Here is a 56,379-nt window from a genome sequence, read left to right on the forward strand (position 1 = left end):
CCAGCGCGATGATATTTTCCCGCCGCAGGATGTATTCGCAGCGTGCCAGCTCCAGCACGAGCATTTTGTTGAGGCCTGGAATGGCCGTGAAGTCGAACGTGTCGAAGCTTTTCACCGCCGGGAGCGAATGGCACGCAGCACATCAAGCGTGTCGCAGCCGGCAAAACATTTGAAGAGCAGGCACTTGTCACCGACCCTGATGGACAGGCTGGGTCTGCGGTCATCATGCGCCGGACATAGGCACATGGCGCTCACGCCGTCAGATTTCCCGCCTAGACGCTTCGCGAGCCTGGCAAGCTGCAGTTCTGCTTCAGGGTGATGTTGGGCTAGGGCGTAGGGCATGGAGAATTCCCGAAAAAGTGGCCGAACCACCTTCTCCACCCTTCCCTCTCTCCTTACGGGCCGGCTCGCGCTGCCATCCCGCTTCGTCCGGTCGAAAGGACTTGCGATTAGTCTTCGATCAAGCGTCAGCTTGCATTTGATAAATTGCCTGAAAAAGCGGCGTAAACATTGAACAAATGCCAGCAACCCTGAAGTCGTATGTCGAACGCAGGGATGCACAAAAGCTGGGTCTACGAGCAAGAAAATGAGGGGTACGATATGGCGTCTTTGTTCGAAGAAGTCGGAGAGGTGAGGGGGCAGGGGGACGGATCGGCTTTCGCCTTGTCGATGCGAATGTTTTTCAAACATCCAGCTATGGTGGGCTCGGGCTTTCCGGCCAGCCGCTGGATGGTCCGCACCATGCTTGCTCCACTCGACTGGAGGGCTATCCGTACCTTCGTAGAATATGGACCGGGTGCCGGCGCGTTCACGCGTGCTATTCTCGACCGTCTTGCGCCGGATGCCAAGTTGGTCGCGATCGACACAAGCCCAGACTTTGTCGCCCATCTCAAGGCCTCGATCACGGATCGGCGCCTATATGCAGTCACCGGTTCGGCTTCCAGCGTCGAGGCGATCTTATCGAAACTAGGACTGCAGCAAGCAGACTGCATTCTTTCCGGGTTATCGTCGAACATGAAGCGCGCTCAAAGCTGCTGGTAACGCGAGAGCAGACGGGCGACGGGCTTCTCGCGAGGGGCAGGACCAGTCGCAAGACGGCGCGGCTGGAGCTTGCCCTAGCCCGGCATCTGGCGCTTGCCATGGATGATGCCCCGCGCCTCGCGTCAAGCGACCGACTACTGGCGGCACTCGAAACCTCGGGGCTAACCCCCGCTCAGGAGCAGGCCTTGGCTCAACTTGCGGGCTCGCGCGATCGGCTAATCGGCGTTCACGGCGTTGCCGGAGCTGGCAAATCGACCCTCGTTCGAGCGATGGCCGAAGCCGTTGATCCTGACATTCGGATGCTTGCCCTAGCGCCCACATCCTCCGCTGCGGCAAATCTGGGAGACATGGCGGGAATAGAGTCGCGCACCGTAGCGAGCCTCATCGCCGGCGGTGGACACGGTATCGATAGTCGCGATGTGCTCGTCATAGATGAAGCCGGCCAACTTGGGAATCGGCAAGCGCTTCGCCTTCTAGAAATCAGCCGCGACACCGGCGTAAGGCTCCTTCTGCTTGGTGACAATCGTCAGACCGGCGCGATCGAACAGGGCAAGGCGTTCTGGTTATTGCAGCGGCTAGGACTTCCGAAAGCAGAACTCACCGAGTCGATGCGGCAGCAAACGCGTCTCATGCGGCATGCGGTCGCGCTGGCCCGAGAGGGAGACTATGCCGGGTCAATCGACAGCCTCGACAAGGTCGTGAGCGGCAGCGGTCCAGATGGCTTGGCGCGCGATCTCGTATCTGAATGGACGCGGCTCAAACGTGAAAACCGGGATAATACGAACATTCTGGTTCTCGACAATGCCAGCAGGATCATCGTGAACGATCAGATCCGTTCTACCCTTCGGAGGGAGGGCGTGATCGCCGCTCAGGATATGACGCTGCAGGTTCTAACGCCTTCGCCTTTGTCTTCTGAGGAACGACGCATGGCTCGCTTCTATTCCAGAGGCCAGGTCGTCATGTTTAGCCGCGATGAAGCGCGCCAGGGTATCGCACGGAAGGCCGAGTATCGCGTCGCTGGGCTCGGCCGGGAAGAGAATGGCAGACAGGTCGTTCGTCTTGTGGACGAGCTTGGCCACACGATACGATGGGATCCGCGACTGACGCGTGCCGCTCAGATCAACGTCTTTAACGCCGAGGAGCGAGGCGTCGCGGTCGGCGATCGAATTCAGTGGCGCCTGGCGACCAAGGACCTTGGGCGTAAGAATGCGGAGCGCGGGACAGTCATTCAGCTCGATGGTCCGATCGCGAGCATCAGGTGGGATCGGGCCAAGGACGTCCAATCCGTCGATTTGACCCGCTTCAAGACTTGGGATCATGGCTATGCCGAGACCGTATATTCTTCGCAATCCAAAACCTACGCCCGCGCCTATATACTGGCCCCAGTAAACTCGCCGCTCGTCAACGGCCAGAATTATTACACCGCCATCACCCGCGCGCGGTTCGGCGTGAAACTTTGGACGGAGGACCCGGAGAGGCTCGCCGACAGGCTCGTCCGCCGAACGGGCGAAAAAAGATCGGCGCTCGAAGGGCTGGGTCGGCTTGACCTTAGCCATGCAGAGGCGATTCGCACCCGTCATGGCGATCGCCTCCGGGTCGCCCGGGCCAAGACTGACGCGGAACGCCGGGACGCGACATTAGAACCGCAGATGCCTATTCGTCGCGGCAGTATCGCTGACGTGGCCCGTTCGGCAACTGATGCGCTGACAGCACTTGTGCAGCGGGTGCTGGCCAAGGAGCGGTCTGGTGAAAAGGACCAACCCACGCAGCAGCCCGATCGCGCCAGAGACGACAAGCCTTATCGCGGACACTCGCGTTGAGTGCGAAACGTTCTGGTCTTGCCTCTTTGGTGGCGCTGGGCGTTATTAGCGCCCTGAGTAGAAGGTCGTTCGTCGTCCGTCGGATCGTCATGCCAGTGGTCCTGATCGTTGCCGTGACGAACCCGGCGTGGTCGAAGAGCCACGATGTTGTGCCGAAGTCGAATAATCATGACGCCATAATCGCAGCGTGTGTTGAGAAAGCATCATCCGGACGGATCTGGCTGCAGCAGACGCTTATGGCCTTGCGAAGGCAGGAAGGTGGTTGGATCGGCGCGGAAGTACGCAATGAGAACGGCACGCATGATCTTGGACCGATGCAGGTAAACAGTTGGTGGGTGCCTCGGATTGCTCGTTTGATCGCGCGCAACGAGAGCGAAGTGAGGACATGGTTGCGGGATGATGCATGCTTCAATGTGAATGTAGCTCGCTGGATATTTCTCTCAGCGCTTCGTGATACCGGTGATTTCTGGAAAGCAGTTGGCATCTATCACAGCCCGACGCGCTGGCGGCAAATTCGATACGCACGAAGCATCTCGGCGCTAATGGGTAATCGCTAGGTGGTTAGTCCCGGCATTGATCGTTCAATTAAGAGGAATTTGTAAATTCATTAAATTACCTGGCATTTACAGGTATATTATACACGCGGAGCATTCCAAATGACGATTTTAGGACGACTGCTTGAAAGGGGCATAGCGGAGTTCGACTTTCATTGTTCCGGTAATGTGCGATTTCCAACTATATTTATTAACGTCCAGAAAGAGCATTGATAGAAGACGTGATAATTACAGTTATCACAGGTCCATATTTGACGGCTCTTTATACGGTGCGCTACACATCGCTCCGATGGATCAGCCCTCACACCTCGACGACAACGCCCTATTGACGGGGGAAGCCGTGCCAGCGCCGACGGCGTCGGCCGACGATCTTTCCTGGGCAATCGTGAAGATGCGCGCCGGCGAGCCCATCGTCGTTAACGAAGCGCTGATCGCCGCATATCAGGCAGCGTCTTCGCCCCACAGCATCCGCGCGCTCAAGTCCGACCTTGAGGCGTTCGATCTCTGGTGCCGGCGTCACAACCGCATATCGCTCCCAGCAACTCCGGAGACCGTGGCGGACTATCTTGACGCCCGCGCGGAGAAGGGCAGCAAGCCGGCCTCGCTTGGCCGCTACAAGGCGTCGATCGCCAGGATCCACCTGCTGCTCGATCTCAAGGATCCGACGCCGGCGTCGCTGGTGAAGCTCCGACTGCAGGCGATCCGTCGCCGGCTTGGAACGGCACAGAAGCAGGCCCGGCCGCTGCGGTTCAAGGGGCCGGTGCGCAATGTCGAGCGCGATGAGCCCCGCGGCCTGAATGTGCGGGCGCTGCTCGAAAGCTGCGCGGACGATCTTCCGGGCCTGCGCGATCGCGCGCTGCTGTCGGCCGGTTACGATACCGGGCTTCGCGCCTCGGAACTCGTGGCGATTCAGGTCGAGCATGTCATTGAGGCGATCGATGCCGAGGCGCGGCTGTTGAGCATCCCGCGCAGCAAAGGCGATCAGGACGGGGAGGGGGCAACCGCCTACCTCAGCCCCCGAACGGTGCGGGCGATCGCAGCCTGGCTGGAGGCGGCCGGGATCGAGAAGGGGGCGGTGTTTCGGCGCGTGAACGTGCGGCGCTACAAAGCCAAGGCGGCAGTGCGGGGCCGGTCGATTGACAGCATCTCCGGGCGTGAGACCTGGGATCTGCGCAAGGCTCTGTCAAAGCGGGCGGTGCCAGCGCGGGTCGAGTACGATGTCGGGGAGGGGGCGCTTCACCCTGCGTCGGTCGGACAGGTCTATCGAGCGATGATCCAGCGGGCCTTCGATGCCGGTGCGCTCGCGGATCTGACGGCGGACGATCTTGCTCGGCTGCTCAAGGGGATCAGCGCGCATTCGACGCGGGTCGGGCTCAATCAGGATCTGTTTACGAGCGGCGAGGATCTTGCCGGCATCATGGACGCACTGCGGTGGAAATCTCCTCGTATGCCGCTTTCCTATAACCGGAATTTGGCTGCGGAGCACGGCGCCGCCGGGCGGCTAATGGCGAAGATCGGGTGACCATCGTTAAGACGACAAGTAGTTCAACCCGCGCATCTCAGTGCTTTGCGCCCATCAGGGTGGCGCGTGGCGTAGCGCCTAGGCCACGGTGAACAAGGAATCAGCGCCGGGAACAAGTTCGGATTGGGTCGCTGCACGCCCGAGATCCCGAATCGTCCCAGAAGGGTGAAAGAAGGCAGCGCGGCATGCGCAACTCGCTCCACTGCCGACCGTTCCGCTTCGGCGAGAAGGCACCGGGGGCGAGAAAACGAAACGCGGGTAAAGGCGTTGGCAACGGCTCCTTACGCATCGCGGTTAAGCCCCCTGCAGCAGCGGTGTCGCTGCCGCTGCGCGTGCGACAGTAACGCTGAATCCTGCCGGGCTGGTCGTCATCGTGACTTTGGCATCCAACTGCTTAGCGAGCGCCGCCACGATCGTGGTGCCGAGGCCACCATCGGCCTTCGGCGGCTTGTCGGCATCTTTGCCGACACCATTGTCCGAAACGATCATCGTCCAATCGTCCTGATCGATCGCATAGCGCACATCGATCGTTGCTTCGGGGTGATGAATGGGAAAGGCATATTTGAGCGCATTGATCACGAGCTCGGTGACGATCAACCCTAGGCTCACTGCCTTCGCTGACGGGATCATGCCGGTGTCGGAGCTCACGGTTATCGTTACGGGCTGGCTGTCGCCGATCATCGACGTGCCAAGACCGGTACATAGCTTTTGGAGATAGTTGCCGACCTCGATCTGGTCGATGCCATCGGACATGTCGAGATGCTGCTGCACAGCCGCGACCGACATTACCCGTTGGTGCGCATCCTGGAGATGGAAACGCGTCTCGTCGGAGGAAACCGCCCGCGCCTTCAGCATCAAAATGCTGGCGATGATCTGAAGGCTGTTGGCGACGCGGTGCTTCATCTCCTGCAGCAAAACCTCGTTCTGCCGCCGCAATTCTTCCGAGCGTTTAAGCAGGGCTTCCTTCTCCTGTTCGATCGCGCGCCGTTCGGTCACGTCGCGAAAAGCGAGAAGAATCGCCATGGTATCGCTCTCGTCGTACAGGACTTTGCGGGCGTTAAGCAGCATGATGCGGTGGCCAATCACCGGAAAATCGTGATCGACCTCAAACCCGTCCATTGCTACTCGTTCAGGCAATATCGTCTCGAGCAGCAACCGCAGCGCGGGAATGTCCCATTGCCCATGGCCAAGAGCATAGAGCAGGCAGCCCTGCGTCTGCCCAGGCGCAACCTTGAAAATCTCGTAGAAGGAGCGGCTTGCCTCAAGCACCCGTAGATCGGCGTCGAGGACGAGAAAGGGCTCGGGGATCGTGTTCACAATCGCATGAGCGAGCAGATTCGCCTCTTCGAGGTTCCGCACAGGAAGTGTTGTCGGCACTCCGGTCAGCCCGTTGCGATGTTGAGGGAATCGGCAAACGTCATTGTCCGGCCTTGCACTTGCAGGCGAAGGCACGATGATCCCTCTGTCACAGGACGCCTGCAGAGGAGGTCGGGTGATAAATCAACCTACCACGCTGCCGACGCCTTGCCTATGCTTACCCTATTTTAGGCGACGACATTGGATCTTCGAGCTTGCTATCGGTGGTCCCGCATGCGCGCTCGGTCATCCGATCGGAGCGACTGGCCCCATGCTGATTGGCACGCTTCTCGACGAGCTGGAGCGTCAGGAAGCCAAACGCGTGAGTATCGGACATTCTGGTCGATCATTGCCGTGGCAGTCTTTCGCCAAGTCTAGCAATGCTCCGCGCATGGCGTTGAGCGCATCGGCCTTCCGACCGAGGTCTGCGGCGCGCGATTCCGCCAGCGCCTTGACCTCGGCGCTGGCGCGATCGCGATCGGACCAGAGATCGAGCAACACGCGGATTTCCTCGATCGGAAATCCCAGATCCCGGGCATTCGCGATAAACTGCAGGCGATGTATGTCCGCTTCCGAATAGTCACGATATCCGCTGTCACGTCGCGGTGGCGACGGGATAAGCCCGATCTTCTCGTAGTGGCGGATCATCCGCTGCGAGACCCCGCTCGCCGCCGCCGCGCCGCCGATGTTCACAGCTTTACCCGATTGAGACGCAGCGCGTTGGTGACGACGCTGACCGATGACAGGGCCATCGCGGCAGCGGCGATCACTGGCGACAGAACGATGCCGAAGACTGGGTATAGAAGCCCGGCGGCAATGGGGACGCCAGCCGCATTGTAGATGAAGGCGAAGAACAGGTTCTGGCGGATGTTGGCCATCGTCGCCTCGCTCAGCCGTCGCGCCCGCACGATGCCATTGAGATCGCCCTTGAGTAGCGTTATTCCGGCGCTTTCAATGGCAACATCGGTGCCCGAGCCCATGGCAATGCCGACGTCCGCTGCCGCCAGCGCCGGCGCGTCGTTCACCCCATCGCCGGCCATGGCGACGACATGGCCTTCACGTTGCAGGCGCAGGACGACGGCGCTCTTTTGTTCGGGCAGCACCTCTGCTTCAACCGCGTCGATGCCGAGTTTCCGGGCCACCGCCTCGGCGGTCGTCCGGTTGTCGCCCGTCAGCATGACCACGCGCACGCCCTCCTTCCGCAAGGCGACCAGCGCCTTCGCCGTAGTCGTCTTGATCGGATCGGCAATGGCCAGGATCCCGGCGACCCGGCCGTCAATGGCGGCAAAAATCGCCGTCGCCCCGTCCGCCCGCAACTCATCGGCCCTTGCTGCCGCTGGCGACACGTCGATGCCACTCTCTTGGAGATAGGCCGCGCCGCCCAGAAAGATGCGCTTGCCGTCCACGGTGCCGACCGCGCCCTTGCCCGTGGGCGAGTCGAAGTCGGAGACCTCGGGAACTGGGATGCCACGATCCTTCGCGGCCGCAACGATCGCGAGCGCCAGGGGATGCTCCGACGCCCGCTCGACGCTCGCCGCAAGACGAAGAAGATCGTGCTCCGAAAAGCCATCCATCGCCACGATGCTTGTCACCGAAGGTCGCCCTTCGGTCAGCGTGCCGGTCTTGTCGACGACGATCGTATCGACCTTCTCCATACGCTCCAGCGCCTCGGCATTCTTGATCAGGACGCCAAGGCCCGCACCCCGGCCGATACCGACCATGATCGACATCGGCGTCGCGAGGCCCAGGGCGCAGGGGCAGGCGATGATCAGCACCGCGACAGCGGCTACAAGGCCATGCGCCAGTCGCGGCTCCGGACCCCATATCGCCCATATTGCGAACGAGAGCAGCGCGACGCCGAGCACCGCCGGGACAAACCAGCCCGCGACCTTGTCGGCCATGCGCTGGATCGGCGCGCGCGAACGCTGCGCGTCCGCCACCATCTGGACGATCCGCGCCAGCATAGTATCGCGGCCAACCTTGTCGGCCCGCACGATGAGCGATCCGGTCTGGTTCATCGTTCCCGCGACCACATGAGCATCGACAGTTTTCGTCACCGGCATGGATTCGCCTGTGACCATCGACTCGTCGATCGAAGAGCGGCCATCCTCAACCACGGCATCCACGGGCACCTTTTCGCCGGGGCGAATGCGCAGTCTGTCGCCCACGGCGATCAGGTCGACCGCGACTTCCTCGTCGCCACCGTCTGCCATGATCCGGCGGGCGGTCTTCGGCGCGAGATTGAGGAGCGCCTTGATCGCACCCGAGGTGCGCTCGCGGGCGCGCAATTCCAAAACCTGTCCGAGAAGCACAAGGACGGTGATGACCGCAGCGGCCTCGAAATAGATCGCGACCGTACCGTCCATCATGCGGAACGCCGCAGGGAATATGCCGGGTGCGAGCGTTGCCACCACGCTATAAGCCCAGGCGACCCCTGTTCCCATCGCGATCAGCGCAAACATGTTGAGGTTTCGCGTCTGGAGCGATGCCCAGCCGCGCTCAAAAAACGGCCAGCCCGCCCAGATCACAACGGGGGTCGCCAGCGCGAACTGGATCCAGCCCGATATCCGCTCGGAGACGAGGTGGTGCAGTGCCGGGAACAGATGCCCGCCCATCTCGAGCAGGAACACGGGCACAGTGAGCGCCAGAGCGATCCAGAAGCGCCGCGTCATATCGACGAGTTCGGGACTGAGTCCGGCCTCGGCCGTCGCGACCTCGGGTTCGAGCGCCATGCCGCAGATCGGACAGGCTCCTGGTCCCGGCCGACGGATTTCGGGATGCATCGGACAGGTCCAGATCGCGGTCGTAGACACTTCCGGCTGCGATTGCCCGCCCTTCGAAAGATAGCGTGCCGGGTCGGTAACGAACTTGGCGCGGCAGCCGGCACTGCAGAAATGATAGGCCGTGCTGTCATGTTCGGCGTGATGCTGAGTCGTCGCCGGATCGACGGTCATCCCGCAAACAGGATCGACGGCTTGCTGAGAACCCGCGGGATCGACCGCATTCTTCGCGTGACCCGCGCAGCAGACATGATTTTGGCTGTCATGTGCCGTGGATTTTGGCTCGGACATTCCCGTTCTCCTTATCGACGCCCCCTATCTAGGGTTTGACATCGTGTCAGGGTCAAGGGCCGCGAGTAATTATCTATTTGGCGGCGAGGGGCTTCATCGCGGCGAACTGGCCGAATACACGTACCGCTCATCTACGCCCCTGTCGCGATCAGCGCATCGCGCTGCAGATCAACGGACTGGCGATCGACCTCGCGGCGTTTGGCCGACTGGGCAAGCCGGAGGAGATCGCCGACGCCGTGCTCTGGATGAGCACCGACCTTGGTGCGTTCGTCACTGGTGCATCTATCTCGGTCGATGGCGGACGGTCGCTCTGACCGCGACAAGGCGACTCTGATAGCGTTCTCGAGAGCACATAGGCCATTCTCAAGGTCCTGGGCGGGCTTCCCCACAGAGCGGTCCGCATTATTTGCTCCGTAAGGTCTGATTGATGCCTGCGCGCTCAGCAGCTGGCTGGATAGCAGAATTGGCTGCTCCACGAGAACCAATCCGACACTCGGCAAATGGAGTGACTGTCAGTGTGGAGGGGGCAGCTTAATCTGAAGAGAATCGAGCGGCCTGATGTAGAGCCCCCAATAGGCCTTCAGCGCAGCGATCATCAGTGGAATGGCGCCAAAAATGATGAATATCAGATCGGCGGGTAAGCGCATCCATTCGAGCTGCCGCGCGATATTGCTGCCAGTGTAAGCGATGCTTCGTGCGTGCCAATAGCCATGTTGCAGCACATCCCATACCTGCAAAACTCCGGCAGGGAACAAGCTCAGGATTACCATCAAGGCGAGCCCGATGTTGCTCCCCCAGAACCCGATGCGGACGTATCTCTCGATGCTCGGCCAGCGCGCGACGTCAGTCGTCTGGCGTAGCACAAACACCATCAGGGCAAGGGCGAGCATGCCGAAGACGCCCATCATAGCGGCATGGCCATGATTGGGCGTCAGGATGGTTCCAACCTCATAATAGCTCACGATCGGCAGATTAATCATGAATCCGAAGACTCCGGCGCCGAGGAAATTCCAGAATCCCACGGCCATGAGGAAATAAAACGTCCATTTGTGGGGTAGCGCCGAGGCGACGCCACTTTTGTCGGTTTCGCTGCGCGTCGTGCGGACAAAATCCCATGCGTCGAGCGTCAGCAATGTCAGAGGCACGACCTCCAGCGCGGAGAAAAGCGCTGATGCCGCCATGTTGATCTGGGTCTGTCCTGAAAAATACCAGTGATGCCCCGTCCCCATCAGCCCGCCGAGGAAATAGAGGATCGCGTCGAGATAAATTACCCGCAGCGCTGTGTTCCGGCCCGTGAGGCCCAATTGGAACAACATCAGCGCGACTACGGTGGTTGCGAAGAATTCGAAGAATCCTTCAACCCACAGATGGATGATCCAGAAGCGCCAGGTATCGACCACGGTAAAGTTGGTCTTGGCGCCAAAAAAGAGGGCGGGAACGTAGAAGACGGGGATGGCCAGCGCGCCGAACAGAAACATCCGGGCGATCGGCCGTGCATGGACGTTGGAGACCTGGCTGGGCCGCGCAATCCACCAGAGCAGCGCGAACCACGCCAATAGTCCCACAACGAGCAGATACTGCCAGAAGCGGCCGATCTCGAGATATTCCCAGCCCTGGTTTCCGAACAGGAACCACCAGTCGCCAAGCCACCCGGAGATGCCCGCCCATTCGCCAAGGAGACTGGCGCCGATGACGATGGCGAAAGCCGCGAACAGAAGATGGATGGCTGCGGGCAGCCAGCGGGGTTCGTCGGCGCGCAGCGAGCGGCCCAAAAACAGCGCGGCGGCTACATAGGCCGTTGCGATCCAGAAGATTGCGGTCTGCAAGTGCCAGATGCGCATCAGGTTGCTCGGAAAGATAGTCTCAAGCTGGAAGCCGTAGAAACTTCCTGGATCGGCGCGATAATGCGCAACCGCAGCACCTACGAGCGTCTGCATCAGAAACAGCAAGGAAACGACAACGAAGAATTTGACGAGGGCGCGCTGGCCGGGGCTTGCCTGTCCCGGGATCACCTGCGGCGTGGCGCTATGGCCCCGCGTAATCCAGCCCAGATAATCGAATTTGCCGAATGCAAGCAGTACTGCCGCGATGCCGCCGAGCAGGGCGATCAGACTAAGCGTGCTCCAGAGGAGCGCCCCGGCCGGAGCGACATTGCCAACGCCGGGATCATAGGGAAAATTGTTGGTATAGGAATAATCCGCCCCAGGCCGATCGGTGACCGACGCCCAGGCCGTCCAGCAGAAAAACGCAGTCAAGTCGCGCAATTCTGCCGGATCGGTGATGAGCTTGGGCGCGAGACCGCCGTTGCGCGCTGGGTTGATGAAATAGGATGTCCAGCGGGCTGTCTGCGCGCGGTAGGCAATAGCCTCCGGCGCAGTCAGGCGAAGAGTGTTGCTGGCAGGATCGAAACGATTGGTTTTCAGCGTGACGACGACCTGACCGCGGATCGACCCTGTCTCGATAGGGGTAAGTGCGTTCAAAGCCTTGGCGAATTGTTGTTGTGCCAGGGAGGTGGCTAGGCTCTCACCAATCTGATGCAGCGTTTCGGCTGAAAAATCAGGGCCAAGATAGGCCCCATGTCCCCAGATCGTGCCATTGTCCATCAAGCCATAGCGCAGAAATATGGCCTGTCCCGAGCGGATCTGATCACCTGTGAACAGGGTCTCTCCGTGAGCATCAATCACGGTATCGGGGATGGGTGGCGCGTTCCGGTAGGAGAGCATGGTGATCGCCAGAAGCCCCACAAAGCCAAGGATCATCACCATCAGGACCGATCGCAGCCACCATTTCGACAAGGGGCTGACTTCAGGATCAAATTTGGGTTGGGCGGCTTCGTCCATTGCGCGTCTCCTGGCGAAACCGAAGGGTTAGAAAGAGTTGAACGGTCCGGCACACGTTCAACATCCGAAATGGGCCCAGCTGACCGTAGACTGATAGACGCCCCGCCATTGGCGGTTGAAGGCAGGGCAGCGCGGAGAGTGGAAGGTGCCTCTCATAAAGAACAGCCGAAAACGGCTGATGATGATCGCAGTTCGCATGCGCTCAGCTTACGGTTGAGACAGTTGGGTGCTCGAACAATATCGTGAGCAGCAAGGCTCCATCTTCAATGCCTTCGATGCCATGCTCCTCGCCGCGATCGAGATACATCCAGTCGCCGATCTCCAGGATGGCCTTCGCGTCTCCGAGCAATACATGCACTCTGCCACGCAGGCAGTGGAGCGTCGCTTGCCCGGCAACGTGGTGCGGCGGGATTACGGCGCCAGCGTGCACGAGGAGGTGGATCGCCTCGAAGGCCTCGGTTTTGACGAGGGCGGTCGTGTGGGCATCATCTCCGCCCACACCCAAGCCTGAGAGATGTACGATCTCGCCGTGCTGCGCGTGATGAAGTGCCATGATCAATTATCTTTCTACCGTTGTCTGAAGCGGTCAATGTCGGCCTGAAATCCATGCGGGCGGGTCGCTGGCAGGAAAGGATTCCCGCGATGCCTCGTCGATTGCGTCGGACTCGGCTTGGCTCTCTTGTAGCTGCTCCACCCTCTTTGTTACGGCCGTTTCCAGCGCAGCGCGTTGCGCGAGAATAGAATCCGTCATCGGTGCGGTGCCTGCAAAATGCTGGGCGACCGCCGCCGCCACATGCGCCGCTAGCGATACATCGGATCGTCCGTGGCAAAGCGCATGGACGGCGTGCGCGACCGCCTCGATGCGTTCAGGATCTATCGATCTGTTTTCGGTATCAGGCACAACGGTCGGACTCCTTCATCGGCTATCTAAAGTGGCGAAAACCCGCGGCTTCCGGCAACCGCACCGATTACGGTAACCAGGCTGAGACCAAGTAGAAGGACATGCGCGCGGTGGAGCAGCCTGAACGCTCCATCCGGAGATCTTGCCGCCCAAACCTCGAACCGGCGACGCAAGATCAGCGGTTCAACGATAAACAGCACCACAAAGAAGATCGACCACACGCATAGCATGGCGTGCATCCACCAGAAATGGAGATCACCGAAGCGATCCCACATTCCTCCGCGCTGGATCATCCACAGGCCGCTTGCGCCCGCGAAGAGAAGCCAGATGCGCGCTTGCGGCGCGAACCGGCTTTCAATGCGGTGAAAGGCAGTCAGCCGCTCCGATGACGGCAGGGCTTTGACCGACGGGATGACCACGGTGGTTGCAAACGCAACCCCGCCGATCCAGCAAATGACGGCCAGGATATGGATCATGCGCGCGATGGTGAGGTCATCCATGTCGGTCGGTCCCTTCAGGCGGCGAGTAGTTCGTCGGCGGGGCCGAAGAACTCATAATGAATTCTGTCCGATGCGACGCCAGCGAGCGACAAGGTGGCGACGAACGCGCGCAGGAACGGTCGCGGGCCGCATAGGTAATAGTCTGCTTCTTCGATCGGCGTATGGGCCGTGAGCCACGGCTCGTCGATCAAGCCATCATGGTCATAGTCCCGGCCCGCAACGTCTTCTGCCCGTGGTGTCTGGTAGAAATTCGTGACGCGGATGTTCGGGTGACCGGTTGCGAGCGCGTGGACGTCATTGGCCAGTGCGTGGGTCGAGCCATCCAGTGTTCCATGAAGATATTGGACGGGAAGGTCAGGATGCTGTTGCGCTATGGCTTCGAGCATTGCCACCATCGGGGTCAGGCCGACTCCGCCGGACATCAGCACGACCGGGCGTTCGGGATTGTCCGTCAGGAAGAACTCGCCTGCGGGCGCGGCCACCTTGAGCACGGTGCCGGGCTTCGCCTGGTCGTGCAGCCAGCCCGAGGCGAGACCCATCTGCTCGCGTTTGACCGAGATACGATAGGTCTCGCCATTGGCTGCTTGTGAAATGCTATAATTGCGTTTGACCGGAGGATGCCCGGGAATCTCGAGCCAGAAGGTCAGATATTGACCGGGCTTGTGGCGAATAACCGGACGCCCATCGGTGGGGCGCAGGATGAACGAGGTGATGACGCTGCTCTCGGGACGGACCTCGTCGACCGCGAACGTGCGCCAGCCCGCCCAACCGCCGTCGGCCGTGCTGTGCTCCTTGTAAAGCCGCTCTTCGCGTGCAATCAGGATATGGGCCAGGAACCAATAGGCTTCGCCCCAGGCAGCGAGAATCTCTTCGGTGGCGGCATCGCCGAGCACGGCCTTGATGGCACCGAGCAGCGCTTCACCGACATGGGGATAATGTTCGGGCAGGATCTGCAGACCGACATGCTTTTGCGCAATCCGCTCGACCGCTGGGGCAAGAGCGCCCAGATTCTCGATGTTCGCCGCATAAGCGAGGATCGCGGCGGTCAAGGCTCGTGGCTGTGACCCCGCGTCACCATGGTGCGACTGGTTGAACAGGTCGCGAATCTCGGGATTTTCGAACATCCGCGCGTACATCTCATGGACAATATCGAGACCATGGGCTTCGAGTGCGGGAACCGTGGCTTTGACGAGCGCGATCGTGCGCTCGCTGAGTGTCTGTGACATCAACGTCTCCTGTCGTGATAATGGGGTAGGCTGGGGCGGGCGGGGTTAGCCGCCCGGCGGTTCACTGTAGAAATCGACCCGCATCTTCATCGCGCCGATTGGTTCGACAAAATGGGGCTGTTCGGGAAGCAATGGTCCCGGGGTGTCGGGATCAAGCAGAAGTTCGGAAGTCGGCTCGAGATAGGTCAGTTTCACTGTGCCTTCGAGCACGCGAACCATGCCCCAGACCCCGGCCTTGGTCGTGTGTCGCGCGCGCAGCGCCGCAGGGAGGCTGGTCTCGTCGAACACCGGGGTTGAGCGATAGGGTTCGGCCATGTCAGGCTGCCAACCGAATGTCGTCGGCGTGGTCCGGATAGGGCGCCACCGCCGCATGGTTGACCGGCAATCCGGCTAGTTCGTTTGCAAAGCTATGATTGATATCGCGGTGATGTGCCTCATCGGCGCGGACCAGGAGCACCACGTCGCGCAAGGTCGCATCGTCTCCAAGCTTCCAATAATGCCGCGCGATTGCTGGCGCCGGGCCATTGGGGGAACGGCCCTCGTCAAGTTCGGCGAGATAGAGCGTGTAGCTGATCACCGCCTCTTCCTCGAAATATCCGACCACGCGGTGTGCGGTCTTGGCGCTGACCAGGTAGAGCGTGAAGAAGGCGAGGTAGAAGACCCACTGAACGGCCAGAATCACGAGCCGCTCGAACATCGTCGGCTTGGCCACCTCGATGAAGGTCATCAGGTGCATCCGTTCGTTCTCCGCTTCCTCCATCAAGGTGCGGATCCAGCCCTTGTCATCGCACATGCGCCGCAGGCAACGCAGGTGCGTCAGCGTTGCGCCGACCATGCCCGGCACCGCCGCTACAGTCTCAAGCACGATGGCACGGTGGCCGTAGCGCTTGGCGAAGAATGTGTCGGCCGTGAACCGCAGTATCTTGGTGAAGGCCAGCGCGATGCGATCGGACGGACCGCGCGGTTTGCAGTGGACGCTAAGGTCAACAAAGGGAGCGGTTGGCATGACGGATTCCTTGACGGTCAGGCCGCCGCGCGGTCTGGTTTGGTTTTTGTATCGAGCTTGAAGAAGAGCGCCAGTTGCAGGCTTTCTGCGATCCGCGCGGCCTTGCTCTGCAGCGCAGCGGCTGCACCGGGCTCCAACACCTCGGCCGTGGTGCTGTTCCAAAGCGCCAGCCAGCGCTGGAACAGCTCGGGACTTATGCGCGTCCGGTGCTTGAGATGCGCGGCCACGGGGTTGCCCTTGTAGCGGCCAGTGGTCAGCATCACCGACGACCAGAAGGTAACCAGCTTGTCGAGATGTTCGGGCCAGTTTTCGATCGCATCGTTGAAGATCGGACCCAGCGATTCGTCTTCGCGGACGCGCTCGTAGAACAGGGAGACAAGCCGCTTGAGGCCTTCCTCCGTGATCTCATTCCCGTCGTCCATCGACCGACTCCAATTCATGTATCGAGAATGCATCTATAAGGCGGCTTTGAAAGATGCAAGAGAAATGCATATATGAATGCAAGGAGATTGCATGCGGCTTACGCGCTACACGGACTATGCCCTGCGGGTGCTCATTTACCTGGGCGCGCGGCCCGATGCGTTGTGCTCCATCGCCGAGATATCGCGCGCCTATGACATCTCGCAGAATCACCTGATGAAAGTGGTCAACGATCTGGTGAACGCGGGCTATCTGGCCAGTGCACGGGGCCGCTTTGGCGGCATCAAGCTCGCCAGGCCTGCAGTGGAAATCAAAGTGGGCGCGGTCATACGGCACACCGAGGATGGTTTCGACCTGGTCGATTGCGGTGAGTGCATCATCGCCCCGGCTTGCGGGCTGACGGGCGCTTTGCGGCAGGCGCTGGCCGCGTTTCTAAACGTGCTGGACGGTTACACGCTGGCAGATCTCATCACAAAACCGGCAGAACTTGGGATGCTATTTAGCGCCGCAAGGAATCGGGATTTGCCCCAGACCGGTTAAAATGGGGTGTTGTGGCCATTGCGAACCGCCAAGCCGGTTCAGCGATGCTTTGCCATATAGTCTGCAAGGACGATCGCGTGATTGTGTTGCTCGTCATGGGCTGCGTACAGCAGAATGCCGGGCCCCCGATCGAGCAGTGACGCCAGTTCAGTGACCGCAGCGCCGTTGGCATCCAGCTCCTGGCAATAGCGGCGGTTGAATTCAGCCCAACGCTGCGGATCATGACCAAACCATTTGCGCAGTTCAGTACTCGGGGCGATACTCTTGCACCACGACGTTAAAGCTGCCGTGTCTCGTCCCAGACCGCGGGGCCAGAGCCGGTCGACAAGGATCCGGCTACCATCGCTTTCAGCGGGAGGAGCATAGACGCGTTTGATCCGGACTGGGGGTGGGATAGCCATGGGCCCGGCTCAGGTTTTCGTCTCGGCGATGCACTCTTCCGTGCGCTGGATATTCTCGACATGGCTGGCCCTCATCTCGCTCAGAGCAGCATGCAGAATATCGTCGCGCACGCGTGGAAGCAGCTCTTCTAGCTTGCGCACCACCCAGGCCTGGCCGCGATTGAGGAACGCGAGTCGTTCATGTGAATCGGCGATGGCCATGGCCTTGTCATAGAATGCGCCACAATGCGTAGATGGGATCACCCCAATACGCTTGATCTGGGCAGACAGCATCCCGCACCACTTTGCTTCATCCTCATAGACCGCCTTTATCAGATGCTTCGTCGGCGGATGACGGGCGTCGTTTGCGCTTTCGAGGGTAACACGCGCCCCTGCGCGCTCGGCCTCTAGCAAGACATTGAGCGCGGCAGCGATCTCGTCACGGCCACCATAGCCCATGTAGATGTCATCGCCTTGGGATGCATAACATACAGGGGAGGCAGGCTCGTCGTTCATGACGCAATAGCCGCAGCGGCCCGCAAACCGGTTCTAATGCGCGCCATGACGCCTTCGTCGGCCTTGGTGGAATGCACGGCATAGGCAGAATAAGAGAACTCGGGACTATCGGGCACCAGCGCGAGCCGGCCTTCCTCGAGATAGGACCGTACGAAGCCTTTGCGGAAGTAACCGGTTCCACCGGTGGCGAGGATATAGTCGAGGGCCAGCGGACCGTAGCTGATTGCAACGACGGAATTGGGTTGATCGGGATACGCCGCCTGATAGCTCGCAGCGAATTCTTCGCCCCAGTCGATAAGGACATGATCTTCAGCGCCTAGCACCCGATCGGTAGGCGTGGTGCGCACCAACACCAGTTTTTCTTCGAAAAGCAGTTCTGCAATCACACCGGGGCGGCGTGGTGCGCCATAGAGGATCGCGACATCGAGAGAGCCATCCTGGACCTGCTCCATGAGACTTCCCGCGCTATCGATCTGCGTGCTTACCGCGAACTCAGGACATTCGCGGCGCATCCACAACAGCCAGTGACGTAGCAATGGGCTCCACAAGCTGAGCTCAGCGCCGATGGTCACCACGCTCTCGCGCCCGGGAGGCAATGCGACCGACCTGCGCGCGCGCTCCCACACTTGCACAAGGGTAGTCGCAAATCGCAAGAATTGCTCCCCGGCCGGGGTAAGCTTCGCGCCTGATTTGTTACGGATGAAGACCGGCCGATCGAGCTGCTCTTCGAGCACGCGGATTCGGGCACTCACCGCTGTCTGGGTGAGATTGAGATTGGCAGCCGCGTTCACAAACGTGCCCGTTTTCACAACTTCCAGAAATGTCCGCGCAACTCCGATATCCATCCAGCACTCATTTTCTGGTTAAATAACAATTATATTCATTTGCATGATGACAATAGCAGGAGGAACGAGGGGTCGGCAAGGAGGCACGCCACCATGAAATATCCCGGACCGATCCGGCCTGCTCCGTCGTCGCGCCCTTTTCGCCGCTGGTGGCCGATCCTTTTAACGGTCGCGTGCGCTGCAGGAGGGCAGCTCATATACTGGCTTTGCGCGAGCGAAATCGTCAGTGCGGATACGATTACATTGGCGATCGTGATCGCGGTCCCGGTCGCGGCGTTTTTCCTCGCCGACGATGGCGCCAGGGCTCTTTTCCGCCGACCTACAAGCCAACAAGATGCCGTGCCGCCCTTAAAGCGCTCGTTGCTTCCACCAATCGGTCAAATGACAGACCTTCCTGTCGCCGGCGCGAAACGGCCCAAGGCAAAACCTCACAGCACGCACCTACGCGATGACCGGACGGTGACGAAGCCCCTCGCGATCGACGGTAAAATGCGTGATCCGACAGAGCGTGGAAGCAGCATGCCGGCATCGCCACATATTGGGCATCATCCATGGAGTTAACTGTCATGCCATTTACGCTTCCCCCACTTCCCTTCGATCGGTCCGCTCTTGAACCTGTGCTCTCGGCTGAAAGCTTTGACTATCATCATGGCAAACATCACAAAGCCTATGTCGATAAGGTCAATGGTTGGATCGACGAAAAGGGTCTGGCGGGTAAAACGATCATCGATATTGCGGCGTTTGTGAAAGAAGGTGGTGACAAGCCGCTGTTCAACAATGCAGCCCAAGTCTGGAATCACAGTTTCTTCTGGCAATGCCTCGCACCCATGGACTCGACCAAGCCGTCGGAGAAGCTCTTGAAGATGATCGAGAGCGACTTTGGTTCGCATCAAAATTTAATTCAAAAACTGGCGGCTGAGGCTGTCGGTCACTTCGCGAGCGGCTGGGCCTGGCTGATACTCGAAGGAGACAAGCTCAGGATCACATCGCTTCACGATGCCGATACGCCGATCGTGCACGGCATGACGCCGTTGCTGACCATCGATGTCTGGGAACACGCCTATTATATCGATTACCGCAACGCACGACCAAAATTTGCACAAGAACTGCTGTCTAAAGTGGTCAACTGGGATTTCGTTTCGCGCAATCTCGACGGGGCGGGTGCGGCTCGGGTCGACCAGACCCAATAAGCGCCTCGGTTTTTTTTCCGGAAAAATATCGCTGCAAACAACCAATAACATTCGTTTGTTGGAGGCGTATTGCGCGCGGATAAGGAGCCAAGCAAAAATGAGGAATGAGCATGAGTATTCAGCTCGGACAATTAGCGCCTGATTTTGATCAGAACAGCACCGAAGGACGCATTCGTTTCCATGAATGGCTTGGAGACTCGTGGGGCGTTCTCTTCAGTCATCCCAAGGACTTTACGCCGGTTTGCACGACCGAGTTGGCCGAGGTTGGTCGGCTCAAGTCGGAGTGGGACAGGCGAGATGTCAAGGTTATCGGCCTCTCGATCGATCCTGTCGAAGCGCACCGCATCTGGGAGGCCGATATCGAGTCTACTTAAGGGCAGCAGGTCAACTTCCCGATGCTCGCTGACAACGATCAAACGGTCGCGCAGCTCTATGGCATGATCCATCCGATGAGCGATCCGACCGTCACCGTGCGGTCCGTCCTCGTCATTGATCCGCTAAAAAAAGTCCGCCTCATCCTCACATATCCGCCAAGCACGGGGCGCAATTTCGTCGAGATTCTGCGGACGATCGACAGCCTGCAATTGACCGACCGACGCAGCGTCGCGACGCCTGTGAATTGGAAGCCTGGCGACCCAGTCATCGTCTCTCCGAAACTGTCGGACGAGGAAGCCTCGCGACAATTCCCACAAGGCTACGCGACGCTCAAACCATATTTGCGGATCGTCGATCTCGAGGGAGGTTCGGCCGGTGAGCAACCCGCTGCAGCCTGAATCAGTCGTACAAGCCGGCAATGATGATATCGCCGATTTGCTTGAACGAAACCGGCAATGGGCGGGCCGGAAGACCCAAAGCGACCCTCGCTTTTTCGCACGCCTCGTCGGTCAACAGAGCCCGCGATATTTCTGGGTGGGTTGTTCAGATAGTCGCGTTCCAGCAACCGAGATTGTCGATCTCGATCCAGGCGAAATGTTCGTCCACCGCAACATCGCCAATCTCGTGCCGGCCAGCGATACCAATTTCAACGCCGCTCTTTTGTTTGCCGTCAATGTGCTCCGCGTCCGGCATGTTCTGGTGGTGGGGCATTATGGCTGCGGGGGCATTCGCGCGGCTCGAAATGCCGTTGCGAACGACGCAATCGGTTCGTGGCTTGCACCCGTCAGAGCCCTATACTGGCAACATCGCACTGCGCTTCATGCTTTACCGGATGAGCAGGCACGCGAGGATCGACTGTGCGAGCTCAACGTCATCGCCCAGGTTGAGCAGGTCTGCGCCAATGCTGTGGTCGAGCAAGCATGGCGAGATGGTCACGACCTGACGGTACATGGGCTTATCTACGCTATCGGCGACGGCCTCCTGCAAAGTGTTTGCGAGCCAGTCTCGCGCATCCCCGTGGGTAAGGCTCATGTCCGCGACGATGATGATGACGAGAATATATTGTGAGCGATCAGACGCTCTGTGCTGCAGGAACCTCGAACCTGGCCCGAGAATGCCGGGATCTCGCCCACCTTTGCGAGGCGACAAGCGCGGCCAGCCGGGAACTGGACGGTCGAATTGCCCGAACGGTATTTCCCGGACTGGTGGATCTGGAAGAACTTGAGATAGCGGTTTGGCGCTATGGCGACGGTAGCCGCGTTCGCGCGCTACGATATTCCGGCGAGAAGGCAGCGGCGGCGACCCTCGTTCCACCGGGCCACTGGATGGAACGCGATGCGGATCTGCCCGATCGCATCTGGATCTACGGGCCCGGCAGCGACGATGCAGTTTCGGCGAGGCATGTTCTGGAACCGCTGGCGATATCCGCCGCGTGCTTGCGCATGCACGCGCGGCTCAAGGGGATGTCACCGTCAAGGTGATTATTCTCATTCCGTCATTTTGATCATCATCCCCCTTCTGGAGAAAGAGAAATGCTCATCACCGTCTATCACGGCGTTGACGTCGGTACCGCCAAAGACAAGGGCGCAATGCATTTTGACGCCCTGCCTTCGTGCGGTGAAGAGGTCGAGATCGACCGCAAGGCCTACGTCGTTGGCAGAGTGTGGCATCTTCCGAGCGCCCGCTTTGCTGGCGCGAAGCTCGCCATTCTGATAAACGAGGCAGTCGATGAAGCGATCATGTCGCGCACGCCTGCCTTGGCCAGCGCCTAGACCGTGCGCTCGTGGCTTATATCGCCGCAGTGGCTACCAGTTCTGGTTGTCGGCTTGGCTACCTCCGCAGTATATGCTGGCACCCCTGAGCATCCGGCCGCTCCGACTTTGCGGTTCGCGGACATTGAGACAGCTTTTGGCCAAACGGACCAATTGCCGGCAGCGCAAGCTGCTGTCGCCGCCGCCCTACCGATCGGCATGCCGCTACCGGATGCCCAAGCGATATTGGTGCGTGCTGGTGCGTGCTGGTGCGCGCTGCCAGCTGCAACGCCGTAATCCTGAAGTGATCGAGTGCGTCTACTCCCAGAGGACCACTATCGATGATTATTACGCTGCGGACATCGTCTGGACGACGGCGCTGCACGGCGAAGGCGCGCGGGTCGCACAAATCTCGATCCGTCGCGAACTTGATAAGCACTGATTCCCGAGAGGCTTCTATGCCGTTCTACAGTGCAGTTTCTGGCGCTTTGCTCGACGGACTGACAAAACGGGCACGACCGGTTTCCGATTGGCGATGCGCGCTGCGTGCCTTCAACAGATCCTGGCGGGAAAGAATGCCGACGACGCGGCGGCTGCCCGGTTCGACGATCGGTATCCGGCCGACCCCGGAATCGACCATGAGGTCGGCCACCACGCCGATCGGCGTCGCGGGGTAGGCGACAAGAAGCGATGCGTCGGAGAGCGTTTCGGCAAGGCTGGTATCGGCGGGATGCTCGCCAACCTGCCACCGCAAGGCATCCGTTCGGGAGACGAGGCCAAGCAGCGCATTATCGTCATCGACAACGGGATAGCTACGATGATCCGCACCATCGGCAAAGAAGGTTGCGGCCGTAGCGATCGTCATTGTACCCGGAAGCGTGGCGGGATCGCGTGTCATCAATTGAGCGGCTTGCACGAGGTCCAGTGGATCAACGCTGTATTCCTGGAGAATGTGGCGACCCCGCCGCGCAATTTTTTCGGTCAGGATCGATCGACGCATCAACAGGACGCTGACGGCATATGCGCAGGCTGCCGCCGTGACGGTAAGCGGCAGAGCGTCGAAATGGCCCGTGAGTTCAGCGGCAAAAAGGGCGCCGGTAATGGGCGCCCGCATGGCACCACTCATGATGCCTGCCATGCCGATCATGGCCCAGAAGCCGGGGCCACCTGGCAGGAGATGTCCGAGCAGACACCCGGCCGCGCCGCCCAAAATCAGCAACGGCGCCAGCACACCGCCCGATGTCCCCGAACCCAGTGCTACGAGCCAGACGACCGCCTTGACGACGAGCAGCGCAACGACGACCCGCGTTGTCAGCGACCCGTCCAGCAAGGCCTGGATGCTCTGATAACCTGCGCCCAGCACATGGGCATCGATCAGGCCGCCGAAACCAACCACGATGGCGCCGATTGCCGGCCACCACATCCAGTGAACTGGCAGTCGGTGAAACAGATCCTCGACGCGGTAGAGGGATGTCGAGAGCAGGGCCGCCTCGAGTCCCACGACAATACCAACGCCCGCCGCCGCCGCGATTGGCCAAAGGCCCGTCGGGGTGAGCGCGACAAACGGAAACATGGCGCCGCTGCCAATCAGCCAGGGGCGCCATGCAAACGCAACTATAACACCGACCACGACCGGCACGAAGCTGCGGGGTTTCCATTCGAAGAGCAGCACCTCGATCGCCAGCAGAATCGCGGCGAGCGGCGTACCAAAGATCGCCGTCATCCCGGCTGCGGCGCCGGCCACGAGCAATGTCTTGCGCTCGGCCGCGCTCAGATGAAAGCATTGCGCGAACAGCGATCCGATCGCGCCGCCGGTCATGATGATCGGTCCTTCCGCGCCGAAGGGGCCGCCGCTGCCGATCGATACCGCAGACGAAAGCGGCTTCAGGATCGCGACCTTGAGCGACAACCGGCTCTCGCCATACAAGATCGTCTCGATCGCCTCGGGGATACCATGCCCACGAATTTTATCGGAGCCATAGCGGGCCATCAGCCCGACGATCAGGCTCCCGATGATCGGAATGGCGATGATCCACAATCCGACGGTGGTATCGGTTATAGACACCGATTGCGCCGAAAGCCGCCCAAACCAGAACAGGTTGGTAGCGATCGCGATCAGGCGGATCAGGATCCAGGCGCCGAGCGCGCCGCCCGTGCCGACGACGAGCGCCATGGCGGCGAGCATGAGCATGCGCCAATTCGCGCTATGGTCGGCCAGACGATGTGTTTCTGATATGGCTTTTGCTGCGGACGTCATGAATCGCCTTTGATACGGGGTGGGCGATCCGTTATATCGCAGTGCGATATAATTCAATGGGTGAGATGGGGTTGCATGACAAATAGCGTTGCGTTGACGGATGAGGATTACATTGCGCTGGCCGACTTTCGCCATGCGTTGCGTCGTTTCCAGGCATTCAGCGAGGCGAATGCGACGAATGTTGGTCTCACGCCCCAACAGCATCAGGCCTTATTGGCAATCCGCGCGGCGTCTCCGGCCGAGGTGACCGTCGGCATTATCGCCGAGCGGCTTATCCTCAAGCCGCATAGCGCAACCGGACTGGTTGATCGACTGGAGGCGCTTGAGCTGGTTACCCGGCACGAGGCAAGCGTCGACCGCCGTCGGGCAATGCTTCGGCTCACACCTAAGGCGGAAACGATGCTCGCTGCTTTATCTGCGACCCATTGCGAGGAGATCCGTCGGCTGAAACCTCTCCTTGCGGATCTATTGGCCAAATTCGGTTAGGGTGGCTCCACGCAGGTAAATCCACAAAAATATTGCTATTAACTGGCAATAATACTCGTTTGTCTTATGCTCATGTTACCGTCAACCTGTTCGCATACGAATTGCCCCCCAATAAACGCGCCCGGAGAGGATTCTGCTTTGGCAGACCGGAGCGCGCGGGGGCCACAATGTTGAGGTTGTGCAGATAATGACGAAAACCGACTCTCCAGGGCACATCCAGATCCTGGGACAAAGGTGTCTCGCTCGGGAGTGTCCCGCCGCGAAGTGAGCGAAGGGCGCCAGCGCAATGACTGAGAATCTTTCCCCGGGGCGCCCTGCTCTGGAAACAATCGCTGCCTCGCATGGAGTCGCGAGCGATACGGCCTTCGGCGCGGTAACGCCGCCGCTCTACATGTCCAGCACCTATACGTTCGAAGGCTATGACCAACCGCGTGCTCATGATTATGGCCGATCCGGCAATCCTAGCCGCGATCTGCTCGCCGACGCACTTGCAAAGCTTGAGGGTGGCGCGGGGGCCGTCATTACCTCGAGCGGGATGGCCGCGATCGATCTTCTTCTTGGTCAATTTGGCCCCGATGATCTCGTCCTCGCGCCTCACGATTGCTACGGCGGCACCTATCGCCTGTTGAATGCGCGCGCCGAACGCCGCCAGTTTCAGGTCGTCTTCGTCGATCAGTCGAATGACAGGGCACTCGATGCCGCGCTTGAGGACGTGCCGGCCCTCGTTCTGATCGAAACCCCGAGCAACCCCCTCATGCGGATCGTCGATATAGCGGCGATCGCCGCCAAGGCCAAAAGTGCCGGTGCCGCGGTTGCTGTCGACAACACCTTCCTTTCGCCCGCGCTGCAGCGACCGCTGACGCTCGGTGCCGATTACGTCATTCATTCCACGACCAAATATCTGAATGGCCACTCCGACGTTATCGGTGGCGCGATCATCGCGGCTGATCCCGCACAGGTCGAGGTGCTGCGTAAATGGGCGAATGTCGTCGGCTCCATCGGCGCGCCCTTTGACGCCTGGCTCACCTTACGCGGCTTGCGTACGCTGTTTCCTCGCATCGAACGGCAGCAACTGACCGCAACCGTGATCGCCAATCATCTCGAGCATCATGCTGCAGTGGCGCGGGTGCATTACCCGGGTCTCAAATCCCATCCAGGCCACACGATCGCCCGCCGTCAGCAAAGAGGCTATGGCGCGATGCTCAGCTTCGAGCTTGTCGGTGGTGTCGAGGCGGTCCGTCGCTTTATATCGCATGTTCGTATGTTCACGCTGGCGGAATCGCTCGGAGGCGTCGAAAGCCTCGTCGCACACCCTGCGACGATGACCCATGCAGATATGGGTGATGAGGCCCGCCGCATCGCTGGCATCAGCGATGGCCTGCTGCGTCTGTCGGTTGGCCTGGAAGATGAAAGGGATTTGATCGCAGGGCTCGATCTTGGGTTGTCCGCATGTTGAAGCGACGACTCACCGCCGAATTCGACCACTAGGCGAAAGGAGGCGAGCCATGCCCACAGCTGTCATACTCATCGATCTACTGGGGCTAATTCTGATCGTTCTGGGATTCCATCTGGCGTTCCGCCAGAATCTGGTGCGCCGATGGTGGTCAGTGCTGCGCCATGAATGCCATGCGCCGGCTCGCTTAACCGCTGACCGATGAGGATCCCGCCCGCTATGCAATGCGCATTTCTGGAGTGATGATCCTTGCTTTTGGTGTCGCGATAACCCTCCTGTTCACGCTTTCCCACCTCCGCTGAGGTCGCTGGTGATGTTCACCCCAAATGCGCGTGGAGACGTACCGCAATATATTTGCGCTATGCCATAAATATTTTGAACTTCGGAGACCGGCTTCCGTGAGGCAATAGGCGCTCGTCTTCGGACGATGTTCTCACAATGACCGTCGCTTTTGCCGTCGGTCTGTACAGCGACGCGATAGCCATCTTCATGCCAGTACAGACTAGCGCGGGCGCAGCGCAGCCCTTCTTCGCGATCGACTCTCAGAAGTTTCTCTTTTCCTTCAGCAGTTATATTGCTGCAGCGGCTACGCTTGCGATCGCCTTTTCCGCAAGCTTGCCGCGCCCATGGTGGGCACTTCTCACCGTCTACGTCACCGCGCAACCTATGGCAGGGGCCTTCAGGCCCAAGATCTTCTATCGTCTCGGCGGTATAGTGACGGGTGCTGTGGTTACGGTCGCGCTAGTTCCGAACCTGCAGAATTCGCCCGAGCTTCTGATATTATGCCTGGCGGCCTGGACAGGCTTTTGCATCTATCTTGCCGTTCTCGACCGTACGCCGCGTGCCTTCCTGTTCCAGATGGCAGCGTTCAGCTCAGCCGTGATCAGTTTCCCTTATCTCGACGACCCGGGTAATATCTTCACCACAACCATATCCCGGGTCGAGGAAATGACGGTGGCCATCGTGTGCGTTTCGATCGCGCACGCCCTGCTCCAGCCATGGAGCGCCACCCCGGTCATCCGCAGCAAGGCGGAAGCGTTTCTCGCGCATGCGTCCCGCTGGACCGCCGAGGCGCTTGGAAGCCGCCATACGGCGCTGGAATATGAGCATCGTCGGACCCTTGCCGCCGACGTGACCGAACTTGGCATGATCGCCATCCACCTTCCGTTTGATCAACGCGCGGCGCCAGCAACGCGACGGTTGGTTCTGAGCCTGCAAGAACGTCTGGCAACGGTGCTGCCACTGGCATCGGCTGCAGCAAACCGGCTCGACCTTCTGCGGGAGCTTTCGCCGCTCGACGCCCCGCTTGAGGCGCTGATTGACGACGTCATCCTCTGGCTTGGGGGCGTGATCGACACGCCTGGCGCTGTTGAGCGTGCGCTTGTTGATCGGTGTCGATCCCTGGCAGCTCTTCATGAACAAACAGCCGACTGGGAGGGGCTTTTGGTCGTCAGCGTCTGCGAGCGCGTGGCTGAGTTTCTGGAAGCGCTGGATGACAGCCGCCGGCTCGTCCAGCAAATTGGGGGTGCGCCCGAAGGGCCACAGCCTGTCACGCCGGAAACGGTTAGCGAAAGCTACCCGCTTGCGCGGGACCATAGCGTCGCGGCGCTTGCTGGGCTCGCAACAGCCACGGCGATCGCGCTCTATTGCGCAGTGTGGATTCTTCTGGCCTGGCCCAATGGATCGGCCACGGCTGCCTTTGCCGCGTTAATCACCTGCTCGTTCGCGGTGCAGGACGACCCGGCGCCCGTGATTGGCCGTTACCTTGGCGCGACGCTGATGACATTCCCTCTGGCGGCGCTCTACCTGTTTGCGATCTTGCCGCGTGTCGATGGCTACGGAATGCTGATCGTCACTCTTGCGCCAGCGCTGCTCTGGATGGGGTATATCCAAGCCGACCCGCCGCGGTCCGCACGGGCTTTACCGATGTTTTCCTGTTTCATCGTCGGCCTTGGTTTTCTGGCGCGCTTTCAGGCGGACTTTGCCGTGTTCATCAACACCGGGCTTGCCCAGGTGGGGGGTGTCGTGACCACGCTCGCCGTGACCAAGTTGTTTCGTTCGACCAATGTGCTGTGGACGGCGCGCCGGATCGTACGGGGAAATTGGGCTGATCTCGAGCAACTCGCTAACATTCGCAGACCGTTCGAAGCCGAACGCTGGACGGGCCTGGCAGTCGATCGGCTGGGACAGATCGCGGCGCGCATGGCGGTTGCGCCCGCCGGCGATGCGCTACACGAGACCGATGGTCTTGCCGACCTGCGTATCGGCCGGAACATCATCCCGATCCGGCGCGCGCTGGTCGCCGTGCCCCATGACGTCCGTCACGCCCTCGGCATGGTGCTGTCTGAGACATCCTCCTTATTTCGCGCGCGCCGACAAGCCGGTGAAGCCGTGTCACCCCCGGTGTCTTTGCTTGAAGCGATCGATGCAGCAATCGACGATATGCTTGCGAGCGCGCAGCTTGCGCCACGCCATCAAGCGCTGCTGGCGCTCGTCGGTATGCGGTGCAACCTGTTCCCGGCAGCGCTGCCTTTCGAGAGTGCGCGCGCGCGATGATCGAGGAACTGCATCTCTTTGGCATCTATATGCCAGCCGCGCTCGTCTGGGCGGTTGTAGCGGGAACCCTTGCTTATTGTCTTCGCAATCTGCTGCAGCGCCTCCCTTTCTCCCAATTGCTTTGGCACCCGGGCGTTCTCGAGCTGGCGCTGTTCGCGACGCTTTGGTGGGCTCTGACCTTCCTTGCCGACAACTTCCTCTCCCGTGCTCTGGTATCCTGATATGATCCATCGTCGTTCCCTTCTGCGCACAGCGGTCACCGCGCTGGTGATCTGCATCGTGCTCGCGGCAATCTACGCCTTGTGGATGCGCTACCAGGTTGAACCGCTGACGCGTGACGGCAAGGTTCGGGCCGATCTCGTGCCGGTCGCCGCTGATGTCAGTGGGCTTGTCACCGAAGTGCGCATCCGTGACGATGAGGTCGTGCGCAAGGGCCAGATCCTGCTGGTCATCGACCGCCCACGCTATCAGCTGGCACTCGATCAGGCTGACGCGAACCTGGCGACCCAGCGGGTGAGCCTGGCGCAGGCCGCGCGGGAGGATCGTCGCAATCGTTCGATGACCGAGTTGCTGGCGGCCGAGGTGATCGAGCAGGGGCGGGCGCGGGTCGATGCCCTTAGGACTGGACTGGATCAGGCCATTGCCGCGCGCAATCTGGCGCGGCTCAATCTGGATCGTACCTATGTACGTGCGCCCGTCGACGGGACGGTGTCGAACATGACGCTACAGCCTGGCGTCTACCTGAACGCCGGAAAGCCAGCGGTCGCGCTTGTCTATGGCCAGTCGCTGCGGGTGGAGGGGTATTTCGAGGAAACGAAATTGCCCGCTATCCATCTCGGCGATCCCGCGAGCGTTTACCTGATGGGCGTCGCTGACGAAATCACCGGTCATGTCGAAAGCATCGCCGCCGGGGTCGAAGATCGGGAACGCGCCGGGGGGGAAGCACAACTTGCCAACGTCAACCCGTCCTTCACCTGGGTCAGATTGGCGCAGCGCATTCCTGTGCGAATCAAAATCGACAAAGTGCCCAGTAATGTCCGGCTGATCCCGGGCCAAACGGCGACCGTGATCGTTCATGCCCGCGCTGTCGATGTGCCCGTTCGCCGGAGCCTGCCATGGTGAACCTTCGCCGGCTGCTGGCGCCGCTCGCGCTCTTCTGCCTGTCCGCCTGCGCAACCGTTGGCCCGAATTATCGGATGCCGGACGAGGCCCTCGTCAACGCGCCAAAAGGGCAGGGCGCGTTTATATCCGGCGGGCAGGGGACCACTAACGATCCGCTACCCGATCAATGGTGGAAGCTATTCGACGACCAGGTTTTGAACCGTTTGATCGAACAAGCGCTCATCGCCAACACCGACCTGCGGGTTGCCGAAGCCAATCTTCAGCGCAGTGACGCGCTGCTCGCCGAGGCACGAACCGGTCGAGAGGTCGGAGGCACCGCAAATCTGGAGACGAGCTGGGCGCAGCCTTCAGCAGAAGCGGTCATGCAACATGTCCAACCGCCGGAACATCAGATCTACAATGGCGGGCTTTCGATCAGTTACGACCTTGACCTGTTTGGCGGGATCCGGCGCGGTGTCGAGGCAGCCACCGCCGAGGACGAAGCCGCGGTTGCCGCCCGCGATCTGGTCCGGATCAACGTCGCGGCCCAGACAGCGCAGGCCTATGCCGATGTCTGCAACGCCGGGCACGAGATCGCGGACCTTCGCCAGCTAATTGCTGTACTGGACGAAGACCTGCGCCTCACCCGCCTTATGATTGCGCATGGCCGTGCGCCGAAGTTCGAGCAGGATCGCCAGCTAAGCCTGCTGGCAAACACCAGGGCGCGCTTGCCCCGCATGGAAGCAGGCCAGCGGAACGCTGTATTCCGCATTGCGACGTTGATGGGACGGGTGCCTGCAGAATTCGATCACGGCCTGCTAGGATGTCACGCGCCGTTGGTGCTGCGCTCGCTGATGCCGGTTGGGGACGGACAGGGGCTGCTCAAGCGACGACCCGATGTTCGCGCGGCCGAACGCCGATTGGCTGCGGCGACGGCACGGATCGGTATAGCAACGGCCGCGCTCTATCCCGACATCAAACTCGGGGCTTCGCTTGGCTCCACCGGCGCTGCGACAGACCTGCTATCGTCGTTGACCAATCGGTTTGGCATTGGCCCATTGATCAGCTGGAACATCCACCGAAGCGCAATTCGGGCGCGAATTTCGCAGAGCGAGGCGCAGACACGCGCTAATCTCGCGGCCTTTGACGGCACGGTGCTGAGCGCCTTGCGGGAGGTGGAAAGCGCACTGAACAACTATGCGGCCGATCTTGTGCGACTGGAAGATTTGAAAGCGGCACGCGATGGCGCGGTACAGGTTTCCGAGCGAACGGCCGCTTTGCGGCGGGGTGGCAAGCTGGGAGGTCTGGTTGCGCTGGATGCCCAGCGCAGTCGGATCATTGCCGAGCAAGCCGTTACAGCCGCGCAGACCGATATCAATCGCGATCAGATTGCGCTTTTTTTGGCCCTCGGGGGAGGATGGTCAACACCGTCAAAGCAATGAGAAAACTGCACACGGCGGTTGTTCGCGGCCATGAGATCGACAAAATGCATCAGCCCTGTCTTTGACGGGGTGCAGCAGCGCCTGATCCTGTCTTCGCGCGTCGCGTTATCCAACCAATGTACCCGAGCACGACGAGAGCAGCTACCGCCGCAACGATTAGGAGGCGTTGACAAATTGACGTGTCCACAGGCGGATTGAGACGATGTGGATGAAGCCGAGGTAGCTGTCGGCGGTTTTATCGTAGCGGGTTGCCAGCCTTCGGGCATTCTTGAGTTTGTTGAAGCAGCGCTCGACCATGTTGCGCAGGGCATAGATTGCGGCATCGACGGGCAATTGGATGAGCCGGTTCCGCTTTGTCGGGATCATTGCGCTACCGCCGCGCTTTTCCATATCTTCGCGAATGAAGTCAGCATCATAGCCCTTGTCGGCGAGCAGCACCTTGGGCGCTGGCCCATCGGCATCCATGATCGGCAGATAGCCTTTGAAGTCGCTGACTTCTCCGCCAGTCAGCGCCACCGCTATGGGCAGGCCCAGCGCATTGATGCGGAGATGGATCTTGGTCGTAAAGCCACCTTTTGAGCGGCCAAGACCCTGACGCGGAGTCCCCCTTTAGCGCCGGCTGAACAATGATGTGCCCGGATTATTGTGCTGTCGATCATTTGCAGGCTGGGGTTGCCGCCCCCGCTTTCGTTGAAGGCTTCGAGCAGAAGCTCCCATAAGCCCGACAGCGTCCAGCGCCGAAACTGGCGGTAAACCGACGACCACTTGCCGAAATGCTCATGCAGGTCGCGCCAGGCAACACCCGTCCGCGCAATCCAGAAAATCCCATCCAGAACAAGGCGGTGATCTCGTGGACGCCGACCGCTGCGCGCACCGCGCTCAATCACGAACGGTTCAAGACAGGTCCATTCCTCATCGCTCATCAAACCACGGATCAAGACGGCCTCCCCAAAAGCCACCTTGAATCAGAACCTACGCGATTTGGGAATCCTCTTTGTCAACACGTCCTAGGCCGGTGGTTGTCACAATATCGGTCCTTTGTTTTAAGCTCCCCCGCGAATTCGGTTCCCTAAAGCTTTGTGTGCCTGTCGTTCAGTCGTTCGAGCATTTTCGTGATGGCAGTTTCGCCTCTGACACCGAGCGCTACTACGGCAACTCGAAGGACTTTCCTGTGCTCCGCTGATCCGGGGACAAGCATCGACGACCGCCGCGTCTTTGCGTCCCGGGTCTCATTCCACACGCGAGCGGCAACCAGTTCGATCTCCTGTCGCTCCGGCAAGCGCGTTTCGTTGATGCATGCCACGATCGCAGGATAGATGGCCAAGGTACGTGGCATTACGTCATCCTTTCAGGTGATTTCGATCCAGGAATTTGGCTCCCCGCGTGGATGGTAATGCGCCACTCTCAGACGAAGGGTGTGCATCGGGACTCGCGTTTCGTCCTTTTGATTTGTGGCGTTCGCGCCAGTCGCCGCCTTCGGCCCAAACGAGCATGCCCGCGATTGCGCTAAACAGAACCACCATGCGCAGGAAGTCGCTCGATCTGAGGGCACCACCAGAAACTGCCACGAGCAAAACCAGCATGGCTGGCGGCCCCCATTCGGGATGGCGGACGACCTTGAAGGCAGTCCAGCCCAGCCATGTAAGCACCAGTGCGGCTGCTAGACCGCCCAAGACTGCCGTGATTGCTTCGAAAGCGATATCAAGCATGTTCATCGAATGTGGACGGGTCAGTTCGCCACCGATTCCGGTGACTCGCTCGACCGCAATCCCCTCCATTTCTGCTTCTCATTATATATCGCGTTACGATATAAATAGCAAGACTGAGAGGGTGAAGTTTCTATCGTTAAGGAAAGGCGGCACCACAACAAGCTGAGCGAACCGACCTGAACGCTGGCAGCATGTCGGGCTACCGTGGTGTTAACGCACGCGATGCCCACGAGGAATACAAACCAGCTAGATTCTGCTAGCGCGTCCTTATGACAACGACACAGCATGCAGCCCTCAAAAGAGGTGCTGCCGACCTTGCGATCGATTTTGGAACAGCGAACACGCGGATCTATGTGCGCGGTTCTGGAATCGTGTTCGAAGAACCCTCGCTTTGCTGCTTCAGCGATGAGACCTGGGAACCGAAGTTGCTCGCTGTTGGTGAAGCCGTCACTCGCATGGTCGGTCGAACGTCGGGGCCGCTTCGCATAGCGCGTCCCTTGGCCCGTGGGGTGTTGAACGACATCGAAGCTGGCCGCGAAATGTTGCGCCATGCGATCCATGCAAGCATCGGTCGCCGTCGACTCCGATCACCGCGCGCGATCATCGGAGTGCCCGCCGATGCGACACATGCCGAGAGAACCGCCTTGGTAACAACCGCCAACGATGCCGGTGTCCGCGTTGTTGAACTGGTGCCCGAGCCGCTCGCAGCAGCGTTCGGGGCGGGACTACCCGTGGAAGAGCCGGAAGGTTCGATGCTCATAGAATGTGGCGCCGGGACGACGGAAGTCGGCGTGCTCTCACTTGGTGCACTTTGCGTTCAACGGTCGGTGCGTATCGGCGGGCATGCCCTAAACCAGGCTATCATCGATCATCTTCATTCCAGGCATAAGTTTCTGATCGGGCAAGAAACAGCCGAACGCGTAAAGCTGGAGATCTCTGAGCGACTCTTTGACGATCAATCCAATACGTCGGATCTGGAATTGAAAGGCCATAACGTTTTGTCGGGAGGCCCCGCTACTTTTTGTGTCAGCGCGCAAGAATTAATCGGCGTTATCGACCGCCATGCGGCTCTTATCGTAGACGTTGTTCGAGACGCTTTGAACGAGACACCGCCAGAGCTATCCCGCGATATTCATGATCGCGGGATCTACCTCAGCGGTGGCAGTGCCTCAGTGAAGATTCTTCAGCATGCTATAACGCAGGCGACAGGCCTGCGAACGCACGTCGCCGACGAACCCCTTCGCTGCGTCGCGAAGGGTCTTGGCGCTATGATGGTCTGAAGTCGGGCAGGGCTCGATCGCGCATCACTGAGTTTTAGCACTATCAGGCTGCTCGATATTCGCGATCGGCCGTCACGGCAGTTCGCCGTCCCGGGTCACCTTGACGATCCGAAGCCGTCGCTCGTGATGTTCGCGATCCGGCCAGAGAATCGATTGACCTTCTGCCAATCCGATCAGGCCTGCACCCACGAGCGTCAGTATCGATATTCGTCCGGCTTCGATGTCTGCGTCAGGCGGAAATACCAGCTTGAGGGTTCGGCGCGTGTCGCTCCCTTCATCGACGAATTCGACCGTCGAAAGCATCGTCACAATCCCGGTTGGCAGCTTTCCTGGACGATGAATTTTGGCGCGTTCAATCTCGGACAGGAGCAAAGCACTGACCTCCGGCTGGCGGTCTTCAATGCTCATAGCCAGGTCGGAGAGGCGGTCAGCTTCGCTGTCCAAAAGATGTATTGGGGGGCGCGCCGCGGGGCGGGTCATGATATGATACTTTCATGTGACGGGCGCGCAAATGCTTGCGCCGCACTCGTATGTATGTGTGTGAAAGGTAGCGACCCCGAACTCGAGCGGGAAGCCGCAAGGGAGTCCGGGGCTATTTGCCGGTCAGGAGTTGACCCGCGTGCGTGCGGACACGCTGCAAAAGATTGACGGTGCTCATCGTTTCAATGTGGAGGTTGATCCAAGGATTGTCAAACGCGGCACCACTTTCTCGCGTTCGAGCGATATTAGTTACCGATGAGCTCAAAATTATCCAAGTCACGCGCCATCAACGGCGGGGATGACATCTCCATCTAGCGCGGCGATTGCGGTTTGATAATAATAGGTATGTTAAATTGTTTAGGAGTGTGCCCTGTATGGTGACGACATCACATTTCGGAACAATGTAGATGTTCGAATTCCCGGCACCTTTCGCCCAAGGGGATTTGAGTGAATGGAAATCTACCGGCGAGGCGTCACGACAATGTCTATGGGTCAATCGCTTGATAATTTGGACCGCCAAGTTTCTTTTGGCGAAAAGGGCGGATCGAAACTTATCAATCGCGTAGCCGTCACAAGCAAACACAGCATGCATCGATGGGGGACCGTGCGCGGGCCGCGGAACGGTCTGTGGAGTAAGTGTTCACAGTGATGTAAAACTTTGAATAATATTGAAAATATGGAACTTCGATCATATACGTGAGGATATTGGATGTCGGCTTCGGTCGTATCGCCCTCCCGCAACCATCTGAAATTGCGATACCCCACCGGGGGTCGCAGCCTTCGAAGACCCCGCCCTTGAGGCGGGTTTTTTGCGTTCTACGGCGATCGAGAGGATGCCTGCGAGATCGCCGCGCACGTCGATCTTCAGTTCGCCACCTTCAGGCAGCAAGATGATCGCGTCGATGAGCGAACGAATGACCTCAGCCGCCTCGAACCGCTTATTCTCGTCGTCATGTTCCAGCGCTCGATAGAGATTATCAAGCTGCGCCCGATAATGGTGCGCCATGTTGGGATGGAGCAGGGGAGGAGGCTCCTGGGCCTGCGCGAGGCCTCGTTCAAGTTCCTTCTTGTGCGCTTCCAATCCAACCATCTTGGCGTTGATCTTGTCTGCGGCACCGCCCCGCAGAATCAGGTTCACCAGCATGTCGAGATCACGGTCAATTTTGACAATCTCTGCCCGCGCCGCCGCGATAGCAGCGCCAGCGTCCCCCCTCATGCGGTTCATCTCACTGGTGAACTCGTCACAAAATTCTGCGAACAGGGTCGGGTCCAATCGTGTGGGCACCGCCGCAGCAACTGCATTGCAGCACGCCGGACAGGAGATATTTCTGGCGCCGGCGTTCCCATAATTGCATGGTAGAACTATCCGATCGCACGATCTGGCAGGATTTTTGCCGTTCTTTGGCCGCCTGCCATTCGGTTGCTATCCGCCTGGCCGATTTGCCAGCGACATAGTCGCGCAAGATGCGCTGGATCACGCTTGCCTGTGCGTCATTGATGGAGCGGTCGCCGCGGATCAGGTCGCCGTTGTCATCGAGCCGTTTGACGACGTCATAGCCATAGCTGTTACCACCGCCCGACTTGCCTTTCTCGACCCGCCCGCGCAGGCCCCGCCGTGTCTTGTCGGCGAGATCCTTGAGAAAAAGGGCGTTCATCGTACCCTTGAGGCCGATATGCAGATGGGTGATCTCGCTTCCGTGGCGCCGATCGAGGAAGGCCGGTTCGACTTCAACCAGGCCTTTGTCGAGGCGCGCGTGCCGATCGGCAAGGCGAAGATCGTGGCGCGGCTTGGCCGGCAGGAAATGGGCTTTGGCAACAACACCGTGTTCGACATGCGCGAGGGCGCGAACACGCGGCGCTCGCTCGACCTGCTGCGGGTTATGGGCACAGCCGGCAAGTGGGAGGCGGGTTTCCTGACCGGCCATTCCGTGCTGGAGAAGCTGGGGACATGGGACGACGCGACCAACCATGATTTCGACCTGACCGGCGGGCATGTCGCGCGCAGCTTCGGTTCGGGCACGCATACCGGCCGTGCCGAGGCGTTGTTCGTCGCGAGCGACCGCGCTGCCCTCGCCTTCTACAGCGAGCCTGCCACCCGCGACCAACGCAAGACCCTGTCGTTGCGTTATGCCGCGAGGGCGAATGCCTGGACCTTCGATCTGGAAGGCGTCCGGCAATGGGGCGATTTCGGCAATCTGGACATCGACGCCTATTATGTGACCGGCACGGTCGCACATGGCTGGTCCGGCGGGTGGAAGCCCAAGGTTGGCCTGCGTATCGATGTAGGGTCGGGCGACAAGGACGGCAACGACAACAAGATCGGCACTTACGCGCCGCTCTTTCCCAAGCCGTTGACGTATAATGGCGATCTGGGACCGCATAACCTGACCATCGTCCAGCCGCAGTTGAGCATGATGCCGACACCAAAGCTGAACCTAGACTTCTCGGTTGCTGCACTGTGGCGCACTTCGACCCATGACGGCGTCTACAGCCTGGGCGGCGCGGTGCTGCGCCGGGGCGATGAGACCGACAGCCGTTTCTTCGGCAAGCGAGCGACGGCGGCGGGGCGCTATCAACTCAATCCGTGGATGCTGATCGGTTTCTACACCATCTATGGCGACGTTGCCGAGAAGTTTCGGCCCGGCCGCGACCTGTTCTATGCGACATCCTATCTGACGTTCCGATTCTGACAGCAAAAAGGGGCATCCGGAATATCCGGATGCCCCATGAGCGGGTCGACGAGAGGGAAGGCGACGCCGCTCAGACCCGTTCGAGCATCACCGCGAGTCCCTGCCCCACGCCGATGCACAGGAACACGAGCGCATAACGACCACGAGTGCGGTGCAACTGCTCCACCGCCGTCATGGCGATGCGCGCGCCGGACATGCCAAGCGGATGACCAAAGGCGATGGCACCGCCATTAGGGTTCACACGTGGATCTGCGGGATCGATATCAAGATCGCGCAGGGTCGCGATGGCCTGAGACGCGAAGGCTTCGTTCAGTTCGATGATGTCTACCCGGTCTAGCGCAATGCCCGTCAGTCGGCTGACCTTGCGCGCCGCTTCAACCGGGCCGACGCCCATGATCCGTGGCGCGACGCCGGCGGCTGCCATGCCCAGAACACGGGCACGGGGCGTCAGGCCATGGCGCGCCGCCGCCAATTCCGATGCAATCAGCATCGCGGCGGCCCCGTCGTTCAGGCCCGATGCGTTACCCGCGGTCACGGTACCGTCGGCGCGAACCACGGGCTTGAGCTTGCTCAGCGCCTCCAGGCTGGTTGCGCGGGGATGTTCGTCGTCCGCGAAAATGATGGGATCGCCCTTGCGCTGCGGGATGGCAACGGGGACGATCTCGGATGCCATGCGACCGCCGGCGATGGCTGCATCCGCCTTGTCCTGGCTCGCCAGCGCAAAGGCATCCTGCTGCGCGCGCAATACCTGCCATTCCGCAGCGACATTCTCGCCAGTCTGGGGCATGGTGTCGACCCCATAGGCGGCTTTCATAGCGGTATTGATGAAGCGCCAGCCAAGCGTCGTATCCTCGATCTTCTAATCGCGGCCAAAGGCGGCACCGGCCTTGCCCAGCACTTAGGGCGCGCGCGTCATGCTCTCGACACCGCCTGCGATCATCAATGCGGCGTCGCCGCTGCGGATCGCCTGCGCCGCTATGCCCACGGCGTTGAGACCGGACGCGCACAGGCGGTTGACGGTGGTGCCCGGCACGGTCTGCGGCAGCCCGGCCAGCAGCACGGCCATGCGCGCGACGTTGCGATTATCCTCGCCCGACTGGTTCGCACAGCCCAGCACCGTATCGTCCACCGCGCCCCAGTCCACGCCGGGGTTACGCTCCGCCAGCGCACGGATCGGGATGGCGGCCAGATCGTCGGCGCGAATGGTGGACAGCGCGCCGTTGAGCTTGCCAATGGGCGTGCGGATTGCATCGCAAATGAACGCTTCGGCCACGTTGGGAACCCTCAATTGGAGAAAAAATCAATGAGTGCGGTCGAAACGGCATGGGGTGCCTCGATCGGCGCGAGATGGGCCGCTTCGATCCCGACATGCTTCGCATTCGGAATAGCGCTCAACAGATGCTCGCCATGGCCCTCGAACGGAGTTGACGTGTCACGGATGCCGGTGACGACCAGCGTCGGCACCGGCACCGGCATCGCGCCCAGCCGGTCTACCAGCGCCATGTCTCGGATCGCCGCGCCGCAGCCGGCATAGCCCGCTGGTGCCATCATCAGCAGCCCGCGCAACACTGTCGCGGCGGTCGCCGGATGCTGCGCGCAAAAAACCGGCGACAGGAAGCGCCCCATGACGAGATCGGCGATCGACGCCATCCCCTCGCCCCTGATCTTTGCGATTCGCGCATCCCAGGACGCGCTGTCCATGGTGGCAGAGGTGCAGACGAGAGCAAGTGCGGTTACCCGCTGCGGCGCCTGTAGTGCCAGCTCCATCGCGACCATGCCGCCCAGCGAGACGCCAGCGACGGCCGCCCGTGCGATACCGGCCGCGTCCATCGTCGTCGCGACATCGTCAGCCAGCATCGACAGGCTGTAATCGCCCGTCGGGGCGTCCGACGCGCCATGGCCGCGTGCGTCGATGCGAAGCAGACAGAAGCGCTCGCGCAGCATCGGCAGCGCTGCGTCCCACAGGTCCATGTCGGTGCCGATGCTGTTCAGCAGCACCAGCGCAGGGCTATCCGTCCTGCCCTCGACCTTCCAGTAGATATCGGCGCCGTGCGATCGGGCAAAGGGCATCAGGCAGCCGCCGTCAGAGAACTAAGGTCAAGCAATGCCCCGGTCCTAGCGACGACATCCTCGATAGCGACGCTGGGCGCAGTCTCGATCAGCGTGAGGCCGCCGCCCTTGCGATCGACAGCGATGACAGCAAGGTCCGTGATAATCAGGTCGACGCAACGCTTGCCGGTCAGCGGCAGGCTGCATTCGGGCAGGATCTTGGGATCGCCATTCCTGGACATATGGTCCATCACCACGACCACGCGCTTGACGCCCGCAACCAGGTCCATGGCCCCGCCCATACCCTTCACCATTTTGCCGGGGATCGTCCAGTTGGCGAGGTCGCCATTGGCGGACACTTCCATCGCACCCAGCACCGCCATATCGATATGCCCGCCGCGGATCATCGCGAAACTGTCGGCGGACGAGAAGAAGCTGGAAGTTGGTAGCGCGGTGATGGTCTGCTTGCCCGCGTTGATGAGATCGGGGTCAGCCTCGCCCACATAAGGAAAGGGGCCGATGCCGAGCATGCCGTTCTCGCTTTGCAGCGTCACGTTGACGCCGGCGGGCACATGGTTCGCCACCAGCGTCGGGATGCCGATGCCAAGGTTCACATAATAGCCGTCCTGCAGTTCCTGCGCTGCGCGGGCCGCCATTTCATCACGAGTCCAGCTCATGCCATGATCTCCCTCGACCTTGTGGTCAGCTTCTCGATCCGCTTCTCGTTGATGGTGGAGAGTATGATGCGATCGACATATATGCCCGGCGTTTGGATGCAGTCAGGCTCGAACGTCCCTTCGGGCACGATCTCCTCGACCTCAACCACAGTTACCTTGGCGGCCGTCGCCATGTTGGGATTGAAATTACGCGCGGTCTTGCGGAACATGAGGTTGCCTGCCGGATCGGCACGCCATGCCTTGATGATGGAAAGGTCAGCGCGCAACCACGTTTCGCGGACATACTCCTCGCCCTCGAACGTCTCGACCGGCTTGCCTTCAGCCACCACCGTACCCACGCCGGTCTTGGTGTAGAAGGCCGGGATGCCGGCACCACCGGCGCGAATGCGTTCGGCCAGTGTGCCCTGCGGGTTCAGCTCCAGTTCGAGTTCGCCTAAGAGATACTGGCTTTCGAACAGCTTATTCTCGCCGACATAGGAGGAGATCATCTTGCCGATCTGTCGGCTTTCCAACAAAATCCACAGGCCAAAGCCGTCCGCTCCCGCATTGTTGGAAATGACGGTCAGATCACGCACGCCGCTGTCGCGAATTTCCGGGATCAGGCTCTCGGGATTGCCCGACAGACCGAACCCGCCCGACATGATCGTCATGCCATCATACAACAAGCCGTCCAGTGCGACCCGAGGGCTGTCGTATATCTTGCTTTTCATGGGATCTCCTTCAGCCCAGATCGCCGCCCGCCACGGGCAGCACCGAACCGGTGATGTAGGCGGCCTCGTCCGAGGCCAGAAACAGGATCGGGGCGATCTGTTCGTCGAGCGTGCCATAGCGCTTGACGAAGGTGGAGGTCGTCACCTGTTCGACCGCCTCCGCCATCCACGCCTGTTCCTGTACGCTGTCGCCTTCCTCGTTGCGCGCTACACGGCGGGCAGGCGCCTGGGTGCCGCCGGGCGCGGTGGCAACGACGCGGATGCCCGCATCGCCATATTCCATCGCCAGGCTCATGGTCAGCGCGTTGACGCCGCCCTTGGCCGCCGAATAGGGCAACCGGCGGATACCGCGCGTGGCGTTGGACGAGACGTTGACGATCGTCCCTGTCCCCCGCCCCAGCATTTCCGGCAGCACCGCGTGGCAGCACCAGAGCGTGGGCATCAGGCTGCGCCGAATCTCAGCCTCGATCTGGTCGGGCTGAAACTGATCGAACGGCCTCATGCGGATGGCGCCGCCGACATTGTTGATCAGGATATCGATGCGGCCAAAGCGCGCGACGGCCGCCGCCATTGCAGCGGCCGCGCCTTCGTAGGTTTCGAGGTCGCAGGTGAAGCCCGCGCAATCGGCCCCGCCCTCCGCCGCAACCTCATGCACGAACGCGGCCCGGTCGACGAGCAGTACCTGGGCACCCTCTGCCGCCGCGCGCAGGGCGACGCCGCGACCAATACCCTGCGCCGCGCCGGTCACGATCATGACCTTGTTGGCAAACCTCTCCCGAAATATCACCACCGGCTCCCTCAGATATGATAGACGTCAATGACCTGGTGGATGTAATCATCCTTCAGCACGATCTTCTTCTTGAGGATACGGGGCACCTCACCACTTATATTGAGCGTGACAAAATTGGTGCCGAAGAATTGCTGCGTCATCTGATAACGATGGCTGAGCGTATGCCAGTTGTAGCGCAGATCGACCTGCCCCTCCCGGCTCTCTACTATTTCGACATTGGCGATGAAGTGCGATGTCCGCGCTTCCGGCGTGCTGGCCGACGAACGCTCCGTGTTGAGGCGATAGACCCGATCTTCAAGCCCTTTTCGGTTGCCATAATAGATCAGCGAGATCTGGCTGTGCGGATCGGTGGTCAGGTCGTCATCGTCCGTCCAGGCCGGCATCCAATATTCGCAAGCCTCATCATAGCATTCCAGCCATGCGTCAAATTCGCGATCGTCCAGCAGTCGCGCCTCCCGATAGAGGAAGGCGCAGATGTCGGCATGGGACAGCGCCATGCGCGCCATTTCAAGGACCTGGCTCATTCCGCTGCCTCCAGCATCGGCTGGGCAGCCGCTTCGTCCTTGGTAAGGCCGTCGAAGATGATCTTCGCCCAGAATTCGTGCTGGCGCACGAACAGACCCTCGTCCTCGCTGCGTTCGCTCGACAGCAGCGGGGTCATACCCATCGCCTTCGCATTGCCGTCCGGACCGTCGATCCAGCGGGTCGCGCCCCGGCTGAGGTCGTTCCACAATTCGCCCGCGCCCTCATAAGCCGACTGGCAACTGCGAAATTCCTCCAGGTCGTCGGGCGTGCCCATGCCGGTGACGTTGAAGAAATCCTCATATTGCCGGATGCGGTGGGCGCGATCCTCGGCGCTCTCGCCCTTGGGGGCGTAGCAGTAGATGGTGACCTCGGTCGTGTTCGTGTCGATCGGTCGCACCACTCTGATCTGCGTCGAGAACTGATCCATCAAGAACACATTGGGATAGAGCGCCAGATTGCGCGTCTGCTCCAGGATGAACTTCGCCCTGTCGGCGCCCAAGCGATCGGACAATTGCTCCTTCAGATTCCAGACCGGACGGACTTCGGGATTGAGCACCTGCGTCCAGAGCAGGATATGGCCGTGATCGAAGCCATAGACGCCGCTTGCCGGTGCCTTCGACCAGCCGTTCGCGTCTACCGCCTTGGTACCGCCCTCGGCGCGGCGGCCCATGGTAGACTGATAGTTTTCGTGGACGGAACTGACATGATAGCCGTCGCAACCATTCTCCATCTGCATCTTCCAGTTGCCGTGGAAGGTGTAGCTGGAGCTGCCGACGAGCACTTCCAGGCCCTCAGGTGCCTGATCGACCATCTGGTCGATGATGACCTTCGTCTCGCCCAGATGCTCTTCCAGCGGCAGCACGTCGTGATTGATCGAGCCGAAGATGAAGCCACGATAGCTTTCGACGCGGATGCGCGTCAGGTCATGCGACCCGTCATGGTCGAAGCTGTCGGGATAGGCACCGATGCTCGCATCCTTGGCACGCAGCAACGACCCGTCCGTCTTGAAGCTCCAGCCGTGGAACGGGCAGACATAGAGCGGCTGGGTGCCGCGCTTGCGCCGGCACAGCTTGGCACCGCGATGCGCACAGGCATTGACCACACCGTTGAGGCCACCATCCTTCGCGCGGTTGAGGATCACCGGCGTCCGACCGATCCAGGTCGTGAAATAGTCGTTCTTCTTTTCAACCTGGCTTTCATGGGCCAGATAGACCCAGTTGCTTTCGAAGATATATTTCATCTCCAGTTCGAACAGCGCGGGGTCGGTGAAGACGTCGCGGCGGCAGCGGAAGATGCCCGCCTCCCTGTCGTCGACAACGGCCGTTTCAACACGCTCACGGATGGATGTCATCGGCGTAACCATGATCCTCTCTCCTTTTTCTCAGGCGGTTTCTTTGACCGGCTCGGTGGGCTCGACCGCGAGACGCTTGCGGGTCGAGAAGGCCTCTTCGTCGGCTGCGTCGGCTCGTTGCAGGTGGAAATCGAAGGCGATGTGCGCGCTGTCGCCCTGTCGGTTGGGAATGGGCAGCAGCCCTTCGCGGGTGGCGAAGGCGAAATCGTCAGCGGCGAAGGGGTCATCGCCGAAGTTGATCTGCGTGGTCAGTTGGCAGTAGCCCGGCGCTTCGATGAAGAAGTGGACATGCGCAGGGCGGTTGCCGTGGCGACCCAGCAGTTTCATCAGCCTGTCAGACGCGCCACCAGGGGGCACGGAATAGCCGCTCGGCATCTTCGACTGGAAGGCATAGGAGCCGTCCGGCGCGATCTTCAGCCGACGACGGTTGTTGAACGGCGTTTGCTCGTGGGTCGGGTCGAAATGCGAATAAAAGCCGCGCGAATCGGCGTGCCACACATGAACCAACCCATCGGTCACGGCCTCGCCGTCCGGCCCGATCAGGCGGCCGGTCATATAGAGCGTGTCGGTGTCGTCGGCATCGACGGTCAGGTTCGCGCCGCTTTCCACGATCGGCGCGCCCTCGACATAGAGCGGCCCCTCAATGGTGCGCGGCGTACCGCCCAGCTTGCCCTGTTCTGCGTCTTTGGCGTCCATGAACAGGTCGAGAAAATGTTCGAGGCCAACCCCCGGCATCAGCAGGCCGAGTTCACCCGCGGCGGCAGCGCCCTGGATATAGGTGACGGCACCCCACACCTCATCCTCGCTGACGTCATAACGTGCGATGACGGTCATCATCGCTTCAACGAGATCGCGCATGATCGCCTTCATGCGCTTGTCGCCGTCTTTGGAATCCACGCCGGCGACGCGATCGAGCAGCGTCTGAATTTCGGGCGTCGTTACGAAAGTCGCGTCCATTTTTCCTCTCCTCGTAAGTTCAGTTTTAACGGTCGTCGTCGTGCAGCGACGATGGATGCCGGCAGAGCGCGGTCACGTGCATGGTCATGAAGGGATAGAGCGGCAGGCTCATGAGTATGTCGTGCAGCTCTGTATTTGAGGGCACGTCGAAGATGCTGACATTGGCGTACTGGCCAACCACCCGCCAGATATGCCGCCAGGTGCCCGCCTGTTGCAGCTCCTGAAAGCGAGCCTTCTCCGCCGCCTTCAGCTGTGCTGCTTCTTCCGGATCGAAGCCCAGCGGGATATTCACGTCCATTTCCACCATGAACAACATGGATCACACTCCTTCAGCAACGGCATGCAGGCGCGGTGTCACGCGATCACGGCGGTAAAACGCTACCCGGTCCTCATCGAGCGCAATGCCCAGGCCCGGCCCCTTCGGCACTTCCAGCTGGAAATCGCTGTAACGCAGCGGCTCGGCGAGTATGTCTTCCTTGACCAGCAGCGAGCCGAACAGCTCGGTGCCCCAGGCAAGCGAAGGCATGCTGGCGCACAGATGCGCCGACGCCGCGGTGCCCACGCCTGCTTCCAGCATCGTGCCGCCATAGAGGCCGACGCCGGCGGCTTCGGCGATGGCGGCGACATGATAGGCAGGCATCAGCCCGCCGGATTGCGCAATCTTTACCGCGAAGACGCGAGCGCCCCCGGCAGCGGCGATCGCGAAGGCGTCGGCCGGGCCATGCAACGCCTCGTCCGCCATCAACGGGATCACATGCTTGGCCGACAGCCGAACCATGGCGGCCAGGTTGCCCTTGGCCACTGGCTGTTCGACTAGGTCACAGCCGACATCCTCCAGCAGTTTCATGCCCAGGTCCGTCTGCGCTTCGTCCCAGTGCTGGTTGACATCGACGCGCACGCTGGCGCGATCCCCCACGGCCCGCCTGATCGCCGCGACATGGGCGACGTCGTCGCGCACGGACCGCTTGCCGATCTTGAGCTTGAAGATGTTGTGGCGGCGCAGGTCGAGAACGCGCTCAGCCTCCTCGATATCGCGACCAGTCTCGCCGCTCGCCAGCGTCCAGGCCACCGCCAGGCGATCACGCACACGGCCGCCGCCGATCAGTTCGGACACTGGCACGCCTAGCCGCTTGCCAGCGATGTCGAGCAAGGCGGTCTCCACCGCGCATTTGGCAATGTGGCAGCCCGCGACGCTGAGATTGACGGTACGCATCGCCTGCTGCACGCTCACCGAGCCGCAGGCCTTGATGATCGGCGCGATATATTGGTCGATGGCCAGCTTGATCGTCTCAGGGCTTTCCTCGCAATAACTCATGCCACCGATGGTCGTGCCCTCGCCCAGCCCCTCGACGCCGTCGGCATCGCGGATACGCACGAGTACGATTGCCTGACTATGCATCGTCGCCATCGCCAGCACATGCGGCCGGATCGTTGGCAGATCGACGATCAGGGTATCGATCTCGGAAATGGCAGTCATCGCTTTCAACACATCCTCGCTTTCCCTATCGTTAAGCCTTAGCTATGCTCGTCCGATCAATTCCACAAAGATCAATGGGGTCTAGGGATCATACTTACAGGGTATCGGCGTGGATTTGCGTCAACTGCGTTACTTCGTGGCGGTAGCGGCCGAGAGGAACTTCAACAAAGCGGCCGAGCGGCTTAACATGGCGCAGCCGCCGCTCAGCCGGTCGATTCAACAGTTGGAGGCCGAAGTCGGTGCCGAACTGATCGACCGCAATGTCCGGCCGCTGGCGTTGACGCCCATCGGCCAGCTTTTCCACATCCAGGCGATGCAGATATTGCAGCGGATGGAGGATATGCGCGGCATGATGCGGTCAGCAGTCGCCACCGAGCGGCGTCGGCTGCGTATCGGCTTCGTGGCATCGACCATCTACGCTCGTCTGCCCGCGCTTATCCGCGACTATCGCGCGGAGTATCCGGATGTCGAACTGACGCTGATGGAAAGCGTGACCCTGGAACAGATCGCCGCGTTGAAGGACGGGCGGATCGACATCGGTTTTGGGCGGGTACGGTTCGAGGATAATGCCGTTCGGCGGACCATATTGCGCAACGAACAACTCATCGCGGCGGTGCCGCTCAGCAGCCCGATCGGCCGCGACGGCGCGCCGGTAAAGCTATGCCGGCTGGCCGAGGAGAAGCTGATCATCTACCCCAGCCAACCGCGTCCCAGCTACGCCGACGATGTTCTGTCGTTGTTCCACGACAATGGCCTGGAGCCGCATGCGACTTACGAGGCGCGCGAACTGCAGATCGCGCTCGGCCTGGTCGCGGCGGAGGAGGGAATTGCGGTCATCCCGGAGTCGGTGCGACGCTCGCGGCCTGACGACGTGCGCTACGTCGATCTGGTGGAATTCGCCACATCGCCGATCATTATGAGCCATCGGATCGGCGACTTCTCGCCGGAAATTATAGGCTTCATCCGCATCATCGTGCGTAAATATCATGACTGGGGCTATCCGGTATCCGACGCATTGAGCGCAATCTAATTGGTGATTGGATTCACGCGGCCAATAGCGGCCTCAGGCGAGCGGTTTGATGGTCCGATGTGTCCGCGTGAGACCCGGAAGCGGTCAGTCGGTTAAGTCCCAATGCAAGCCATTCAGGTAGGCGTAGCAATCAGGCTGCGTTCCAGATTTGTTGCCATGCAGCAAATTCCGACGGACGAACCAGGTATCGCGCGAAATTACCCTCGTGCAAGCCCAGCAACTCCGTTTCTGCGACCTCAGCAAACTGGTCCTGATCGGCTGTTGGGATGAACTCATGGGACGTCGTGATCAGATGCGCGCGTGTTGCCTGTCGGCTCAAGGTGCCGCGCACAACATCCCGAACGACATCGCGCAACTGTTCCCGATAGCGCAGGCGGAAGGGGTCTGGCTCACCCATTGATTGACGGACGGCGGCGTAGCGCGCTGCGGATCGCTGATAGGCCCAAAGGAATACGTCGCGCAGCAATGTTATGTCGTTGCGTTCATAGACGCCAAGCGTGGCGCGCGTGTAAAGGTCGCCTGGAACCTCGGTGAATGACAATGGTGCAAGGTTCCCCCGGATCATGGGAATATTGGCGGCGAGGCGTGATACGCGTTTGTTCACATCGTCAAAGGGCTGAAGATAAGGAAGCTGCACCATCATGAAAAAGGCCTGCTCGAATGGATCGTCGATGGCCGTGGCTGTAGCAAGGATTTGATCGAAGCACTCCTCGATGAGGCCCGGACCTTCCAGTGGATGGAAAGTTGAACCGTCTATCCCTACGATGATGTTGCGCAGTCGCCCCACCGCCGTCGGGTCAGCTAACAGATTGTTCGCCAATAACGCATGCAGGTTGAGTATCGTATAGCGATTGAACCCGACATCATTGGCGTTGGCGACGAGAAACTCGATCGCATCCTTATGATTGAGGATCATCTGCGTTTCGCGCGGTCCGCGCCCCTCGGCGGCTTCCCCGAAATCCAGCAGCCGCCGTGTATCGAGCAGCGAATATGTGTTGCCTTCGAGACGGCTGGAATTCCATGCAAGGTCGATAAGCAGCCTGTTCAATATCTGCTTCGCGTAGGTTCCCGCCGCTGCAGCCTCAATCTGTGGCTTGCCGATCGTAGCCAGAAGATCACGCTGCTGCTGGGTCAGATAGAAGGTTTCTTTTGGCCGGTAGCGATCCAGGAAGCCGCGGTCATAGCCGACCGGTTGTCGCATCGCGACGGGCTGGCGGACATAGGCAAGGACAGCTTTGCCTTCAGGTGATATCGGGACGATGTCGGCCGGGTCAGGCCGGGCGATGATGTCATCAGCAAGATGATAGCGGGCTGCACGCCCGTCGCCGGTAAGGCGTAGCCGACCCGCGTCAACCAATGCGCGAAGACGGTATTGGAGGGTACGACGGGCACCAGGAGTAGCGAGGGCGCTGGTGATCTGAGCCGCTGACGCACCATCCGGCAATTGCGCCACAGCGGCCTCGATCGCTTCTAGATCGGCTTCGGGTATTAGTCGTGCCACATCACTTCCTTAGTTGCGCAAAAGATAAATCGCGCAATTAAAAGAGTCAATGCGCAACTAATCGCAGTTATGCGCAATTTCGCGGAAATTTGCGCAAGCTTGCAAGCGGTGGCCGGGTTCTGCTGGGAAGGCGGAGCAGGCGGCTCTTTGGATCGGCCCTTCTTGTCATTTTGCTCTCATGCGCTTTGCAGAGATTGGAGCATGGGTGCCTTCCCACCAACCTTTCAGCAATTATCCAAGGAGTCGCGTGGACTTGTAACGGATTTGCGCCGGTCACCTGAGCGATTAGAGTTCGCAACAGGAGACCGACGAGATGATCAAGCATACAGAAGAGTTCAAGCAGGAGGCGGTGCGGATTGCGCTGACCAGCGGGTTGCCGCGCGACCGGGTTGCATCGGATTTGGGGATAGGGAAGTCGACGCTGGGCAAATGGGTGTCACAGTATCGGCCATCTGACCTGGTGGCAGCGCCGCAGGCAGATCTGGCGCGTGAGAATGAACGCCTTCGCCTTGAGAACCGTGTGCTGCGGGAGGAGCGCGACATATTAAAAAACCGTCGCCGGCTGAGTCCGCCTGTGCGCGGTAGAAACGGGTCGTGCTATGGTGCGGTCGGGAGGGTCGCGGCCGATGGCTTATTGGAGGCATGATACCCCGTTAAAAAACGTGGCCCGTGGGTGTTTGCGTACTTGAAAGTGGTAACGCCGTTTTGCGGCGATCCCGGTTAGGAAGATGACGTTTAGCATCGCCCATACCCTCCTGTTTTGAAGGAGGACTTGGAATGGAACGATCGAAATCCGGCGCGTTGTCTATGGTCAATCCACGCGCCGCTGCCATCGACATCGGGTCGACCATGCATATGGCGGCCATAAATCCGAACGCCGATGATAATCCGGTACGAGCGTTTGGCACATTCACCGGCGATCTCCATGATATGGCCCGCTGGTTCAAGACATAGGGCGTCACGACTGTCGCGATGGAATCGACCGGTGTTTACTGGATTCCGGCCTATGAAGTGCTTGAAGGACACGGCTTTGAGGTGATCCTGGTCAATGCGCGATATGCCAAGAATGTACCGGGTCGCAAAACCGACGTCAGCGACGCTGCATGGTTGCAACGCCTTCATAGCTACGGGCTGCTGCGGGGGAGTTTCCGTCCCGAGGCGGGCGTGGCGACCATGCGTGCCTATCTGCGGCAGCGCGAGCGGCTGATCGAATATGCTGCCTCCCATATTCAGCACATGCAGAAGGCGCTGATGGAAATGAATGTGCAACTCCATCATGTCGTCTCCGACATTACCGGCGTGACGGGAATGCGGATAATCAGGGCCGTTGTGAGCGGGGAACGTACGCCAAGCACGCTGGCTCAAATGCGCGACGTCCGCTGCCACGCGACTATTGAGACCATTTGTGCGGCATTATCGGGGAACTGGCGCGACGAGCATATCTTCGCGCTTGGCCAGTCCCTGGCCCTGTTCGACTTCTACCAAACCAAAGTTCTCGAATGTGATCGAAAGCTTGAGGCCGCGCTCAAGGCGCTCGAAATAGACGAGGGATATGATGTTCGCCACCTCCCAAAAGTCCGGACCAAAAGGCGACAGGTGAACACGCCTGACTTCGAGGTCCGGTCAGCGCTCTATCGCGTGCTGGGCGTGGACCTGACGTAGATCCACGGAATCGGCCCGTCGCTCGCACTCAAGCTGGTTGGCGAGTGCGGGACCGATCTTGCCGCATGGCCCAGTTCAAAGCATTTTACGTCCTGGTTGTGCCTGGCGCCGGGCAACAAGATATCGGGCGGTAAATTGCTGTCGTCCAAAACCCGACGCTCCTCAAGCCGGGCTGCAGCACTCCTGCGCCCAGCCTCAACCACCATTGGCCGAAGTGACACCGCGCTTGGGGCTTTCTACCGTCGACTGTCTGCACGCGCCGGAAAAGCCAAGGCAGTGACCGCGACCGCACGCAAGATCGCGGTGCTGTTCTATAACAGCCTGCGCTACGGCATGGCGTATCATGATCCCGGCGCGTCACAATATGAGGAGCGCTATCGCAGTCGGGTGATCGGAAATCTCAAGCGTCGCGCCAAGACCTTTGGCTTCTCCCTCCAAGAGTTGCCACATGAGCCTGACATGACTGTTTCTTAGGAAGGCCAAGCAGTTCTTCGCGAGCCAAAGGCCGTGAAGTTCGCGTTCGTGTATAGCTGGCGGCATCGTTGGCCTGTTGAACTGCTCTGCCGTGTCATGCTTGTCAGCGAGCGCGGCTATCGTTCCTGGCGCTCGCGGCCGATCAGTCGGCGGGAGCGGACGGACATGAAAGTGCTGGCGCATATCCGGGAGCAATACTGCCTCAGCCTTGGGAGCTATGGTCGTCCTGGCATGACGATGGAGTTGAAAGAGGTGGGGCTCGATGTTGGCGAGCGCCGAGTCGGGTGCCTGATGAAGATCAACGGGATCAAGCCAGTCCGCATGCGCAAGCACAAGGTCACGACCGATAGCCACCATCGCCTGGGGGTCGCAGCGAACTGGCTGGACGGCGACTTCGCCGCCGATGCGCCCAACCGTAAGGGGGCGGGCGACATCACCTATATCTGGACCTCAGAAGGCTGGCTCTATCTTGCCGTCATTCTCGACCTGCCCTTCGACTGCCCGCCTGCGGCAGGCGCTCAGGATAAACTGCGCCGACGTGTCGTGGGTTGGGCTGTCAGTGACAGGATGAAGAAGGACCTGGCGATCAGGGCGTTGGATATGGCGGTGCGCCTGCGCCAGCCTCCCCAGGGCTGCCTTTTCCATTCGGATCGCGGCAGCCAATATTGTTCTTATGACTATCAGAAAAAGCTGCAGGCCTACGGCCTGCGTCCATCGATGTGCGACGAGCGCTTCGGGTGTCCGAGCGACGGATCTGCCGGGTGCTGGGACAGCATCGATCGACGCAGCGCAAGGTGCCGCGCGGGGCGGATGACGAGCAGGCGCTGACGGAGGATATCATCGCTTTGGCTAAACAATATGGTCGCTATGGCTACCGCCGGGTGACGGCATTGCTGTGCCATGCGGGATGGACGGTGAACCATAAACGGGTCGAGCGGATCTGGCGACGTGAGGGGCTGAAGGTTCCGCTGCGCCAGCCCAAGCGCGGACGCCTATGGCTCAACGACGGATCCTGTATCCGCCTGCGGTCGGAATATCCAGGTCATGTATGGGCCTACGACTTCGTCGAAGGGCGCACGCATGACGCAGTTGTCGGTGTTGCCGCTGGACCGCGATCTCTGAGCGGCTATAATCCTGGCGCAAGTTGATCCCGACGCTGCGTGGTTGCCGCTGGACCGCGATCTCTGAGCGGCTATAATCGCGCGAATATCTGCGCGTCGGTCATGGTCGTTGCCGCTGGACCGCGATCTCTGAGCGGCTATAATACGCCGCTGGCGTTATTGCAGCGTGGGAAGGTTGCCGCTGGACCGCGATCTCTGAGCGGCTATAATCGCCATGAGCGCGGACGGACTGGCGACGCTGTTGCCGCTGGACCGCGATCTCTGAGCGGCTATAATATAGCGGCGCTCCGACCCGCCGCCTTTCAGGTTGCCGCTGGACCGCGATCTCTGAGCGGCTATAATGACAGGCTGACCAGTTCGCCACGGGGCAGGGTTGCCGCTGGACCGCGATCTCTGAGCGGCTATAATGTCGGCCGCTTTAAGGTCAAGCTCAGAGTCGTTGCCGCTGGACCGCGATCTCTGAGCGGCTATAATTCAGCGCTTGCCCTTGGAGGCTTGCACACAGTTGCCGCTGGACCGCGATCTCTGAGCGGCTATAATTCGTTCTCATCTCATCCCCCTGTGAATCGCGTTGCCGCTGGACCGCGATCTCTGAGCGGCTATAATCTGGTGCGGTTGATATAGCTGCACGGTCTCGTTGCCGCTGGACCGCGATCTCTGAGCGGCTATAATCGATCCGGCGTCGGTCAGTGCGCGCAGGATGTTGCCGCTGGACCGCGATCTCTGAGCGGCTATAATTTACTGCACCGTTCGCTACATCCGAGATGGGTTGCCGCTGGACCGCGATCTCTGAGCGGCTATAATAGACCAAGCCGCTCGCCGGTTACGTCGCCAGTTGCCGCTGGACCGCGATCTCTGAGCGGCTATAATAACGGGCTGGGACGTATCTGCGCCAGTGCTGTTGCCGCTGGACCGCGATCTCTGAGCGGCTATAATCGAGCCTACGCCGCTGCCGTGCGGCTGTGAGTTGCCGCTGGACCGCGATCTCTGAGCGGCTATAATCGAGTTTTTGTCGAAGGCGTTGGGCGCGGGGTTGCCGCTGGACCGCGATCTCTGAGCGGCTATAATGAAGGAATGACGCTGCGGGACTGGTTTGCTGTTGCCGCTGGACCGCGATCTCTGAGCGGCTATAATGCTCCGATTGCGGCCCCATAGGGCGGCCATGTTGCCGCTGGACCGCGATCTCTGAGCGGCTATAATGCGCTTCACCGCGTCCAGCCTCTCCCAACCGTTGCCGCTGGACCGCGATCTCTGAGCGGCTATAATTAATCGAACGCAGTCAAGCGGCCTCCGCTTGTTGCCGCTGGACCGCGATCTCTGAGCGGCTATAATACAAAGGCGCGACGCTCTACAATCTGCATCGTTGCCGCTGGACCGCGATCTCTGAGCGGCTATAATATCGCCGCACCATGGGCCTATCGCGCAATCGTTGCCGCTGGACCGCGATCTCTGAGCGGCTATAATAGGCCGCCCCCGTGAGGCGAGCGCCGCTATGTTGCCGCTGGACCGCGATCTCTGAGCGGCTATAATTCGCGGCGGAGATCATCCGGCATCTGCTGGGTTGCCGCTGGACCGCGATCTCTGAGCGGCTATAATATTGGCCGTGTTGGTCGCGCCGTCCGCATTGTTGCCGCTGGACCGCGATCTCTGAGCGGCTATAATGGATCAATGGATATCACGTTGAAAACAACGCAATATCTATTGATCCATCATCGTAAAATTCGCGCGAATCATTAGAATAGCGCGAGCTGATCCGGGTTTTTCCGCTGCCGCCGTCGGCGCTGTCCTGAGAATCGCACGATATTTTCATATTGCCGGTCCGTGAAGCTGAGGATGTGGACGTCGCCGCGATCGGGCAGGCTCGACTCGACTCGCCGCATATAGGTTTCGAACTGTTCCTTGCCGTTGCAGAACCGAGCATAGACCGAAAACTGGCTCTTCTCAAAGCCTTCATCCAGCAGAAATTCGCGGAATTTCGTGGCCGCGCGGGCCTGTTCCTTGGTGGTCACCGGCAGGTCGAACATGACGAAAATCCACATCAGCCGGTATCCACTCAACTGGCTCGCGCTCATGACAAGAGCGAGTCGAGTCCGGCCAGTTCCAGCGCGGACGGGGGTGTAGGAAGCACGATGTCGGCTGCCTGCCCGCTCTGGAACGCGCGCGCGAGGCTTTGCGCGGCCCGGTTTGCAGCGCCCGCGACGGTCGTCGTGCCGTCCGCCCCGGGCAGGTCGAGTGCGATCAGTCCGGCAAAGGCGCGCTTGGCTTCCGGCGTCACGGTATCGGTCCCGCGCGCGACGAGGCGCAGGGCGAGCGCATCAACCAGCGGCCGGAACGGTTCGATCAGGTCGTCGGCCAGGGCGAAGGCATTGGTCCGGTTGGCATGATGGACGCCGATCGACGGGTGCAGGCCGGATGCGACCACGGCGCGGGCGCACAGCGACCGCAACACCGTATAGCCGTAATTGAGGAGCGCGTTGATGTCTTCCGCATCCCGATCGCGCCGGAAACCCTCCCCCATCAACAACGGCCAGTACCGCCGCGCCGCCTGCGCCTCGACATTGTCGGGGTCGCCCGAACCTACACGCCGGGCGAGCAGGTCGAAGGCGGAGGAAGACATGCCGTTGGCATCGAGCACCGCCGCCTGCCAGCGGATCTTGGCGATGACGATCCGGCGCCACAATTGTTTGGACAGGGGCTTGCCCGCCTCCCATTGGGCGCGCATCCGGCTATTTTGGGCGTGGTGCCCGTCTAGCGGCAGGCACACCGCGACCGGGGCGTGATTGCTGCCGCAGAGCAGCATCACCGCGCCACGCTGGGCCAGTGCGACGATCAGGTTGGTGGACCAGGTGATGCCGTGGGCGTGAACGACGACGGCCGCGACATCGTCGAGCGGCACGCGGCCCACTTCCGCGCGATCCTCCGACACGATCATGAAACCGCGATGGGCGGAAAGGTGGCGGCCATCGGTGGCGATATCGACGATCCGGTCCATCTGCCTCGCCTCCGCTCTCTGGTCAGGCCTTCTTGCGCGTTTTGCGGCGAGCCGTGCGGGCGGGGAAGCCGGGGTCGAGGACGCGGCCTATTTCATCAATGCGCACCTGACGCGCGCGCCATGCCTTGAGCGTATTAGGGGAGGGGTAGCTATATTTGAACGGGTCACCCTTGTCCGCGTCGCGCGCCTTGAGCGCCCCGCCCTCGTTGGGCGGCGCGACGGCGAATTGTTTTTCGGAGAATTTCACTACCCGAACCAATTCGCGTGCCCCCCCGTCTCGTTCGACCGCCAGCACATCGTCCCTGTGCAGGCTCAATATCTTGCGCGCGGTCGGATTGGCGACCCGGATCGCAGATTGCCAGCCGGGCTGATGCGCATCGAACATGGAGACGACTTCATTCACCCATTTGCCTCCCGGCAATTCCCAAACATCGTACCGATAATTGGAATCGCCCTTATATCCCTTATAGATGCGTCCATTTCGGTCCTTAATCGGAATGACGGACAGCGGTTCGACGACGCGCACCCGCCGCACGCCGCCAAAGGGGTGCCATTCCAGATCGGGGAAAGCCGCCACCGCCTTTTCGAACGCCTTGCCCTCCAAACCGTCGAGATGCTGGTAAAGTGCGGCCTTCAGATCGGCGTCCCGAATGCGATCCAGGTCGGCGAGCTTCTTGAAACTGGATAGTGGCACGCGGCGCACGACGATGCTGTTACCCTTCGCGTCGGTTTTGCCGGTGAAACCATAGGCGGTGTCATTGTGCAGGCGGCCGGCGGTTGCGTCCTTGCCTTTGGCCAGTCCGGCTTTCGACGCCGTGCCATGGTCGGTGCGATGGCTGACGGTGATGGCATTGACGGCGGTGCGCAGACTGTCGCGGAAATTGTCCCAAGGCGGCGGGATTTCGATCCGTTCGCGCCCGTCCACACCTTCCTGCCCCGATACGCGCGCAATCTCATTGAGCATCTTGCGATCAACGATCGCCACGACCACGGCATCGATGGCATGGTGGCGATGGTCTTTGCGGTTTTTGGCCTGATCCGCGCCGAGATTATGATCTCCAAGCAGGCCGTTGAGGCCCAGCTTGCGCCGCACCATCTCGGTCAGCCGCCCCGGCGAAACCCAGATATGGCCGCTGCCCTCGCCCTTTCCGGGGTACAACGTCGCCAAATATTCGCGCGACAATCGGGCGAGATATTGGGTATCAACCAAATGGCGCGCCTGAAAGCCGCTCTCATCCTTGAACTTCTCCATCGCGTCCGGCTCAAAGCGCCAGCGCTTGTTACGCGGCAATTGCGCAGCGCGAGCGGCGATCTCTTCCCAACGCGCGGTATGGCCCCACGCCTCATAGGGGGACCGTTTGCATTTCTCCCGATTGGACTCGCGCATGCAGACTATCTTGTTGCCGTTGCTGTCGTCCAAGGTAGCCGTGAAGGGCAGGATATGATCCACCTCGACCGCGACTGAAAACAGCATGTCGATCGAAATCTGAGTGCCCGTATAGATGCACCGTCGGTCCAGCACATTGGCGGGATTGAGTTCTTCCCATAATTTGAGTAGCGCACGATTGGTGCCGGTATCGGACTTGCCGATGGCAAGTAATTTATCCGACCGCTTTTCGGCGGCCAGTCGGTTGTCATTATTCTCCTTGTTAATCCGCTTCTTGTCGTCGTCGGTCAGCTTGAGTTCGCGCGCCAGTTCGATCGCGATTTCGGCGGGCGGACCATAGGCGCGGATCAGCGTGTTGACGATGCGGC

Annotated in this window: 57 protein-coding genes, 7 pseudogenes and 1 CRISPR repeat array (1 of these 65 only partly in view); of the genes and pseudogenes, 29 read left to right on the forward strand and 35 right to left on the reverse strand. The window is 60.4% G+C overall.

Annotated features, from left to right (window positions below):
• Positions 1-121 (reverse strand): annotated as a pseudogene (locus HHL08_RS17645) (ATP-binding protein); the annotation flags it as partial.
• Positions 122-600: 479 nt separating this feature from the next.
• Here HHL08_RS17645 and HHL08_RS25675 point away from each other — a divergent pair.
• The 4 genes from HHL08_RS25675 (at position 601) to HHL08_RS17660 (ending at position 4,937) form a co-directional block, all read left to right on the forward strand.
• Entirely contained in the window at positions 601-1,041 is a 441-nt protein-coding gene (locus HHL08_RS25675) for a class I SAM-dependent methyltransferase (protein ID WP_408021790.1), read from the forward strand.
• 98 nt (positions 1,042-1,139) lie between these two features.
• Positions 1,140-2,861, forward strand: coding sequence for an ATP-dependent DNA helicase (locus HHL08_RS17650; protein WP_408021791.1), 1,722 nt, complete (start codon positions 1,140-1,142; stop codon positions 2,859-2,861).
• A gap of 29 nt (positions 2,862-2,890) precedes the next feature.
• On the forward strand, positions 2,891-3,418 hold the full coding sequence (locus HHL08_RS17655) for a lytic transglycosylase domain-containing protein (protein ID WP_328804681.1): 528 nt from the start codon (positions 2,891-2,893) through the stop codon (positions 3,416-3,418).
• A 388-nt stretch (positions 3,419-3,806) separates the two neighbouring features.
• Complete coding sequence (locus tag HHL08_RS17660; protein ID WP_235955124.1) at positions 3,807-4,937, forward strand: tyrosine-type recombinase/integrase; 1,131 nt, start codon at positions 3,807-3,809, stop codon at positions 4,935-4,937.
• A gap of 294 nt (positions 4,938-5,231) precedes the next feature.
• On the opposite strand, the gene HHL08_RS17665 is transcribed toward HHL08_RS17660, so the two are convergent.
• From HHL08_RS17665 to HHL08_RS17680, 3 genes are all read right to left on the reverse strand, one after another.
• Positions 5,232-6,254: a sensor histidine kinase gene (locus HHL08_RS17665; protein ID WP_206377957.1), complete on the reverse strand. Its 1,023-nt coding sequence runs from the start codon at positions 6,252-6,254 to the stop codon at positions 5,232-5,234.
• Positions 6,255-6,599: 345 nt separating this feature from the next.
• Positions 6,600-6,986, reverse strand: a complete 387-nt coding sequence (cueR, locus tag HHL08_RS17675) for a Cu(I)-responsive transcriptional regulator (RefSeq protein WP_137903125.1) — start codon at positions 6,984-6,986, stop codon at positions 6,600-6,602.
• Complete coding sequence (locus HHL08_RS17680; protein WP_169574383.1) at positions 6,983-9,364, reverse strand: heavy metal translocating P-type ATPase; 2,382 nt, start codon at positions 9,362-9,364, stop codon at positions 6,983-6,985. The genes cueR and HHL08_RS17680 overlap by 4 nt, the downstream gene beginning before the upstream one ends.
• A 77-nt stretch (positions 9,365-9,441) precedes the next feature.
• Between HHL08_RS17680 and HHL08_RS25680 the strand changes: the two genes are divergently transcribed.
• Complete coding sequence (locus tag HHL08_RS25680) at positions 9,442-9,678, forward strand: SDR family oxidoreductase (RefSeq protein WP_235955112.1); 237 nt, start codon at positions 9,442-9,444, stop codon at positions 9,676-9,678.
• Positions 9,679-9,876: 198 nt separating this feature from the next.
• Here the strand turns inward: HHL08_RS25680 and HHL08_RS17690 are convergent, their stop codons facing one another.
• From HHL08_RS17690 to HHL08_RS17725, 8 genes are all read right to left on the reverse strand, one after another.
• Positions 9,877-12,204, reverse strand: coding sequence for a nitric-oxide reductase large subunit (locus tag HHL08_RS17690; RefSeq protein WP_169574384.1), 2,328 nt, complete (start codon positions 12,202-12,204; stop codon positions 9,877-9,879).
• A 202-nt stretch (positions 12,205-12,406) separates the two neighbouring features.
• Entirely contained in the window at positions 12,407-12,757 is a 351-nt protein-coding gene (locus HHL08_RS17695; RefSeq protein WP_133722783.1) for a cupin domain-containing protein, read from the reverse strand.
• Between the two features lie 33 nt (positions 12,758-12,790).
• A complete protein-coding gene (locus HHL08_RS17700) occupies positions 12,791-13,105 on the reverse strand; it encodes a hypothetical protein (protein ID WP_133722784.1) in 315 nt (104 codons plus the stop codon).
• A gap of 26 nt (positions 13,106-13,131) precedes the next feature.
• Positions 13,132-13,605, reverse strand: coding sequence for a hypothetical protein (locus HHL08_RS17705; protein WP_133722785.1), 474 nt, complete (start codon positions 13,603-13,605; stop codon positions 13,132-13,134).
• Positions 13,606-13,619: 14 nt separating this feature from the next.
• A complete protein-coding gene (gene hmpA / locus HHL08_RS17710; protein ID WP_137903128.1) occupies positions 13,620-14,831 on the reverse strand; it encodes an NO-inducible flavohemoprotein in 1,212 nt (403 codons plus the stop codon).
• Between the two features lie 45 nt (positions 14,832-14,876).
• Positions 14,877-15,146, reverse strand: coding sequence for a DUF1971 domain-containing protein (locus tag HHL08_RS17715; RefSeq protein ID WP_133722786.1), 270 nt, complete (start codon positions 15,144-15,146; stop codon positions 14,877-14,879).
• Between the two features lies 1 nt (position 15,147).
• Complete coding sequence (locus HHL08_RS17720; RefSeq protein ID WP_133722787.1) at positions 15,148-15,837, reverse strand: alternative oxidase; 690 nt, start codon at positions 15,835-15,837, stop codon at positions 15,148-15,150.
• A 17-nt stretch (positions 15,838-15,854) separates the two neighbouring features.
• Positions 15,855-16,259, reverse strand: coding sequence for a group III truncated hemoglobin (locus HHL08_RS17725; RefSeq protein ID WP_137903130.1), 405 nt, complete (start codon positions 16,257-16,259; stop codon positions 15,855-15,857).
• Positions 16,260-16,350: 91 nt separating this feature from the next.
• Here HHL08_RS17725 and HHL08_RS17730 point away from each other — a divergent pair, with 91 nt between their 5' ends.
• Positions 16,351-16,797: an Rrf2 family transcriptional regulator gene (locus tag HHL08_RS17730; RefSeq protein ID WP_133722789.1), complete on the forward strand. Its 447-nt coding sequence runs from the start codon at positions 16,351-16,353 to the stop codon at positions 16,795-16,797.
• 38 nt (positions 16,798-16,835) lie between these two features.
• Here the strand turns inward: HHL08_RS17730 and HHL08_RS17735 are convergent, their stop codons facing one another.
• The 3 genes from HHL08_RS17735 to HHL08_RS17745 are packed head-to-tail and all read right to left on the reverse strand — an operon-like array spanning position 16,836 to position 18,538.
• Complete coding sequence (locus HHL08_RS17735) at positions 16,836-17,198, reverse strand: DUF488 domain-containing protein (protein WP_133722790.1); 363 nt, start codon at positions 17,196-17,198, stop codon at positions 16,836-16,838.
• A gap of 9 nt (positions 17,199-17,207) precedes the next feature.
• Positions 17,208-17,693, reverse strand: a complete 486-nt coding sequence (locus HHL08_RS17740) for a DUF6306 domain-containing protein (RefSeq protein WP_133722791.1) — start codon at positions 17,691-17,693, stop codon at positions 17,208-17,210.
• Positions 17,690-18,538: a LysR family transcriptional regulator gene (locus HHL08_RS17745; protein ID WP_169574385.1), complete on the reverse strand. Its 849-nt coding sequence runs from the start codon at positions 18,536-18,538 to the stop codon at positions 17,690-17,692. The genes HHL08_RS17740 and HHL08_RS17745 overlap by 4 nt, the downstream gene beginning before the upstream one ends.
• 93 nt (positions 18,539-18,631) lie before the next feature.
• Here HHL08_RS17745 and HHL08_RS17750 point away from each other — a divergent pair, with 93 nt between their 5' ends.
• The 7 genes and pseudogenes from HHL08_RS17750 to HHL08_RS17780 all read left to right on the forward strand — a co-directional run bounded on the left by HHL08_RS17750 (position 18,632) and on the right by HHL08_RS17780 (position 22,296).
• Positions 18,632-19,099 (forward strand): hypothetical protein, encoded by a 468-nt coding sequence (locus HHL08_RS17750; protein ID WP_133722793.1) that lies wholly within the window; start codon positions 18,632-18,634, stop codon positions 19,097-19,099.
• A gap of 5 nt (positions 19,100-19,104) precedes the next feature.
• Positions 19,105-19,728, forward strand: a complete 624-nt coding sequence (locus tag HHL08_RS17755; RefSeq protein ID WP_169574386.1) for a superoxide dismutase — start codon at positions 19,105-19,107, stop codon at positions 19,726-19,728.
• 110 nt (positions 19,729-19,838) lie between these two features.
• Positions 19,839-20,501, forward strand: a pseudogene (locus HHL08_RS17760) (peroxiredoxin).
• Positions 20,479-21,171: a carbonic anhydrase gene (locus tag HHL08_RS17765; protein ID WP_328804677.1), complete on the forward strand. Its 693-nt coding sequence runs from the start codon at positions 20,479-20,481 to the stop codon at positions 21,169-21,171. Before HHL08_RS17760 ends, HHL08_RS17765 begins: the two are co-directional and overlap by 23 nt.
• Complete coding sequence (locus HHL08_RS17770) at positions 21,168-21,584, forward strand: hypothetical protein (protein ID WP_169574387.1); 417 nt, start codon at positions 21,168-21,170, stop codon at positions 21,582-21,584. The genes HHL08_RS17765 and HHL08_RS17770 overlap by 4 nt, the downstream gene beginning before the upstream one ends.
• Before the next feature lie 51 nt (positions 21,585-21,635).
• On the forward strand, positions 21,636-21,875 hold the full coding sequence (locus HHL08_RS17775) for a hypothetical protein (protein WP_133722797.1): 240 nt from the start codon (positions 21,636-21,638) through the stop codon (positions 21,873-21,875).
• 136 nt (positions 21,876-22,011) lie between these two features.
• Complete coding sequence (locus HHL08_RS17780) at positions 22,012-22,296, forward strand: hypothetical protein (protein ID WP_169574388.1); 285 nt, start codon at positions 22,012-22,014, stop codon at positions 22,294-22,296.
• A gap of 24 nt (positions 22,297-22,320) precedes the next feature.
• On the opposite strand, the gene HHL08_RS17785 is transcribed toward HHL08_RS17780, so the two are convergent.
• Positions 22,321-24,111 (reverse strand): chloride channel protein, encoded by a 1,791-nt coding sequence (locus HHL08_RS17785; RefSeq protein ID WP_334685374.1) that lies wholly within the window; start codon positions 24,109-24,111, stop codon positions 22,321-22,323.
• A 75-nt stretch (positions 24,112-24,186) separates the two neighbouring features.
• On the opposite strand from HHL08_RS17785, the gene HHL08_RS17790 reads away from it, so the two are divergent.
• The 6 genes from HHL08_RS17790 (at position 24,187) to HHL08_RS17815 (ending at position 31,149) form a co-directional block, all read left to right on the forward strand.
• Positions 24,187-24,597, forward strand: a complete 411-nt coding sequence (locus HHL08_RS17790; RefSeq protein WP_033965543.1) for a MarR family winged helix-turn-helix transcriptional regulator — start codon at positions 24,187-24,189, stop codon at positions 24,595-24,597.
• 286 nt (positions 24,598-24,883) lie between these two features.
• Positions 24,884-26,053: a cystathionine gamma-synthase gene (gene metB / locus HHL08_RS17795; RefSeq protein WP_033965542.1), complete on the forward strand. Its 1,170-nt coding sequence runs from the start codon at positions 24,884-24,886 to the stop codon at positions 26,051-26,053.
• Between the two features lie 486 nt (positions 26,054-26,539).
• Positions 26,540-28,606 carry an FUSC family protein gene (locus tag HHL08_RS17800; protein WP_169574459.1) on the forward strand — a complete coding sequence of 689 codons (2,067 nt, stop codon included), beginning with the start codon at positions 26,540-26,542 and terminating at the stop codon, positions 28,604-28,606.
• Positions 28,603-28,827: a DUF1656 domain-containing protein gene (locus HHL08_RS17805; RefSeq protein ID WP_169574389.1), complete on the forward strand. Its 225-nt coding sequence runs from the start codon at positions 28,603-28,605 to the stop codon at positions 28,825-28,827. Before HHL08_RS17800 ends, HHL08_RS17805 begins: the two co-directional genes overlap by 4 nt.
• Position 28,828: 1 nt before the next feature.
• Positions 28,829-29,728, forward strand: coding sequence for an efflux RND transporter periplasmic adaptor subunit (locus HHL08_RS17810; protein ID WP_169574390.1), 900 nt, complete (start codon positions 28,829-28,831; stop codon positions 29,726-29,728).
• The gene (locus HHL08_RS17815) at positions 29,722-31,149 is read left to right on the forward strand and encodes an efflux transporter outer membrane subunit (RefSeq protein ID WP_133722802.1); all 1,428 of its coding nucleotides are present in this window, start codon (positions 29,722-29,724) and stop codon (positions 31,147-31,149) included. Before HHL08_RS17810 ends, HHL08_RS17815 begins: the two co-directional genes overlap by 7 nt.
• 156 nt (positions 31,150-31,305) lie before the next feature.
• Here HHL08_RS17815 and HHL08_RS17820 read toward each other — a convergent pair.
• Both HHL08_RS17820 and HHL08_RS17825 read right to left on the reverse strand, forming a co-directional pair.
• Positions 31,306-32,072 (reverse strand): IS5 family transposase gene (locus HHL08_RS17820; protein ID WP_206377968.1). Its coding sequence is split into 2 segments (ribosomal slippage): positions 31,306-31,760 and positions 31,760-32,072, totalling 768 coding nucleotides; the frame shifts between segments, so codons are not numbered across the junction.
• Positions 32,073-32,489: 417 nt separating this feature from the next.
• Complete coding sequence (locus HHL08_RS17825) at positions 32,490-32,927, reverse strand: hypothetical protein (protein ID WP_033965537.1); 438 nt, start codon at positions 32,925-32,927, stop codon at positions 32,490-32,492.
• A gap of 200 nt (positions 32,928-33,127) precedes the next feature.
• Between HHL08_RS17825 and HHL08_RS17830 the strand changes: the two genes are divergently transcribed.
• Positions 33,128-34,138 carry a rod shape-determining protein gene (locus HHL08_RS17830; RefSeq protein WP_169574391.1) on the forward strand — a complete coding sequence of 337 codons (1,011 nt, stop codon included), beginning with the start codon at positions 33,128-33,130 and terminating at the stop codon, positions 34,136-34,138.
• A 72-nt stretch (positions 34,139-34,210) separates the two neighbouring features.
• Here HHL08_RS17830 and rnk read toward each other — a convergent pair whose 3' ends face one another.
• The 3 genes from rnk to HHL08_RS17845 all read right to left on the reverse strand — a co-directional run bounded on the left by rnk (position 34,211) and on the right by HHL08_RS17845 (position 36,273).
• Entirely contained in the window at positions 34,211-34,618 is a 408-nt protein-coding gene (rnk, locus tag HHL08_RS17835; protein ID WP_169574392.1) for a nucleoside diphosphate kinase regulator, read from the reverse strand.
• Between the two features lie 688 nt (positions 34,619-35,306).
• Positions 35,307-35,891, reverse strand: coding sequence for a hypothetical protein (locus tag HHL08_RS17840; RefSeq protein ID WP_169574393.1), 585 nt, complete (start codon positions 35,889-35,891; stop codon positions 35,307-35,309).
• Positions 35,860-36,273: a hypothetical protein gene (locus HHL08_RS17845; RefSeq protein WP_169574394.1), complete on the reverse strand. Its 414-nt coding sequence runs from the start codon at positions 36,271-36,273 to the stop codon at positions 35,860-35,862. The genes HHL08_RS17840 and HHL08_RS17845 overlap by 32 nt, the downstream gene beginning before the upstream one ends.
• 24 nt (positions 36,274-36,297) lie before the next feature.
• On the opposite strand from HHL08_RS17845, the gene HHL08_RS17850 reads away from it, so the two are divergent.
• Positions 36,298-37,308 (forward strand): alginate export family protein, encoded by a 1,011-nt coding sequence (locus HHL08_RS17850; RefSeq protein ID WP_235955113.1) that lies wholly within the window; start codon positions 36,298-36,300, stop codon positions 37,306-37,308.
• A gap of 70 nt (positions 37,309-37,378) precedes the next feature.
• Here HHL08_RS17850 and pcaF read toward each other — a convergent pair.
• The 10 genes and pseudogenes from pcaF to HHL08_RS17900 form a co-directional block, all read right to left on the reverse strand.
• Positions 37,379-38,581: pseudogene (gene pcaF, locus HHL08_RS17855) on the reverse strand (3-oxoadipyl-CoA thiolase).
• A gap of 11 nt (positions 38,582-38,592) precedes the next feature.
• A complete protein-coding gene (gene pcaD, locus HHL08_RS17860) occupies positions 38,593-39,378 on the reverse strand; it encodes a 3-oxoadipate enol-lactonase (RefSeq protein ID WP_169574396.1) in 786 nt (261 codons plus the stop codon).
• A complete protein-coding gene (locus HHL08_RS17865) occupies positions 39,378-40,034 on the reverse strand; it encodes a 3-oxoacid CoA-transferase subunit B (protein WP_169574397.1) in 657 nt (218 codons plus the stop codon). The genes pcaD and HHL08_RS17865 overlap by 1 nt, the downstream gene beginning before the upstream one ends.
• Positions 40,031-40,744 (reverse strand): CoA transferase subunit A, encoded by a 714-nt coding sequence (locus HHL08_RS17870; protein WP_169574398.1) that lies wholly within the window; start codon positions 40,742-40,744, stop codon positions 40,031-40,033. Before HHL08_RS17870 ends, HHL08_RS17865 begins: the two co-directional genes overlap by 4 nt.
• A 10-nt stretch (positions 40,745-40,754) precedes the next feature.
• Complete coding sequence (benD, locus tag HHL08_RS17875; RefSeq protein WP_169574399.1) at positions 40,755-41,531, reverse strand: benzoate diol dehydrogenase BenD; 777 nt, start codon at positions 41,529-41,531, stop codon at positions 40,755-40,757.
• 11 nt (positions 41,532-41,542) lie between these two features.
• Positions 41,543-42,058, reverse strand: coding sequence for a benzoate 1,2-dioxygenase small subunit (gene benB, locus HHL08_RS17880; RefSeq protein ID WP_169574400.1), 516 nt, complete (start codon positions 42,056-42,058; stop codon positions 41,543-41,545).
• Positions 42,055-43,410: an SRPBCC family protein gene (locus HHL08_RS17885; RefSeq protein WP_169574460.1), complete on the reverse strand. Its 1,356-nt coding sequence runs from the start codon at positions 43,408-43,410 to the stop codon at positions 42,055-42,057. The genes benB and HHL08_RS17885 overlap by 4 nt, the downstream gene beginning before the upstream one ends.
• Positions 43,411-43,440: 30 nt before the next feature.
• On the reverse strand, positions 43,441-44,367 hold the full coding sequence (locus HHL08_RS17890; RefSeq protein ID WP_169574401.1) for a dioxygenase family protein: 927 nt from the start codon (positions 44,365-44,367) through the stop codon (positions 43,441-43,443).
• A 25-nt stretch (positions 44,368-44,392) separates the two neighbouring features.
• Positions 44,393-44,683, reverse strand: coding sequence for a muconolactone Delta-isomerase (gene catC / locus HHL08_RS17895; protein WP_169574402.1), 291 nt, complete (start codon positions 44,681-44,683; stop codon positions 44,393-44,395).
• 3 nt (positions 44,684-44,686) lie between these two features.
• Complete coding sequence (locus HHL08_RS17900; protein WP_169574403.1) at positions 44,687-45,844, reverse strand: muconate/chloromuconate family cycloisomerase; 1,158 nt, start codon at positions 45,842-45,844, stop codon at positions 44,687-44,689.
• A 109-nt stretch (positions 45,845-45,953) separates the two neighbouring features.
• On the opposite strand from HHL08_RS17900, the gene HHL08_RS17905 reads away from it, so the two are divergent.
• Entirely contained in the window at positions 45,954-46,874 is a 921-nt protein-coding gene (locus HHL08_RS17905) for a LysR substrate-binding domain-containing protein (protein ID WP_169574404.1), read from the forward strand.
• A 130-nt stretch (positions 46,875-47,004) separates the two neighbouring features.
• On the opposite strand, the gene HHL08_RS17910 is transcribed toward HHL08_RS17905, so the two are convergent.
• Entirely contained in the window at positions 47,005-48,375 is a 1,371-nt protein-coding gene (locus HHL08_RS17910) for a Fic family protein (RefSeq protein WP_169574405.1), read from the reverse strand.
• 313 nt (positions 48,376-48,688) lie between these two features.
• On the opposite strand from HHL08_RS17910, the pseudogene HHL08_RS17915 reads away from it, so the two are divergent.
• From HHL08_RS17915 to HHL08_RS17930, 7 genes and pseudogenes are all read left to right on the forward strand, one after another.
• Positions 48,689-48,925, forward strand: a pseudogene (locus HHL08_RS17915) (transposase); the annotation flags it as partial.
• A 227-nt stretch (positions 48,926-49,152) separates the two neighbouring features.
• Positions 49,153-49,329 (forward strand): hypothetical protein, encoded by a 177-nt coding sequence (locus HHL08_RS25685; protein ID WP_235955114.1) that lies wholly within the window; start codon positions 49,153-49,155, stop codon positions 49,327-49,329.
• Between the two features lie 18 nt (positions 49,330-49,347).
• Entirely contained in the window at positions 49,348-50,037 is a 690-nt protein-coding gene (locus HHL08_RS25690; protein ID WP_235955115.1) for an IS110 family transposase, read from the forward strand.
• Positions 50,038-50,046: 9 nt separating this feature from the next.
• Positions 50,047-50,265 (forward strand): annotated as a pseudogene (locus HHL08_RS26135) (transposase); the annotation flags it as partial.
• A gap of 48 nt (positions 50,266-50,313) precedes the next feature.
• Positions 50,314-50,511, forward strand: a complete 198-nt coding sequence (locus HHL08_RS26140; RefSeq protein ID WP_328804679.1) for a hypothetical protein — start codon at positions 50,314-50,316, stop codon at positions 50,509-50,511.
• A 12-nt stretch (positions 50,512-50,523) separates the two neighbouring features.
• A pseudogene (locus HHL08_RS17925) lies at positions 50,524-51,285 on the forward strand (IS3 family transposase); the annotation flags it as partial.
• Positions 51,231-51,596 (forward strand): annotated as a pseudogene (locus HHL08_RS17930) (IS3 family transposase); the annotation flags it as partial. The pseudogenes HHL08_RS17925 and HHL08_RS17930, both read left to right, overlap by 55 nt.
• A 12-nt stretch (positions 51,597-51,608) precedes the next feature.
• Positions 51,609-53,294: a CRISPR direct-repeat array (repeat unit 36 nt; unit sequence GTTGCCGCTGGACCGCGATCTCTGAGCGGCTATAAT).
• Positions 53,295-53,365: 71 nt separating this feature from the next.
• Here the strand turns inward: HHL08_RS17930 and cas2 are convergent.
• The 3 genes in view from cas2 to cas9 are tightly spaced (at most 22 nt apart) and all read right to left on the reverse strand, a layout consistent with a single transcriptional unit that may run on beyond the window.
• Positions 53,366-53,704: a CRISPR-associated endonuclease Cas2 gene (gene cas2 / locus HHL08_RS17935; RefSeq protein WP_169574406.1), complete on the reverse strand. Its 339-nt coding sequence runs from the start codon at positions 53,702-53,704 to the stop codon at positions 53,366-53,368.
• A complete protein-coding gene (cas1, locus tag HHL08_RS17940) occupies positions 53,701-54,624 on the reverse strand; it encodes a type II CRISPR-associated endonuclease Cas1 (RefSeq protein WP_169574407.1) in 924 nt (307 codons plus the stop codon). Before cas1 ends, cas2 begins: the two co-directional genes overlap by 4 nt.
• 22 nt (positions 54,625-54,646) lie before the next feature.
• Positions 54,647-56,379 carry the 3' portion of a type II CRISPR RNA-guided endonuclease Cas9 gene (gene cas9, locus HHL08_RS17945; RefSeq protein WP_235955116.1) on the reverse strand. The gene runs 1,510 nt beyond the window's last position, so the window shows 1,733 of its 3,243 coding nt (coding positions 1,511-3,243); its start codon lies off the right edge, out of view; it ends in the stop codon at positions 54,647-54,649.

It is taken from the genome of Sphingobium psychrophilum (assembly GCF_012927105.1).
GTDB classification, from domain to species: Bacteria; Pseudomonadota; Alphaproteobacteria; order Sphingomonadales; family Sphingomonadaceae; genus Sphingobium; species Sphingobium psychrophilum.

Bases quoted from the DNA above. Each gene is read 5' to 3' on its own strand.
- HHL08_RS25675 (WP_408021790.1), top strand. From the start codon at position 601: ATGGCGTCTTTGTTCGAAGAAGTCGGAGAGGTGAGGGGGCAGGGGGAC.
- HHL08_RS17650 (WP_408021791.1), top strand. From the start codon at position 1,140: ATGGATGATGCCCCGCGCCTCGCGTCAAGCGACCGACTACTGGCGGCA.
- HHL08_RS17660 (WP_235955124.1), top strand. From the start codon at position 3,807: ATGCGCGCCGGCGAGCCCATCGTCGTTAACGAAGCGCTGATCGCCGCA.
- HHL08_RS17680 (WP_169574383.1), bottom strand. From the start codon at position 9,364: ATGTCCGAGCCAAAATCCACGGCACATGACAGCCAAAATCATGTCTGC.
- HHL08_RS17690 (WP_169574384.1), bottom strand. From the start codon at position 12,204: ATGGACGAAGCCGCCCAACCCAAATTTGATCCTGAAGTCAGCCCCTTG.
- HHL08_RS17695 (WP_133722783.1), bottom strand. From the start codon at position 12,757: ATGGCACTTCATCACGCGCAGCACGGCGAGATCGTACATCTCTCAGGC.
- HHL08_RS17705 (WP_133722785.1), bottom strand. From the start codon at position 13,605: ATGGATGACCTCACCATCGCGCGCATGATCCATATCCTGGCCGTCATT.
- hmpA (WP_137903128.1), bottom strand. From the start codon at position 14,831: ATGTCACAGACACTCAGCGAGCGCACGATCGCGCTCGTCAAAGCCACG.
- HHL08_RS17715 (WP_133722786.1), bottom strand. From the start codon at position 15,146: ATGGCCGAACCCTATCGCTCAACCCCGGTGTTCGACGAGACCAGCCTC.
- HHL08_RS17720 (WP_133722787.1), bottom strand. From the start codon at position 15,837: ATGCCAACCGCTCCCTTTGTTGACCTTAGCGTCCACTGCAAACCGCGC.
- HHL08_RS17725 (WP_137903130.1), bottom strand. From the start codon at position 16,259: ATGGACGACGGGAATGAGATCACGGAGGAAGGCCTCAAGCGGCTTGTC.
- HHL08_RS17730 (WP_133722789.1), top strand. From the start codon at position 16,351: ATGCGGCTTACGCGCTACACGGACTATGCCCTGCGGGTGCTCATTTAC.
- HHL08_RS17735 (WP_133722790.1), bottom strand. From the start codon at position 17,198: ATGGCTATCCCACCCCCAGTCCGGATCAAACGCGTCTATGCTCCTCCC.
- HHL08_RS17740 (WP_133722791.1), bottom strand. From the start codon at position 17,693: ATGAACGACGAGCCTGCCTCCCCTGTATGTTATGCATCCCAAGGCGAT.
- HHL08_RS17745 (WP_169574385.1), bottom strand. From the start codon at position 18,538: ATGGATATCGGAGTTGCGCGGACATTTCTGGAAGTTGTGAAAACGGGC.
- HHL08_RS17750 (WP_133722793.1), top strand. From the start codon at position 18,632: ATGAAATATCCCGGACCGATCCGGCCTGCTCCGTCGTCGCGCCCTTTT.
- HHL08_RS17755 (WP_169574386.1), top strand. From the start codon at position 19,105: ATGCCATTTACGCTTCCCCCACTTCCCTTCGATCGGTCCGCTCTTGAA.
- HHL08_RS17775 (WP_133722797.1), top strand. From the start codon at position 21,636: ATGCTCATCACCGTCTATCACGGCGTTGACGTCGGTACCGCCAAAGAC.
- HHL08_RS17785 (WP_334685374.1), bottom strand. From the start codon at position 24,111: ATGACGTCCGCAGCAAAAGCCATATCAGAAACACATCGTCTGGCCGAC.
- HHL08_RS17790 (WP_033965543.1), top strand. From the start codon at position 24,187: ATGACAAATAGCGTTGCGTTGACGGATGAGGATTACATTGCGCTGGCC.
- metB (WP_033965542.1), top strand. From the start codon at position 24,884: ATGACTGAGAATCTTTCCCCGGGGCGCCCTGCTCTGGAAACAATCGCT.
- HHL08_RS17800 (WP_169574459.1), top strand. From the start codon at position 26,540: ATGCCAGTACAGACTAGCGCGGGCGCAGCGCAGCCCTTCTTCGCGATC.
- HHL08_RS17805 (WP_169574389.1), top strand. From the start codon at position 28,603: ATGATCGAGGAACTGCATCTCTTTGGCATCTATATGCCAGCCGCGCTC.
- HHL08_RS17810 (WP_169574390.1), top strand. From the start codon at position 28,829: ATGATCCATCGTCGTTCCCTTCTGCGCACAGCGGTCACCGCGCTGGTG.
- HHL08_RS17815 (WP_133722802.1), top strand. From the start codon at position 29,722: ATGGTGAACCTTCGCCGGCTGCTGGCGCCGCTCGCGCTCTTCTGCCTG.
- HHL08_RS17825 (WP_033965537.1), bottom strand. From the start codon at position 32,927: ATGGAGGGGATTGCGGTCGAGCGAGTCACCGGAATCGGTGGCGAACTG.
- HHL08_RS17830 (WP_169574391.1), top strand. From the start codon at position 33,128: ATGACAACGACACAGCATGCAGCCCTCAAAAGAGGTGCTGCCGACCTT.
- rnk (WP_169574392.1), bottom strand. From the start codon at position 34,618: ATGACCCGCCCCGCGGCGCGCCCCCCAATACATCTTTTGGACAGCGAA.
- HHL08_RS17845 (WP_169574394.1), bottom strand. From the start codon at position 36,273: ATGAACGCCCTTTTTCTCAAGGATCTCGCCGACAAGACACGGCGGGGC.
- HHL08_RS17850 (WP_235955113.1), top strand. From the start codon at position 36,298: ATGGGTGATCTCGCTTCCGTGGCGCCGATCGAGGAAGGCCGGTTCGAC.
- pcaD (WP_169574396.1), bottom strand. From the start codon at position 39,378: ATGCCCTTTGCCCGATCGCACGGCGCCGATATCTACTGGAAGGTCGAG.
- HHL08_RS17865 (WP_169574397.1), bottom strand. From the start codon at position 40,034: ATGAGCTGGACTCGTGATGAAATGGCGGCCCGCGCAGCGCAGGAACTG.
- HHL08_RS17870 (WP_169574398.1), bottom strand. From the start codon at position 40,744: ATGAAAAGCAAGATATACGACAGCCCTCGGGTCGCACTGGACGGCTTG.
- benB (WP_169574400.1), bottom strand. From the start codon at position 42,058: ATGAGCCAGGTCCTTGAAATGGCGCGCATGGCGCTGTCCCATGCCGAC.
- HHL08_RS17885 (WP_169574460.1), bottom strand. From the start codon at position 43,410: ATGACATCCATCCGTGAGCGTGTTGAAACGGCCGTTGTCGACGACAGG.
- HHL08_RS17890 (WP_169574401.1), bottom strand. From the start codon at position 44,367: ATGGACGCGACTTTCGTAACGACGCCCGAAATTCAGACGCTGCTCGAT.
- catC (WP_169574402.1), bottom strand. From the start codon at position 44,683: ATGTTGTTCATGGTGGAAATGGACGTGAATATCCCGCTGGGCTTCGAT.
- HHL08_RS17900 (WP_169574403.1), bottom strand. From the start codon at position 45,844: ATGACTGCCATTTCCGAGATCGATACCCTGATCGTCGATCTGCCAACG.
- HHL08_RS25685 (WP_235955114.1), top strand. From the start codon at position 49,153: ATGGAACGATCGAAATCCGGCGCGTTGTCTATGGTCAATCCACGCGCC.
- HHL08_RS25690 (WP_235955115.1), top strand. From the start codon at position 49,348: ATGGAATCGACCGGTGTTTACTGGATTCCGGCCTATGAAGTGCTTGAA.
- cas2 (WP_169574406.1), bottom strand. From the start codon at position 53,704: ATGAGCGCGAGCCAGTTGAGTGGATACCGGCTGATGTGGATTTTCGTC.
- cas1 (WP_169574407.1), bottom strand. From the start codon at position 54,624: ATGGACCGGATCGTCGATATCGCCACCGATGGCCGCCACCTTTCCGCC.